At 64.1% G+C, this 56,761-nt stretch carries 51 protein-coding genes and 2 tRNA genes (1 of these 53 cut by a window edge); 36 read left to right on the top strand and 17 right to left on the bottom strand.

The annotated features are described in order from the left end of the window. The 4 genes from BM374_RS30575 to BM374_RS30560 all read left to right on the top strand — a co-directional run. Nucleotides 1–599: the 3' portion of a phosphatase PAP2 family protein gene (locus BM374_RS30575; protein WP_092301329.1), read on the top strand. Its footprint begins 247 nt before the window's first position; the window shows 599 of its 846 coding nt (coding positions 248–846); the start codon falls outside the window, past its left edge; the stop codon is at nt 597–599. 63 nt (nt 600–662) lie between these two features. Further along, the gene (locus BM374_RS30570; RefSeq protein WP_092301326.1) at nt 663–1,397 is read left to right on the top strand and encodes a glycosyltransferase family 2 protein; all 735 of its coding nucleotides are present in this window, start codon (nt 663–665) and stop codon (nt 1,395–1,397) included. Further along, a complete protein-coding gene (locus tag BM374_RS30565) occupies nt 1,394–1,732 on the top strand; it encodes a lipid-A-disaccharide synthase N-terminal domain-containing protein (RefSeq protein ID WP_092301322.1) in 339 nt (112 codons plus the stop codon). The genes BM374_RS30570 and BM374_RS30565 overlap by 4 nt, the downstream gene beginning before the upstream one ends. A 36-nt stretch (nt 1,733–1,768) precedes the next feature. Then, nucleotides 1,769–2,206, top strand: coding sequence for a DUF3592 domain-containing protein (locus BM374_RS30560; protein WP_092301319.1), 438 nt, complete (start codon nt 1,769–1,771; stop codon nt 2,204–2,206). Here the strand turns inward: BM374_RS30560 and BM374_RS30555 are convergent. Both BM374_RS30555 and metC read right to left on the bottom strand, forming a co-directional pair. Beyond that, complete coding sequence (locus BM374_RS30555; RefSeq protein WP_092301317.1) at nt 2,180–3,868, bottom strand: Na/Pi cotransporter family protein; 1,689 nt, start codon at nt 3,866–3,868, stop codon at nt 2,180–2,182. The two genes, BM374_RS30560 and BM374_RS30555, sit on opposite strands and share 27 nt — an antisense overlap. Before the next feature lie 173 nt (nt 3,869–4,041). Further along, nucleotides 4,042–5,226, bottom strand: coding sequence for a cystathionine beta-lyase (metC, locus tag BM374_RS30550; RefSeq protein ID WP_092301314.1), 1,185 nt, complete (start codon nt 5,224–5,226; stop codon nt 4,042–4,044). Nucleotides 5,227–5,625: 399 nt separating this feature from the next. On the opposite strand from metC, the gene BM374_RS30545 reads away from it, so the two are divergent. From BM374_RS30545 to BM374_RS30530, 4 genes are read left to right on the top strand one after another with little or no spacing between them, the layout of a single operon-like run. Beyond that, nucleotides 5,626–6,642, top strand: a complete 1,017-nt coding sequence (locus BM374_RS30545; protein WP_092301311.1) for an amino acid ABC transporter substrate-binding protein — start codon at nt 5,626–5,628, stop codon at nt 6,640–6,642. 24 nt (nt 6,643–6,666) lie between these two features. Beyond that, complete coding sequence (locus BM374_RS30540) at nt 6,667–7,872, top strand: amino acid ABC transporter permease (RefSeq protein ID WP_092301308.1); 1,206 nt, start codon at nt 6,667–6,669, stop codon at nt 7,870–7,872. Next, entirely contained in the window at nt 7,869–9,386 is a 1,518-nt protein-coding gene (locus BM374_RS30535) for an amino acid ABC transporter permease (RefSeq protein WP_092301305.1), read from the top strand. Before BM374_RS30540 ends, BM374_RS30535 begins: the two co-directional genes overlap by 4 nt. 11 nt (nt 9,387–9,397) lie before the next feature. Then, nucleotides 9,398–10,135 carry an amino acid ABC transporter ATP-binding protein gene (locus BM374_RS30530; RefSeq protein ID WP_092301648.1) on the top strand — a complete coding sequence of 246 codons (738 nt, stop codon included), beginning with the start codon at nt 9,398–9,400 and terminating at the stop codon, nt 10,133–10,135. 55 nt (nt 10,136–10,190) lie between these two features. Here the strand turns inward: BM374_RS30530 and BM374_RS30525 are convergent, their stop codons facing one another. Together BM374_RS30525 and BM374_RS30520 are read right to left on the bottom strand one after the other, a co-directional pair. Continuing rightward, nucleotides 10,191–11,225: a cysteine synthase A gene (locus BM374_RS30525; RefSeq protein ID WP_092301302.1), complete on the bottom strand. Its 1,035-nt coding sequence runs from the start codon at nt 11,223–11,225 to the stop codon at nt 10,191–10,193. Nucleotides 11,226–11,308: 83 nt separating this feature from the next. Continuing rightward, nucleotides 11,309–12,538 carry an SAM-dependent methyltransferase gene (locus BM374_RS30520; protein WP_092301645.1) on the bottom strand — a complete coding sequence of 410 codons (1,230 nt, stop codon included), beginning with the start codon at nt 12,536–12,538 and terminating at the stop codon, nt 11,309–11,311. A gap of 631 nt (nt 12,539–13,169) precedes the next feature. Between BM374_RS30520 and BM374_RS30515 the strand changes: the two genes are divergently transcribed. From BM374_RS30515 to BM374_RS30495, 5 genes are read left to right on the top strand one after another with little or no spacing between them, the layout of a single operon-like run. Then, a complete protein-coding gene (locus tag BM374_RS30515; RefSeq protein WP_092301642.1) occupies nt 13,170–14,612 on the top strand; it encodes an efflux transporter outer membrane subunit in 1,443 nt (480 codons plus the stop codon). After that, on the top strand, nt 14,602–16,023 hold the full coding sequence (locus tag BM374_RS30510) for an efflux RND transporter periplasmic adaptor subunit (RefSeq protein WP_092301299.1): 1,422 nt from the start codon (nt 14,602–14,604) through the stop codon (nt 16,021–16,023). Before BM374_RS30515 ends, BM374_RS30510 begins: the two co-directional genes overlap by 11 nt. A gap of 37 nt (nt 16,024–16,060) precedes the next feature. Continuing rightward, the gene (locus tag BM374_RS30505; protein WP_092301296.1) at nt 16,061–19,207 is read left to right on the top strand and encodes an efflux RND transporter permease subunit; all 3,147 of its coding nucleotides are present in this window, start codon (nt 16,061–16,063) and stop codon (nt 19,205–19,207) included. Then, entirely contained in the window at nt 19,207–22,311 is a 3,105-nt protein-coding gene (locus BM374_RS30500) for an efflux RND transporter permease subunit (protein ID WP_092301293.1), read from the top strand. The genes BM374_RS30505 and BM374_RS30500 overlap by 1 nt, the downstream gene beginning before the upstream one ends. A 37-nt stretch (nt 22,312–22,348) precedes the next feature. After that, nucleotides 22,349–23,089 carry a tRNA-uridine aminocarboxypropyltransferase gene (locus BM374_RS30495; protein WP_092301289.1) on the top strand — a complete coding sequence of 247 codons (741 nt, stop codon included), beginning with the start codon at nt 22,349–22,351 and terminating at the stop codon, nt 23,087–23,089. A 9-nt stretch (nt 23,090–23,098) separates the two neighbouring features. Here the strand turns inward: BM374_RS30495 and BM374_RS38840 are convergent, their stop codons facing one another. The 3 genes from BM374_RS38840 to BM374_RS30480 all read right to left on the bottom strand — a co-directional run bounded on the left by BM374_RS38840 (nt 23,099) and on the right by BM374_RS30480 (nt 23,769). Then, nucleotides 23,099–23,245 (bottom strand): hypothetical protein, encoded by a 147-nt coding sequence (locus BM374_RS38840; protein WP_177248641.1) that lies wholly within the window; start codon nt 23,243–23,245, stop codon nt 23,099–23,101. Nucleotides 23,246–23,425: 180 nt separating this feature from the next. Beyond that, nucleotides 23,426–23,499: transfer RNA gene (locus tag BM374_RS30485), tRNA-Cys, on the bottom strand. A gap of 75 nt (nt 23,500–23,574) precedes the next feature. Then, complete coding sequence (locus BM374_RS30480) at nt 23,575–23,769, bottom strand: hypothetical protein (RefSeq protein WP_092301283.1); 195 nt, start codon at nt 23,767–23,769, stop codon at nt 23,575–23,577. A 253-nt stretch (nt 23,770–24,022) separates the two neighbouring features. On the opposite strand from BM374_RS30480, the gene BM374_RS30475 reads away from it, so the two are divergent. The 7 genes from BM374_RS30475 (at nt 24,023) to BM374_RS30445 (ending at nt 31,466) form a co-directional block, all read left to right on the top strand. After that, entirely contained in the window at nt 24,023–24,286 is a 264-nt protein-coding gene (locus BM374_RS30475; RefSeq protein WP_092301280.1) for a hypothetical protein, read from the top strand. 268 nt (nt 24,287–24,554) lie between these two features. Beyond that, nucleotides 24,555–24,629: transfer RNA gene (locus tag BM374_RS30470), tRNA-Asn, on the top strand. Nucleotides 24,630–24,824: 195 nt separating this feature from the next. Continuing rightward, nucleotides 24,825–25,004, top strand: a complete 180-nt coding sequence (locus BM374_RS30465) for a hypothetical protein (protein WP_092301277.1) — start codon at nt 24,825–24,827, stop codon at nt 25,002–25,004. A 137-nt stretch (nt 25,005–25,141) separates the two neighbouring features. Continuing rightward, the gene (locus tag BM374_RS30460; protein WP_177248640.1) at nt 25,142–25,804 is read left to right on the top strand and encodes a protein-L-isoaspartate O-methyltransferase family protein; all 663 of its coding nucleotides are present in this window, start codon (nt 25,142–25,144) and stop codon (nt 25,802–25,804) included. A 205-nt stretch (nt 25,805–26,009) separates the two neighbouring features. Further along, nucleotides 26,010–27,401 (top strand): TolC family outer membrane protein, encoded by a 1,392-nt coding sequence (locus tag BM374_RS30455; RefSeq protein ID WP_092301271.1) that lies wholly within the window; start codon nt 26,010–26,012, stop codon nt 27,399–27,401. 303 nt (nt 27,402–27,704) lie between these two features. Continuing rightward, nucleotides 27,705–28,460, top strand: a complete 756-nt coding sequence (locus tag BM374_RS30450; RefSeq protein WP_177248639.1) for a PopZ family protein — start codon at nt 27,705–27,707, stop codon at nt 28,458–28,460. Nucleotides 28,461–28,589: 129 nt separating this feature from the next. After that, nucleotides 28,590–31,466: a valine--tRNA ligase gene (locus BM374_RS30445; RefSeq protein ID WP_092301266.1), complete on the top strand. Its 2,877-nt coding sequence runs from the start codon at nt 28,590–28,592 to the stop codon at nt 31,464–31,466. 89 nt (nt 31,467–31,555) lie between these two features. Here BM374_RS30445 and BM374_RS30440 read toward each other — a convergent pair whose 3' ends face one another. Beyond that, on the bottom strand, nt 31,556–32,158 hold the full coding sequence (locus BM374_RS30440) for a DNA-3-methyladenine glycosylase (protein ID WP_092301263.1): 603 nt from the start codon (nt 32,156–32,158) through the stop codon (nt 31,556–31,558). Nucleotides 32,159–32,288: 130 nt separating this feature from the next. Here BM374_RS30440 and lipA point away from each other — a divergent pair, with 130 nt between their 5' ends. The 3 genes from lipA (at nt 32,289) to BM374_RS30425 (ending at nt 34,658) form a co-directional block, all read left to right on the top strand. After that, nucleotides 32,289–33,245: a lipoyl synthase gene (gene lipA / locus BM374_RS30435; RefSeq protein ID WP_092301260.1), complete on the top strand. Its 957-nt coding sequence runs from the start codon at nt 32,289–32,291 to the stop codon at nt 33,243–33,245. A 6-nt stretch (nt 33,246–33,251) separates the two neighbouring features. Continuing rightward, a complete protein-coding gene (locus BM374_RS30430) occupies nt 33,252–33,722 on the top strand; it encodes a type II toxin-antitoxin system RatA family toxin (RefSeq protein ID WP_092301257.1) in 471 nt (156 codons plus the stop codon). A gap of 156 nt (nt 33,723–33,878) precedes the next feature. Beyond that, complete coding sequence (locus BM374_RS30425; RefSeq protein WP_092301254.1) at nt 33,879–34,658, top strand: mechanosensitive ion channel family protein; 780 nt, start codon at nt 33,879–33,881, stop codon at nt 34,656–34,658. A gap of 6 nt (nt 34,659–34,664) precedes the next feature. Here BM374_RS30425 and BM374_RS30420 read toward each other — a convergent pair whose 3' ends face one another. Both BM374_RS30420 and BM374_RS30415 read right to left on the bottom strand, forming a co-directional pair. After that, nucleotides 34,665–35,276 carry a CinA family protein gene (locus BM374_RS30420; RefSeq protein WP_092301251.1) on the bottom strand — a complete coding sequence of 204 codons (612 nt, stop codon included), beginning with the start codon at nt 35,274–35,276 and terminating at the stop codon, nt 34,665–34,667. Between the two features lie 3 nt (nt 35,277–35,279). After that, a complete protein-coding gene (locus tag BM374_RS30415; RefSeq protein WP_092301248.1) occupies nt 35,280–36,461 on the bottom strand; it encodes a bifunctional 2-C-methyl-D-erythritol 4-phosphate cytidylyltransferase/2-C-methyl-D-erythritol 2,4-cyclodiphosphate synthase in 1,182 nt (393 codons plus the stop codon). A 280-nt stretch (nt 36,462–36,741) separates the two neighbouring features. Here BM374_RS30415 and dusB point away from each other — a divergent pair, with 280 nt between their 5' ends. The 3 genes from dusB to ntrC are packed head-to-tail and all read left to right on the top strand — an operon-like array spanning nt 36,742 to nt 40,361. Then, entirely contained in the window at nt 36,742–37,743 is a 1,002-nt protein-coding gene (dusB, locus tag BM374_RS30410; RefSeq protein ID WP_092301245.1) for a tRNA dihydrouridine synthase DusB, read from the top strand. Continuing rightward, nucleotides 37,740–38,909 (top strand): two-component system sensor histidine kinase NtrB, encoded by a 1,170-nt coding sequence (locus BM374_RS30405; RefSeq protein ID WP_092301242.1) that lies wholly within the window; start codon nt 37,740–37,742, stop codon nt 38,907–38,909. The genes dusB and BM374_RS30405 overlap by 4 nt, the downstream gene beginning before the upstream one ends. Before the next feature lie 9 nt (nt 38,910–38,918). Next, nucleotides 38,919–40,361 carry a nitrogen regulation protein NR(I) gene (gene ntrC, locus BM374_RS30400; protein ID WP_092301239.1) on the top strand — a complete coding sequence of 481 codons (1,443 nt, stop codon included), beginning with the start codon at nt 38,919–38,921 and terminating at the stop codon, nt 40,359–40,361. Between the two features lie 187 nt (nt 40,362–40,548). On the opposite strand, the gene BM374_RS38835 is transcribed toward ntrC, so the two are convergent. Further along, nucleotides 40,549–40,695: a hypothetical protein gene (locus BM374_RS38835; RefSeq protein WP_164938681.1), complete on the bottom strand. Its 147-nt coding sequence runs from the start codon at nt 40,693–40,695 to the stop codon at nt 40,549–40,551. Between the two features lie 185 nt (nt 40,696–40,880). Between BM374_RS38835 and BM374_RS30390 the strand changes: the two genes are divergently transcribed. The 4 genes from BM374_RS30390 (at nt 40,881) to hflX (ending at nt 46,508) form a co-directional block, all read left to right on the top strand. After that, nucleotides 40,881–43,232, top strand: coding sequence for a sensor histidine kinase NtrY-like (locus tag BM374_RS30390; protein WP_177248638.1), 2,352 nt, complete (start codon nt 40,881–40,883; stop codon nt 43,230–43,232). 17 nt (nt 43,233–43,249) lie between these two features. After that, on the top strand, nt 43,250–44,620 hold the full coding sequence (ntrX, locus tag BM374_RS30385) for a nitrogen assimilation response regulator NtrX (RefSeq protein WP_092301233.1): 1,371 nt from the start codon (nt 43,250–43,252) through the stop codon (nt 44,618–44,620). A gap of 245 nt (nt 44,621–44,865) precedes the next feature. Beyond that, nucleotides 44,866–45,114 carry an RNA chaperone Hfq gene (hfq, locus tag BM374_RS30380; protein WP_007591126.1) on the top strand — a complete coding sequence of 83 codons (249 nt, stop codon included), beginning with the start codon at nt 44,866–44,868 and terminating at the stop codon, nt 45,112–45,114. A gap of 11 nt (nt 45,115–45,125) precedes the next feature. Continuing rightward, nucleotides 45,126–46,508, top strand: coding sequence for a GTPase HflX (gene hflX, locus BM374_RS30375; RefSeq protein ID WP_177248637.1), 1,383 nt, complete (start codon nt 45,126–45,128; stop codon nt 46,506–46,508). 122 nt (nt 46,509–46,630) lie between these two features. Here hflX and mazG read toward each other — a convergent pair whose 3' ends face one another. Beyond that, a complete protein-coding gene (mazG, locus tag BM374_RS30370) occupies nt 46,631–47,485 on the bottom strand; it encodes a nucleoside triphosphate pyrophosphohydrolase (RefSeq protein ID WP_092301227.1) in 855 nt (284 codons plus the stop codon). A 125-nt stretch (nt 47,486–47,610) separates the two neighbouring features. Between mazG and queC the strand changes: the two genes are divergently transcribed. Continuing rightward, complete coding sequence (gene queC, locus BM374_RS30365) at nt 47,611–48,324, top strand: 7-cyano-7-deazaguanine synthase QueC (RefSeq protein WP_092301224.1); 714 nt, start codon at nt 47,611–47,613, stop codon at nt 48,322–48,324. A gap of 205 nt (nt 48,325–48,529) precedes the next feature. Here the strand turns inward: queC and BM374_RS30360 are convergent, their stop codons facing one another. Genes BM374_RS30360 through nthA form a run of 3 tightly spaced genes read right to left on the bottom strand, consistent with a single transcriptional unit; the run spans nt 48,530 to nt 50,195 of the window. Beyond that, a complete protein-coding gene (locus tag BM374_RS30360) occupies nt 48,530–48,907 on the bottom strand; it encodes a nitrile hydratase accessory protein (protein ID WP_177248636.1) in 378 nt (125 codons plus the stop codon). Continuing rightward, the gene (gene nthB, locus BM374_RS30355; RefSeq protein ID WP_092301218.1) at nt 48,907–49,566 is read right to left on the bottom strand and encodes a nitrile hydratase subunit beta; all 660 of its coding nucleotides are present in this window, start codon (nt 49,564–49,566) and stop codon (nt 48,907–48,909) included. Before nthB ends, BM374_RS30360 begins: the two co-directional genes overlap by 1 nt. Next, complete coding sequence (gene nthA, locus BM374_RS30350; RefSeq protein WP_092301215.1) at nt 49,563–50,195, bottom strand: nitrile hydratase subunit alpha; 633 nt, start codon at nt 50,193–50,195, stop codon at nt 49,563–49,565. The genes nthB and nthA overlap by 4 nt, the downstream gene beginning before the upstream one ends. Nucleotides 50,196–50,429: 234 nt before the next feature. Between nthA and BM374_RS30345 the strand changes: the two genes are divergently transcribed. The 3 genes from BM374_RS30345 (at nt 50,430) to BM374_RS30335 (ending at nt 53,912) form a co-directional block, all read left to right on the top strand. Continuing rightward, nucleotides 50,430–51,902 (top strand): DASS family sodium-coupled anion symporter, encoded by a 1,473-nt coding sequence (locus BM374_RS30345; RefSeq protein ID WP_092301213.1) that lies wholly within the window; start codon nt 50,430–50,432, stop codon nt 51,900–51,902. A gap of 233 nt (nt 51,903–52,135) precedes the next feature. Further along, nucleotides 52,136–53,257, top strand: a complete 1,122-nt coding sequence (locus tag BM374_RS30340; RefSeq protein WP_177248635.1) for a methionine ABC transporter ATP-binding protein — start codon at nt 52,136–52,138, stop codon at nt 53,255–53,257. Beyond that, nucleotides 53,247–53,912, top strand: coding sequence for a methionine ABC transporter permease (locus tag BM374_RS30335; RefSeq protein ID WP_092301210.1), 666 nt, complete (start codon nt 53,247–53,249; stop codon nt 53,910–53,912). Before BM374_RS30340 ends, BM374_RS30335 begins: the two co-directional genes overlap by 11 nt. Nucleotides 53,913–54,134: 222 nt before the next feature. Here the strand turns inward: BM374_RS30335 and BM374_RS30330 are convergent, their stop codons facing one another. Then, nucleotides 54,135–54,347, bottom strand: a complete 213-nt coding sequence (locus BM374_RS30330) for a hypothetical protein (protein WP_092301207.1) — start codon at nt 54,345–54,347, stop codon at nt 54,135–54,137. A 191-nt stretch (nt 54,348–54,538) separates the two neighbouring features. Here BM374_RS30330 and BM374_RS30325 point away from each other — a divergent pair, with 191 nt between their 5' ends. Both BM374_RS30325 and BM374_RS30320 read left to right on the top strand, forming a co-directional pair. Then, nucleotides 54,539–54,952, top strand: a complete 414-nt coding sequence (locus BM374_RS30325) for a hypothetical protein (RefSeq protein WP_092301204.1) — start codon at nt 54,539–54,541, stop codon at nt 54,950–54,952. 157 nt (nt 54,953–55,109) lie between these two features. Further along, nucleotides 55,110–56,213, top strand: a complete 1,104-nt coding sequence (locus BM374_RS30320; RefSeq protein ID WP_244552754.1) for a S1C family serine protease — start codon at nt 55,110–55,112, stop codon at nt 56,211–56,213. Nucleotides 56,214–56,453: 240 nt separating this feature from the next. Here the strand turns inward: BM374_RS30320 and BM374_RS39220 are convergent. Continuing rightward, on the bottom strand, nt 56,454–56,761 hold a 308-nt coding region (locus BM374_RS39220), incomplete at its 5' end, for a hypothetical protein (RefSeq protein WP_210188608.1).

Here is a 56,761-nt window from a genome sequence, read left to right as displayed (position 1 = left end):
GGCCGATCCGCATCCTCACCGATTTCGGCAAGGACGAGAATGTGCTCTCGGTGCTGGGCGTTGCTCTGCTGATCGTGGCGCTCGTTGCCGCCGCGATGCACGGCACGCGCCGCGCGTTGCTGCTCGGCTTTGGGACAAGGTTGCAATATCTGTTTCTGTCCGTTGCCGTGTCGGTGTTCGTCGCCGAGATCCTGAAATATCTCATCGGCCGCGGACGGCCGTTCGTCGGCGGCAAGGCCGATCCCTTCAACTTCATTCCCTTCGAGGGTACGGGGGCTTACACCAGCCTACCGTCGGGCCATGCGGTGACGGCGTTCGCGTTGGCGTTTGCGGTCGCGGCACTTTGGCCACGCCTGCGCGTCCTCATGTTCACTTACGCCATCGTGATCCTGTTGACGCGCCTTGTCCTGCTGGCACATCACCCGAGCGACGTCACGGCCGGCGCGCTGGTCGGCATGGTCGGTGCCATGGCGGTTCGCTACTGGTTTGCGGCCCGCCGGCTCGCTTTTGCCATCCAGGCGGATGGCACTATCGTGGCGCTTCCGGGGCCGACTCCGGGGCGCCTCAAAAGGGTTGCCCGTAGGCCGTCCGCCCCATAAAAGCGGCTGCCTTGCGGGGCCACCGGTTCCCGGGCCAGCCAATTCCAACTACGAGCGCTCGATTTGTCGTCGTCCCAGCCTTCGGTTTCCATCGTTGTCCCCGTGCGCAACGAAGCCGACAACATTGCGCCCCTGATCGAGGAGATCACGGCCGCTCTCGATGGCCGCTGGGCCTATGAGATCATCTATGTCAATGACGGCTCGACCGATGCGACGGGCGAGCGGCTCGCAGCGATCATGGCGCGGCGGGATAATCTGCGGCAGTTGCGTCACGCGAGATCAAGCGGCCAGTCGGCGGCAGTGCGCAGCGGGGTACGCGCGGCCCGCGGTTCGATCGTGGCGACGCTCGACGGTGATGGCCAGAACAATCCCGCCTTCCTGCCGGACCTGATCGCGGCGGTCGAGAAGGGCGCTAATGTCGGCCTTGCCGCGGGACAGCGTGTCGGGCGCAAGGACACCGGCTTCAAGAAATTCCAGTCGCGCGTGGCCAACAAGGTCCGCAACGCGATCCTGAAGGATGGCACGCGCGATACCGGATGCGGGTTGAAGGCGTTCCGGCGCGAGGTCTTCCTGATGATGCCCTATTTCGACGGGCTACACCGCTTCCTGCCGGCGCTGATGCGCCGCGAAGGATTTGATATCGCTTATGTCGATGTGATCGACCGGCCGCGCCATTCCGGCGTGTCCAATTACGGCTTCTTCGACCGGCTGTGGATCGGAATCTTGGATCTCGCCGGGGTGTGGTGGCTGATCCGCCGCAAGAAACCGACGCCAGACGTGATCGAGGTAAAGGCATGATCATTCAATTCGGTCAGGCGCTGCACAACTATTTCTACGACGTCTTCGTCGCCAAGTTCGATTTCTGGCTCGCCTTTGGACTGGTCGCACAGCTGTTCTTCACCGCGCGCTTTCTGGTGCAGTGGATCGCGAGCGAGCGCGCCGGCAACAGCGTGGTGCCGATGGCATTCTGGTTCTGCTCGATGGGCGGCGGCCTGATGACGCTGGTCTACGGCGTCGTCAAGCGCGAGCCCATCATCATCCTCGGGCAGGCGCTGGCGACCATCATCTATGTCCGCAACATCATGCTGATCATCAAGAACCGCGGCCGCGCGTCGAAGACGCTGGAGCGGTGATCAGGGGCGCGCCGACATGCAAATCTCCGGAGGGGCATGGGCAAACTCCCGATAGTTCTGTTCGTGTCGGTTCTTCTGGTCGGCCTGATCCTGCTTGGGCTCGGCCTTCTTGATCTGGGCAGCACCGTCGCGTTTCTCGCCAGAGCCGAGCAGGCCGAGGCACGCTTTTCGGGCGCCATCGCGCGAAGCGGCGGCAATCATGGCGGCACGTTTCTCTACCCGACGTTCCAATTCGCAACGCGCGACGGCCGCGTGATCACGTTCACGTCGTCGGCAGGATCGACAGCGCAACCCTATGCCGACGGCGAGCAGGTCAGGATCGCCTACGATCCGCAGCGGCCCGAAGATGCGCGCCTGCTGTCGTTCCCGACGCTGTGGGTCGCCCCGACGCTGCTTTGCGCGGCGGGACTGCTGCTCGCGGCGGGAGCCGCTCTGGTTCGCGCAGCTCTAACGCGGCAGCGCCGTCGCGCCTGAGGCGGGCAGAGCTGATGTCTCCGCCTCGGTGCGGCGATAGGGCTCTCCGGCTGCATCCAGCACGGGATAGGCGACCGAGCAGATATGCGAGTGGATGCGCCTGAGATCGCGCAGCACGTCCAGATGCAGCGAAGTGGTCTCGATGGTCTCGGGGCGGCCCTCGCGCAGGCGGTCGAGATGACGTTCGACGGCGGCAAGCTCGGTGTTCTTCAGCGCGGTCTTTTCCACCAGTAGCTTGCGAGCCTCGTTGGCATCGCCCGACATGAACACGCCGAACGCGATCCGCAGCGAATCCATCGTGCGCTTGTGAAAGGCGGCGAGCTCGTCGGCACCCTCGGGCGAGAACTGGAAGCGCCGCTTGATCTTCTTGGTGGCGAGCTCGCTCAAGTTCTTGTCGATGATGTCGCCGATATGCTCGAGGTTGATGGCGAAGGAGATGATCTCCATCGCACGCCGGCCTTCGCTCTCATCGAGACTGCCGCGCGTCAGCTTCGTGACGTAGAGCTTGATGGCCTCGTCGAGGCTGTCGACGACATTGTCCGTCTTCGAGACCTGGTCGACCAGCGAGCGGTCGCCTGTCATCATCGCGGCCATCACCTTGCGCAGCATGGTTTCGACCAGATCGCCCATGCGCAGCGTCTCGCGGGCGGCATCGGCGAGCGCGAGCGAGGGGGTCTCCAGCGCGCTTTCGTCGAGATAGCGCGGTCGGGCCGGATCGGTGTCCTGCACGCGATCGGGCAGCAGGCGGGTCAGCAGGCGCGACATGGTATCGAGCAGGCCGATGAAGATGACGGCCGTGCCGACGTTGAAAGCGATGTGAAATGTCGCAATCATCTTGGCGAGGTCGGGCTGCCAGGCGTGCATATGGCTCGCGATCGTGCCCAGGAACGGCAGGACCAGTGCAATGCCGAGAACACGATTGAAGAGATTGCCCACCGGCAGGCGGTAGCTCGCCGGATCGTCGCGCCTTGCTCCCTCAAACACGGGGTTGACCGCGCTGCCGAGATTGGCACCCAACACCAGCGCGAGCGCCGCGTCAGGGGTAATGAACTGCGAATAGGCCAGCGACATGATCAGCAGCACGCTGGCGACGCTCGAATGCACGGCCCACGTGATCGCCGCAGCGACAATGATGCACAGGATGGGGTCGCCCGTGATCGCCGACATCACGACGCGCACGCCAGGCGCATTCTCCGCCGGCGCCAGCGTATCGAGCAGGATATGCAGCGACAGCAGCATCAGGCCTAGGCCAATGCAGATGCGACCGATATCCTTGATCCGCGAGCGGGGGCCGGTGCGAAAGGCGACGAGGCCGAGCACGAACAGCACCGGCGCAATTGCGGCGATGTTGAACGACAACGCCTGCACGATGAGCGTCGTGCCGACGTTGGCTCCCAGCATGATGGCAAGGGCGGCGACGAGGCTGAGCAGGCCCTCGGCGGCAAAGGAGCTGGTCAGCAGCGCGGTCGCCGTGCTGCTCTGGAGCAGGGCGGTGAGGCCGAGCCCCGCTGCAAATGCGCTAAAGCGGTTGCCGGGGGCCTTGCCCAGCAGGCGTCGCAGATCGGGGCCAAAGGCGCGCAGGATGCCGCTCTGGACCATGTGCAGGCCCCACAGCAGCAACGCTACGCCGCCCATCAGATCGAGCAGAACCAACGTTCCCATGCTCCGTGTCCGGATGAGAGTCGATTGGTGAGGCTAGCGCCAAATGCTTGAGGTTCAAACCATTTGTTGGCGCATCGGCGTTAACGTTTGCCCGCAGTGCTCGTTCCCGCGGCGCGGCTTCGCGTCCACCGCGGCGCTGGCGCGTCCGCAGGCGTGCTGCCTTGTGAGCAGGCTCACATTGCCGCTTTCAGGGCAGCGAAGCCGCGATCGAGATCGGCCTTGAGATCGTCGACGCTTTCGAGCCCGATATGGAGTCGGAGCGTCGGGCCGCCCGGCGCCCACTTGGTCGCGGTGCGATAGGCGTCGCAGTCGAAGGGAATCGCAAGGCTCTCGAAACCGCCCCAGGAAAAGCCCATGCCGAACAGTTTGAGCGCGTTGAGCATGGTGTCGACGGCTTGCTGCGGGACCGGCTTCAGCACGATGCTGAACAGGCCAGAGGCGCCGGTGAAGTCGCGCTTCCAGATCGCATGACCGGGATCGGTCTCGAGCCCCGGATGCAGCACGCGCGCGACTTCGGGTCTGGCCGCGAGCCAGTGCGCCATGTCGAGGCCCGAGCGATGATGCTGCGCGAGCCGCACGGACAGCGTGCGCAGGCCGCGTAGCGCCAGGAAGACGTCATCGGGCCCGGCGCAGACGCCGAGCAGGCGGATGCCTTCCGTGATCTGCGGCCAGGCCTTGGCGTTGGCAGAGATGGTGCCGAACATGATGTCGGAATGGCCGCCGATATATTTGGTCGCGGCCTGCATGCTGATGTCAACGCCTTGCTCGAGCGAGCGGTGATAGAGCGGCGTTGCCCATGTGTTGTCGTCGATGACGAGCGCGCCCTTCGCATGCGCGACCTCGGCGATGGTGCGAATATCGGGCATCTCGAACGACTGCGACCCCGGCGCCTCGACCAGCACGGCGCGGGTGTTGGGCTTGAACAGCTTTTCGATTCCCGCACCGATCAGCGGATCGAAATAGGTGGTCTCGACGCCGTAGCGGGCGAGCATGCCGTTGCAGAAATTGCGCGAGGGCCGGTAGATGTTGTCGACCACCAGAAGATGGTCGCCGCTCTTCAGCACCGAGAGCAGGGTGGTGGAGATCGCCGAGAGCCCCGACGGCACGATGCCGACACCGGCGCATTGCGGCCCCTCCAGCGCCATCAGCGTGTCCTGGAACGCCCGCGTGGTCGGGGTACCGTGGCGGCCATAGGTGAACTCGCCGCGATGGGCGTGCAGGTCCTCGGCGGTCGGATAGAGCACGGTCGAGCCGTGGAACACCGGCGGATTGACGAACCCCTTCTGTGCCTTGGTGTCGCGGCCGGAGGTGACCAGCCGGGTTTCGGCCTGCTGCTGGAGGGGGTGCGAGGAATCCATGCGTCTGCTTTCAAAAAGCGCGTTGCCGCCGGCGTGGATCGCACGGTCGGGACGGCCCTGAGGGCCGGCGGATGTTAATAACAGAACACAGAAGAGTCCCGTCAACCCCTTGACCCGGCTCGCCAGTCGTTCTGTGATGCGCAGGTGCTATTCAGTCGCCGCATGTTGAGGGGCAGCCGCGACCTTCGATCCATCGTCTGACCGGACCTTGCGTCATAGCCACAAAGGCGGGCGCCTGCGGCGGGGATTAGGGTATGGCCTCTCAGCGTCGGCGAGTGTTCGGCAAGGTTTTCCAGCATGACTCTTGCAAGGCAGGTCTTTAGTAGGATTTGCCCCGGCAAAGACGATCCTGAGACAACATTCCTGACGTTCAGACGATCTTTGAAAGGCCTTCAGCCCATGAAACGCGTAACCTTGGCTCTCTCTCTTGCTCTCGCCGCCGGCCTCTCTGCCCAGGCCGCCGATGCGCAAACGCTCAAGACCATCAAGGACCGCGGCATGCTGTCCTGCGGCGTCAGCCAGGGCCTGCCCGGCTTCTCCTCGCCCGACGACAAGGGCAACTGGACCGGTATCGATGTCGATGTCTGCCGCGCGATCGCGGCGGCGGTCTTGAACGATCCGACCAAGATCAAGTTTGTGCCGCTCTCGGCCAAGGACCGCTTTACGGCGCTGCAATCCGGCGAGATCGACGTGCTGTCGCGCAACACCACCTGGACCGTGTCGCGCGACACCTCGCTCGGCGCCAACTTCACCGGCGTCACCTATTATGACGGGCAGGGCTTCATGGTGAAGAAGTCGCTCAAGGTCAATTCCGCGCTGGAGCTCAACAGCGCCTCTGTTTGTGTCCAGACCGGCACCACCACCGAGCTGAACCTTGCCGACTACTTCAAGGCCAACAACATGAAGTACGAGGTGATCGCGTTCGGCACGATCGACGAAGCGATCAAGGCCTACGAGTCGGGGCGCTGCGACGTCTTCACCGACGATTCATCTGGGCTCTATGCCAGCCGCCTGAAGCTGACCAACCCCGCCGATCATGTCGTGCTGCCCGAGATCATTTCGAAAGAGCCGCTGGGTCCGATGGTGCGCCACGGCGACGATCAGTGGTTCGACATCGTGAAATGGACGCTGTTCGCGATGGTCACGGCCGAGGAGCTCGGCATCACCCAGAAGAATGTCGACGAGATGGTGAAATCCGACAAGCCGGAGCTGAAGCGGGTGCTCGGCACCGACGGAAATCTCGGCGAACAGCTGGGCCTCACCAAGGACTGGGTGATCCGGATCGTGAAGGCGGTCGGTAATTACGGCGAGTCGTTCGATCGCAATGTCGGCGCCGGCTCGCCGCTCAAGATCAGCCGCGGTCTCAACAATCTCTGGACCAAGGGCGGCCTGCAATACGCGCCGCCGATCCGCTGATCGGCAGACGCGCAGGCTGCGCCCATGGGCGTCCAGGCCCGGAAACCGCCACCGCAATTCGCGCTGAAGCTGAGGCGCGCACTCGGTGGCAAGGCAGGCTGGAACGGCGTCGCCGTCCAGCTCGTCTTTGGCGCGATCCTGGCCTGGATCGTCTATGAGGTCATATCGAACGCCCGCACCAACCTGGAAACCCAGCACATCGCTGCAGGTTTCGGCTTCCTCAACAACAGCGCCAGCTTCGATGTCAATCAGACCCTGATCTCCTATTCCGGGTCCGATACCTACTTCCGCGTCTTCCTGGTCGGCATCCTGAATACGTTGCTGGTCTCGGTGGTCGGCATCTTCTTTGCGACCGTGATCGGTTTCGTCGTCGCACTCTGCCGTTTGTCCCCGAACTGGCTAGTGTCGCGCGTCGGCGGCCTCTATGTCGAGGCCATCCGTAACCTGCCGCTGCTGTTCCAGATCCTGTTCTGGTATCTCGCCGTGCTCGCGGCACTCCCGGCGCCGCGGCAGAGCCTCTCGATCTTCGGTGCTATCTTCCTCAACAATCGCGGCGTGATCGTGCCGTCACCGGAGGGCCAGCCCGGCTTCGTTCCGTTCCTCGCTGCTCTGGCGCTCGGCATCGTCGCCTCGCTGGGTTTGCGCAGCTACGCGCTGCGGGCGCTGTTTGCTCAGGGCCGCGCGATCCGGATCTGGCCTTACGTGCTGACACTGCTGGTCGGGTTGCCGCTCCTCACGATGCTTGCGTTCGGTCCACCCGTCACGTTCGAATTTCCGCAGCTGAAGGGATTCAACTTCGCCGGCGGCGCGCGGATCATTCCGGAGTTCGTCGCTCTGACGGTCGGACTGTCGACCTATACGGCGGCCTTCATCGCCGAGATCGTCCGTGCCGGCATCCTGTCGGTCCATAAGGGGCAGATGGAGGCAGGCTCGTCGCTGGGCCTCAGTCGGGGCGCGACGTTGCGGCTGATCGTGGTGCCGCAGGCGATGCGCGTGATCGTGCCGCCGCTCACCAACCAGTATCTCAACCTGACCAAGAACTCGTCGCTTGCGGTCGCGATCGGTTATCCCGACTTGGTCTCGGTGTTTGCCGGCACGGCGCTGAGCCAGACCGGGCAGGCGATCGAGATCCTCGTCATGACGATGGGCGTCTATCTCCTGATCTCGCTCGCCACCAGCGCCATCATGAGCGTCTATGGCTGGCGCCTCAGCCGGAGCCTTGGCGCATGAGCGATCTGGTCGCGTCCTCCTTTGTCCGGCAGGATTTGGTCGCCGAGCGCCCGGCGCCGGTGACGACCACCGGTTTCCTCGGCTTTGTGCGCACGCGCCTGCTGAACTCGCCGACCAACATCCTGCTGACGATCCTTGGTCTCTTGCTGGTCTGGTACACCGTCGTTCCCACCATCAAGTTCCTGCTGGTCGATGCGGTCTGGAGCGGCAAGGACCGCACGGCCTGCCTCGCCGAGAATGCCGGCCATCCGGTCGGCGCCTGCTGGCCCTTTATCCAGGCCAAGTACACGCAGCTCTTCTACGGCTTTTATCCCGCGGCCGAACTCTGGCGGGTCAACCTGACCTTCGCGCTCGGCGCAGTGCTGCTCCTGCCGCTGCTCATTCCGAAGCTTCCGGCCAAGGGCTTGAATGCCGGGCTGTTCTTCTTCGCCTTTCCGGTGATGGCATTCTTCCTGCTGCATGGCGGCGGCATCACCGGCTTCGGCGTGAGCTGGGTGGCCGGCCTGCTGCAATTGTTCGCCGACAGCATCAGCGGCGTAGGTGAGGTCCTGGTCGGTCTGAGCAAGAGTTCGGCCGCCGGCCCGCTGCTCTGGGCGATCGGCAGCATCATCGCGCTGATCGGCACGTTGCTGCACTGGGTGATCTTTCCCTTGACCTGGCTGCGCGACCAGATGCAGGCGGCAGGACAGGGGCCCTGGCTCGACTTCCTGATCACGGCGGTGATCGTATCGGTGATCCTGTTCGTGCTCGGCGGCGCGCGCGCCGGCTCGCGGCCACTGCTAGCAAGCCTCGCCACGTTCGTCGCGATGGCTGCGGTGATCAAGCTGATGGGGCTCGATCGCGGCGGCCTGCCGGTCGTCGACACCCGGCTGTGGGGCGGGCTTCTGGTGACGCTGGTGATCGCGATTACCGGCATCGTGGCGTCATTGCCGATCGGCATTGCGCTGGCGCTCGGCCGGCGATCGACCATTCCCCTGATCCGGATCTCCTCGATTATCTATATTGAATTCTGGCGCGGCGTGCCGTTGATCACCGTGCTGTTTTTCGCGACCTACATGCTGCCTCTGTTCCTGCCGGGCAATTTCACCGTCGACGGCCTGGTGCGCGCACTGATCGGCGTGTCCCTGTTCACCGGCGCCTATCAGGCCGAGAACCTGCGTGGCGGTCTGGCGGCGGTGCCGCGCGGGCAGGGCGAGGCGGCCTCCGCGCTCGGCCTGTCCTGGTGGAAAACCACCTCGCTGATCGTGCTGCCGCAGGCGCTGCGCCACGTCATTCCCGCCATCGTCAACAGCTTCATCTCGCTCTTCAAGGACACGTCGCTGGTCTCGATCGTCGCGTTGTTCGATCTGCTCGGCTCGTTGCGCGCCTCGTTCGCCGATCCGGTCTGGACCACGCCCTCGACCGCCTTTACCGGCTTTGCGTTCACCGGGATCATCTACTTCACATTCTGCTTCGGCATGTCGCGCTATTCGCTTTTCGGCGAGCGCCGCCTCAATGCCCACCGCCGCAACTGATGGAGCTCACCATGCCCGACCCCATCGTCAATATTTCCGGCCTCAACAAATGGTACGGCGACTTTCACGTGCTGCGCGACATCGACCTCGAGGTCGAAAAGGGCGAGCGCATCGTGATCTGCGGGCCCTCGGGCTCTGGCAAGTCGACGCTGATCCGCTGCATCAACGCGCTGGAGGAATTCCAGGAGGGCGAGATCGTCGTTGACGGAATCGAGCTCGGGCCGAATCTCAAGCACGTTGACGCGGTGCGCCGCGAAGTCGGCATGGTGTTCCAGAGCTTTAATCTGTTTCCGCACCTCACGGTCCTCGATAACTGCACGCTGGCGCCGATCTGGGTGCGCAACATTCCCAAGAAAGATGCCGAGGAGACCGCGATGAAGTTTCTGGAGCGGGTCAAAATCCCGCACCAGGCCAACAAGTTTCCCGGTCAGATGTCCGGCGGTCAGCAGCAGCGCGTCGCGATCGCGCGCGCGCTGACCATGAACCCGAAGGTGATGCTGTTCGACGAGCCGACCTCGGCACTGGATCCCGAAATGGTCAAGGAGGTCCTCGATACCATGGTCGATCTGGCGAAAGAGGGCATGACCATGCTGGTCGTGACCCACGAGATGGGCTTTGCCCGCGAGGTCGCCAACCGCGTCGTCTTCATGGACGCCGGGCAGATTATCGAGGCCAACACGCCGAACGAGTTTTTCGCGACGCCCCAGCACGCCCGCACAAAACTGTTCCTGAGCCAGATATTGCGCTGAACTCCGGTAGAGCGACGCGACTTGATGTGAGCGGCTTGGCGTCGACCGCCTGACTCTAGACGAACGGCAGCTTGATGTTGCTGCGCTTCTCCAGCCATTCCGGCACCGGCAGGTTCTTGGCGCGCATGAAGTCGGCGTTGAACAGCTTGGACTGATAGCGGCTGCCGGAATCGCACAGCACGGTGACGATGGTCTTTCCCGGCCCAAGCTGCTTTGCCAGCCGCATCGCGCCGACGATGTTGATGCCGGTCGAGCCGCCGAGGCACAGGCCTTCGTGCTGGAGCAACTCGTAGATGACAGTGACAGCTTCGGCATCGGGAACGAGGAAGGCATCATCGACCTTCGCACTCTCGACGATCGCGGTTTTGCGGCCGAGCCCGATGCCTTCCGTGATGGAGTCACCAGGCGTCGCCTTGGCCTCGCCGGTCCTGAAGTATTCGAACATGCCGGCGCCGTGCGGATCGGCGCAGGCGATCCGGATGTCCTTGTTCTTCTCTTTCAGAAAGCGGCTGATGCCGGCCAGCGTGCCGCCGCTGCCGACGGAGCAGACGAAGCCGTCGATCTTGCCGCCGGTCTGCGTCCAGATCTCGGGACCGGTCGAGTCGTAATGCGCCTTGGCGTTGTCGAGGTTGTTCCATTGGTCGGCGAATAGCACGCCGTTCGGCTCGGTCTTGCGCAGCTCGTCGGCAAGACGGCGACCGACATGCTGGTAGTTGTTCGGATTGGAGTAGGGCAGTGCCGGCGATTCCAGGAGCTCGGCGCCGCACAGCTTCAGGAAGTCTTTTTTCTCCTGGCTCTGCGTCTCCGGGATCACGATCAGCGTGCGATAGCCGCGCGCACTTGCCACCACCGCAAGGCCGATGCCGGTGTTGCCGGCGGTTGCTTCCACCACGAGGCCGCCGGGCTTCAGCTCGCCGCGCTTCTCGGCTTCCAGGATCATCCATTTGCCGGCGCGATCCTTGACCGACTGACCGGGATTCATGAACTCGGCCTTGCCGAGAATGGTACAGCCGGTCAGTTCGGACGCGCGCTTGAGCTTGATGAGCGGAGTGTTGCCGATGGCTTCGACAACGTCGTTTTTGATGGTCATGTCAGGCAATTACCGGCTGGTTCACGATATGGGCGCGACCCTAAAGTAGGGTCGCCGGCCACACAAGGCGAGGGTGCAAACTCTTATTGCTGCTTTGCGAAGATGACCTGCCGGACGTCGATGTTGCCGGAGAGGAATCCGGCCTCGCAATAGGCGAGATAGTACTCCCATAGCCGCCGGAACCGGTCATCGAAGCCAAGCGGCACGAGGCCCGGCCATGCCGCGCGAAAGTTATTTCGCCAGGTGGCAAGCGTCCTGGCATAATCTTGCCCGAAAATGCGCTCGCGGATGACAGGAACGCCGAACCGGTCTCCCAGCGACTTCAATACCTCCGGCGAAGGCAGCATGCCGCCGGGAAAGACATAGCGCTGGATGAAGTCGACTTCGCGCCGATAGCCCTGGAAGAGTTTGTCCTGGATCGTGATGGCCTGAATGCCGACCAATCCGCCCGGCAGCAGACGATCACGCAGCTGGGCGAAATAGCGCGGCCAGAACTTCTCGCCGACCGCCTCGATCATTTCGATCGAAGCGATCCGGTCGTAACGATCGCGCTCGTCACGATAATCCTGGAGCCGGATCTCGACCTTCTCGGCGAGGCCCGCCTCAAAGATGCGCTTCTGCGCGAAATCGCGCTGCTCAGTCGAGATCGTCAAACCAACCACGCGGGCGCCAAAAATCTTGGCAGCAAATTCGGCGAAGCCGCCCCAGCCGCAGCCGATCTCGAGCAGCTTCTGGCCTGGCTTCAGATCGATCGCTTCGGCGAGGCGGCGATATTTGTTGGTCTGTGCCGCCGTGAGATCTGTGGTCGATTCCTCGAACAAGGCGGACGAATAGGTCATGCTCGGATCGAGCCAGGCCGCGTAGAACGCGTTGCCGATGTCGTAATGGGCGTGGATGTTGCGCCGGGCCTGGCGGCGGGTGTTGCGGTTGAACCAGTGCTGCAGCATCTGAACGAACCGCATCAAGGGCTTGTCGCGCAGCATGGCCTGGATCAGATCGTGGTTGACGCAGAACAGGTAGAGAAACTGCGTCAGATCAGGCGTGTCCCAGTCGCCGGCGAGATAGGCTTCCGCAATTCCGATGTCGCCGCCGTTGATCAGACGCGAGGCGAAGCCGTAATTGTGCAGGCGCATGGACGCATTCGGACCCGGCTCAAGTCCGCCGAGCCTGATCACGCGCCCATCTGGCAGGGTGACGTCGAGCGTGCCGCGGCGCAGCCGCGAGCCGAAGGTGAGCGCGAGGCGAACGATGCGCGGCAGGTCCGCGAGCACGGTTTCGACGTCATCGGGTGTCACCGAGATGGCATTCGGCATCGGCAGATCCATGCCCCCAACGGATACTGTCCGAGCGCGCCCATCCCGCTCCTATCGCTGCACCAGAGCGCGCCCCGCAAACGGTCAGCGACCAATAATATAAGGGCGTGTTTTGCCGGGCGCCAAGGACCGTCACTGGATCGCGCCGGGAAAGTGTCCAGGCCGCCGCATTGTCGGCAATGCCCGTTCGGACGCCACGATGCGCATGTGGAAGTGGCCTGCCTCGCGTGACGCAGCTAAGGTGTGTTGCACTGGCAGGCAGTGGAGCATCGCCGCGATTTGGCGGCTTCGAGGCAACTGTGGCTGCAATATCACATGAAATCTTGGTAAGCTTGACTGCGTTTCCGGATGTTTCGGGAATGGAAGAAGCCATTGCGAGACAAGGATATCTTTCATTTCAATGGCTCCGTCATTGCTTCGTTGGGCCGTGCGCTTCGCAGGTGCGGGACTGTCCCGCAGTTCCGCACCCGGCTAAGATGGACTTTAGGTTGCGCAGAAAGCATCACGCTGTGATCAAGTTACAGAAAGGCCTCCCGCTGTCCGCCCGCGAATCGGTTATTCCCGTTACGCGGTGGCGGTGCGGTCTGCCCGGCAGGGGGTTGATGTGACGCAGCTGTTTCCGGCCGTCGCCATGCGGCAGTTCCTTGGATCTGCATCCCGAACGCTGCGTGCGTTCGCGGTGCTGTGCCTTGCTTCGAGCTCGGGCGCGTGCGTGCTGACCCAGGACCTCCCAGACCCCGCGCTGGATGTGCCCGCGGAATACAAATACGCCGGAAAGGTCGATGCGCCGCCCTCGCTGGATTGGTGGCGCGGCTTCCGATCGTCCGAGCTGACGCAGCTGATGGAGGAGGCGCAGACCGCCAACCTCGACATCGCGGCCGCCGTCTCGCGCATCGTCGAGGCCGACGCGCAGGCGCGGCAGGCAGGCGCGGCACTGTTGCCGAGCCTGTCGGGAACGGGACAAGAGGCCTATTCGCGCACCTCCGGCTCCTCGGCTTCGGGGCTCACCAACGGCGGCCGCGAGGTCGTCAACTATCAGGCTTCGCTGAGCGCCAGCTACCAGCTAGATTTTTGGGGCCAGAACCGCGACGCATTGCAAACGGCAGAGGAGACCGCCAAGGCTAACCGGTTCGACCGCGACACCGTCGCGCTGACGACGCTCGCGGCCGTCGCCAATGCCTATTTCCAGGTGCTGGCCTCGCAGGACCGGCTGCGCACGGCCCAGCGCAATATCGCCAGCGCCCAGCGCATCCTCGATGCCATCCGCGAGCGTCGCAAGGCCGGCACGGGCACCGATCTCGACGTCGCCCAGCAGGAGAGCGTGCTGGCGAACCAGAAGGCGCTGGTGCCGCCACTGCGCCAGACCCTCGACCAGAATACCAACGCGCTGGCGGTGCTGGTGTCGCGCCCGCCGGAAAGTGTGCGCCTCGCGGGCGGCTCGCTGGACCGGATCGCGATCCCGCGCGTCACGCCCGGCCTGCCGTCGGAGCTGCTGACGCAGCGGCCGGACATTCGCCGGCAGGAGGCCCAGCTCGCTTCGGCGACCGCCAATATCGGCAATGCGCGCGCGCAGTTCTTCCCGACCATCCAGCTCACCGGCAATGGCGGCTACCAGAGCTCGGCGCTGGTCTCTCTGTTCCAGCCGCACGCGGCGTTCTTCCAGCTGGTCGGCAGCGCGACGCAGCCGATTTTCGACGGCGGCAAGATCCTCGGCAATTTCGAATATGCCAAGGCGCGGCAGGACGAGTTGCTCCAGACCTACCGCAAGACCATCGTCCAGGCTTTCACCGATGTCGACAACGCGCTGTTCTCGATCAAGCAAACTACGATCAAGCTGCAATTGCAGCGCGATGTCGTGAACGCCTCGCGACGCGCCTTCGACCTCGCCGAGCAGCAGCTGCGCGCCGGCACGGCCGATATCGTCACTGTGCTCAACACCCAGCTGACCCTGTTCCAGGCGGAAGACAACCTGTCGCAGGCACAGCTCGCACGCCTTCTTGCCATCGTCAGCCTGTATCAGGCGCTAGGCGGCGGCTGGGAGCCGCGAATGGAGAAACCGGTCAATGCTCTTTAAGCCGGATACGAAGCAAGGCGCTCAGGAAGGCGCGAAAGGCGGGACGGCGAAAAAGTCGCGCGGCCGTGGCTTCGTCATGACCGTGATCACGCTCGCGATCCTCGGTGGCCTCGGTTATCTCGGTTGGACCGTCATGCATCAGCAGCCGCAGCAGGCAAACGGGCGCGACCAGCGACCCGATCTGCCGGTGCCGGTGCTGGCGGCGATGCCTCAGGTCCGGGACGTTCCCGTTTATCTCGACGGCGTCGGCGCGATCCGGGCGCTCAACACCGTCACCGTGCGCTCGCAGGTCGACGGCAAGCTGATCGCGGTGAAATTCACCGAAGGACAAGACGTCAAGAAAGGCGACGTGCTCGGCGAGATCGATCCGGCACTGTACCAGGCGACCTATGACCAGGCCGTCGCCAAAAAGGCCCAGGACGAGGCCCAGCTTGCCAACCAGCGCATCGATTTGACGCGCTATGAGCAGCTCGCGGCGTCCAATGCCGGTTCCAAGCAGCAGGCCGACACCCAGCGCGCCGCGGTCGCGCAGACCGAGGCGCTGGTCAAGGCGGACCAGGCCGCGATCGACAATGCGGCGGCGACGTTGAGCTACACCAAGATCGTCGCACCGATCTCGGGCCGCGTCGGTCTACGCCAGGTCGACCAGGGCAATATCATTCACGCCTCCGACACCACCGGCCTCGTCGTCATCACGCAATTGCAGCCGATCGCGGTGTGGTTCAGCCTGCCGCAGCAGCAGATCATGCGTGTCAATGCGGCCGCCGCGAAAGGCGCCCTGTCGGTCGATGTGTTCGGCAATGACGGTGTCACCGTGATCGACACCGGCAAGCTGACCGGCATCGACAACCAGGTCGACCAGACCACCGGCACGCTCAAGCTCAAGGCCGAATTTCCCAATGCCAATTACCAGCTGTGGCCGGGCCAGTTCGTCAATGTCCGCCTCAAGGTCGAGACCTTGACGCAGGCGCTGGTGGTGCCGACCTCGGCGGTGCAACGCGGACCGATCGGCACCTTCAGCTATGTCATCGGCGAGGGTGACATTGTCTCCGCCAAGCCCGTGACGGTGACCCAGCAGAACGAGCATGACGCGGTCATCGCCAGCGGTCTGACGGCGAACGATAGGGTCGTCACCACCGGCTTTGCCAATCTTTCCGACGGCTCCAAGGTTATCATCGGTCGCGACGAGCAGACCCCTTCGGCCGATCTGGCCCCGCGCAAGCGCACGCGTGCCCCCGACGCTCAGAAGAAGGATGGCGCCAAGGACGGTCAGAAGGACAGCCAGAGCAAGGACAGCGAGTTCCGCGCCAAGCGGAAGAGCAGCGAAGGCGATCAGAAGGGCCAGACTGGACCGGCACCCGGGCCAGGAGCAAGTCCGAGTGCATCGGGACCTGGAGCCAAGCAGCCATGATCCCGACAACAGCCGCTTGAAGCGGCAGGCGTATCCCATGGGTGTCTCCGAACCCTTCATCCGCCGTCCGATCGCGACCTCGCTGCTCGGCATTGCGCTGCTGATCGGCGGCTTGCTAGGCTATTTCGCGCTCCCGGTCTCCGCATTGCCGCAGGTCGATTTCCCGACCGTGCAGGTGACGACGCAGCTGCCGGGCGCCAGCCCCGACGTCATCGCCTCACTGATCACGGCGCCCCTGGAGCGGCAGCTCGGCCAGATCCCGTCGCTGACGGCGATAAATTCGACGAGCTCGTTCGGTGTCAGCCAGATCTCGCTCCAATTCGACCTCAACCGCGATATCGACGGTGCCACACAAGATGTGCAGGCCGCGATCAATGCCGCCGCCGGCGTTCTGCCCAAGACGCTGCCTTACCCGCCGACCTACGCCAAGGTGAACCCGGCGGACGCGCCCGTCATGACGGTGGCGCTGCGCTCGGACACGATCTCGCTGCGGGCGATGAGCGACATCGCCGATACGCTGCTGGCGCAGCGGCTCAGCCAGATCTCCGGCGTCGGCCGCGTCTCGGTGCTCGGCGGACTGAAGCCGGCCGTGCGCATCCAGGCCGATCTGGCGCGCCTTGCCGCCTACGGCATCGCGATGGAGGATCTGCGCGCCGCGATCGCCAATGCCAACGTCTCCGGGCCAAAGGGCTCGCTCGATGGCGCGCAGCAATCCTACATCATTGCCGCCAACGACCAGATCGCCGCTGCGGATGCCTACAGGCCTGTTATCATCGCCTATCGCAACGGCTCGCCCGTTACGATCGCCGACGTGGCGCAGATCGTCGATGGGCTCGAGAACGACCGCACCGGCGGCTGGTACGAGGGCACGCCGGCCGTCATCATCGACATCCAGCGCCAGCCCGGTGCGAACGTGATCGACGTGGTCAAGCAGATCCGCACCGAGATCCCGAAGGTGCAGCGTGCGATTCCGGCCGGCGTCAAGCTGACCATCGTCTCCGACCGCACCGTCACCATTCGTGCATCTGTCCATGACGTGCAGTTCACGCTGGTCCTCAGCGTGGTGCTCGTGACGCTCGTGGTGCTGCTGTTCCTGCGCTCGCTGCGCGCCACGCTGATCGCGGGCGTGGCGCTGCCGCTGTCGCTGATCACGAGCTTCGGCATCATGTATTTTGCCGGCTTCAGCCTCGACAATCTGTCGCTGATGGCCCTCACGATCGGCGCCGGTTTCGTCGTCGACGACGCCATTGTCATGATCGAGAACATCGTTCGCCACATGGAGAATGGCGACAGCGCGATGCAGGCCTCGCTGAAGGGCGCCAGCGAGATCGGCTTCACCGTGATCTCGCTGACGGTGTCGCTGATCGCGGTGTTCATTCCGCTGCTGTTCATGTCGGGCCTCGTGGGGCGCATGTTCCGCGAATTCGCGCTGACGCTGACGATTGCGGTCGTGACCTCTGCGGTGGTGTCGCTGACATTGACGCCGATGATGTGCTCGCGGCTGCTTCGGCACGCTCATCAGGAACTCGCGGTGCCGGGGCTTGCCGCCGTCAGCCGCTTCATCGACCGCACCGTCGAATTCTACCACCGCACGCTGCTCTGGGTGCTGGAGCGCCAGCGCGCCACGCTGGTCGTGACCTTTGCGACGCTGGTCGCGACCCTGGTCCTCTACGTCGTCGCGCCCAAGGGGTTCCTGCCGCTTCAGGACACCGCCTCGATCACGGCGGTGACGGAGGCGGGGCCTGATGTCTCCTTCGCGGAGATGCAGAAACGGCAGGCCGAGGCTGCCGATGCCATCAAAGCCGATCCTGACGTGACAGGCGTGGTCTCGGTCATCGGCGCGGGCTCGGTCAATCCGACCACCAATGTCGGGCGCCTCGTCATGACGCTGAAGCCGCGCGGCGAGCGGCGCGACGACGTCGGCGTGGTCGTAACCCGGTTGAAAGAGCGTGTGTCAGGCATTCCCGGCATGACCGTCTATTTCCAGCCGGTACAGGACGTGCAGATATCGACCCAGTCGAGCCGCTCGCAATACCAGTACACGCTAACCGGCACCGATGCGACGTTGGTCTCCGAATGGGCGCGAAAGCTCGTCGACGAGATGCGGCGCGAGCCCTTGTTCCGCGACGTCTCCTCAGAGGCGCAGGAAGGCGGCCTGCGCGCGCAGCTCGATGTCGATCGCACTCGTGCCGGCCAGCTCGGCGTCAGCCTGCAGGCCATCACAGACACGCTGAACGACGCGTTCGCGCAGCGGCAGATCTCGACCATCTACGGCCAGGCCAACCAGTACCGTGTGGTGCTGGAAGCGCTGCCAATGTACCAGCGCGATCCCTCGATCCTGTCGAAGCTCTATCTGCCGGGCGGGGCGAGTGCCACGGCGGGCGCGCCGAACGCGCAGGTGCCGCTATCCGCGGTGGCGACGCTGAAGCGCACGACGGCGCCGCTCGCGATTTCGCACCAGGCGCAATTCCCGGCGATCTCGCTCAGCTTCAACCTCGCGCCGGGCGCGGCGCTCGGCGATGCCGTCGAGGCGGTGAAGACGATCGAGACCCGCATCGGCATGCCCAACAGCATCGTCGGCGTCTACGCAGGCGATGCCGCCGAATTTGCCAAGGCGCTGGCCGGCCAGCCCTGGCTGCTGCTTGCCGCCGTGATCACGATCTACATCGTGCTGGGCGTGCTCTATGAGAGCTACATCCACCCGATCACGATCCTCTCGACGCTGCCCTCGGCCGGCGTCGGCGCCATCCTGGCGCTGATCCTATGCGGGCAGGACCTCTCGGTGATCGGTCTGATCGGCATCATCCTCTTGATGGGCATCGTCAAGAAGAACGCGATCATGATGATCGACTTCGCGCTCGAGGCCGAGCGCGGGCAGGGAATGCCGGCGCATGAGGCGATCGTGCAGGCCTGTCTGTTGCGCTTCCGTCCGATCATGATGACGACGCTGGCCGCGCTGTTCGGCGCGCTGCCGCTGGCGATCGAAAGCGGCACCGGCGCCGAGCTCCGCTTCCCGCTTGGCATCTCCATCATCGGCGGCCTGCTGCTGAGCCAGTTGTTGACCCTCTACACCACGCCGGTGATCTACCTAGCGCTCGATCGCATCAACCGCCGCCTCGAGCAGGCCCTGCCGCCGCCGGAGCCCGACGCGCCCACGGCCGGCGCGACCGAGGGGATGCAGTGATGGCATCGATCTCGGAGCCCTTCATCCGCCGCCCGGTCGCGACCACGCTGCTGTCGATCGGGCTGTTCCTGCTGGGCGGCGTCGCCTACGAGTTCCTGCCGGTCGCTTCCGTTCCGAATGTCGACTTTCCTGCCATCTTCGTCTCGGCAAGCCGTCCTGGCGCCGATCCGTCGGTGATGGCCGCAACCGTCGCTGCGCCATTGGAACGGCGGCTCGGCGAGATCGCCGGGATTAACCAGATCACGTCGACGAGCTCGCTCGGCACGTCGAACATCCAGCTTCAGTTCGACATCGGCCGCAACATCGACAAGGCGGCGCGTGATGTGCAGGCCGCCATCAACGCTGCGCTGGTCGACCTGCCCAGCGATCTGCCGGCCCTGCCTCGATTCCGCAAAGCGAACACGGCCGGCGCTCCCGTCTTCGTGCTGGCGCTGACCTCCAAGACGCTGTCCGCCAGCGCCATCTACGACGTCGCCGATACCGTGCTGGCGCAGCGCATCTCGCAAGTGCCTGGCGTCGGCGACGTGACGGTGTCAGGCGCCGACCAGCCCGCGGTGCGGATCCAGCTCAACCCGGTGGCGCTGTCGAATGCCGGCATTGCCACCGACGACGTCCGGACCGCGATCCTCAACGCTAATCCGCTAGGTCCCGTCGGCATCTTCAACGGCGAGCGTCAGAGCGAGACGCTCGCGCTCAACCGGCAGATGCGCACGGCCAAAGAGTTCCGCGACATCGTCATCAAGAGCGCGAGCGGCAATTTCGTCCGGCTCTCTGATGTCGCCGACATCGAGGACAGCGTCCGCAACGCACGCTCGATCGCCTGGTTCAACAAGCAGCCGGCGGTGCTGATCCAGATCACCAAGCAGGGCGATGCCAACGTCATCGACACCGTCGATCGGGTCAAGGCGCTGATTCCCGCGCTGAAGCAGTGGATCCCGGCCGGCGTCGATGTTTCCACCCTGGTCGACCGGACCTCGACGATTCGCGCCAGCGTCATGGATATGCAGTGGACGCTGTTCGCAACCGCCGTCCTGGTGATGGTCGTGGTGTTCGTGTTCCTGCGCCGCGCGACGCCGACCATTGCGGCCGGCATCTCGGTGCCGCTGGCGCTGGCCGGCACCTGCGCCGGCATGTGGGTCGCCGGCTTCTCGATCGACAATCTGTCGCTGATGGCGCTGGCGATCTCGGTCGGATTCGTGGTCGACGACGCCATCGTCATGATCGAGAACATGTTCCGCAATCTCGAGCACGGCATGCGGCCGATGCAGGCGGCGCTGGAGGGCGCAAGGCAGATCGGCTTCACCGTGGTCTCGATCAGCCTGTCGCTGATCGCGGCGTTCACGCCGTTGATCTTCATGGACGGCATCGTCGGCCGTCTCTTGCGCGAATTCTCCTTGACGCTGACCTTCGCGATTCTGGTCTCGACGCTGGTGTCGCTGACGGTCACACCGATGATCTGCGCCCATTATGTCAGGCAGACCACGTCGGGATCTGCCACGCTGTTCGACCGCCTGATCGAAGGCTCGCTGTCGCGCATCGTCTCGTTCTATGCCCGCACCTTGCGCGCGGTGCTGGAATTCCCGCTGCTGACGCTGCTGGTCTTCTTCGCCACCATCGGCCTGACGGTGCTGCTCTACGCCAAGGTGCCGAAAGGCTATTTCCCGACCGACGATTCCGGCTTCGTCATCGGCGCGACGCGCGCCTCGGCCGACATCTCGTTCCAGTCGATGCTGAACCTCCAGCAGCGCCTCGCCGACATCGTGATGAAGGATCCTGCCGTGGCCGGCATCGGCTCGACGGTCGGCAGCGGGGTCGGGCCGGGCGCTGCGACCTCCAACCGGGGCACCATGTTCATCAGCCTGAAGCCGCCGGAAGAGCGCGACCACGTCTCTACCCAGGTGGTGATCGATCGGTTGCGGAAGGCACTGTTTCCGGTACCCGGCATCCGTCTCTTCATGTTCGCCGCGCAGGACGTTCGCGCCGGCGGCCGGCAGAGCGATTCGAACTACCAGTACACGCTATCGAGCACCGACCTCGAACTGCTCCAGAAGTGGGCGCCGATCGTCGCCAAGCGTATGGAGACTGTCGAGGGCATCACCGATATTTCCAGCGACCGCGATCCCGGCGGACTTCAGCTCACGTTGAACATCGATCGCCAGAAGGCCGCGAGGCTCGGCGTCAGGGTCCAGGACATCGACAATGCGCTGAACAACGCCTTCTCGCAGCGTCAGATCTCGATCATCTACACCCAGCGGAACCAGTATATGACGGTGCTGGAGATCGATCCGAAATTCCAGGTCGATCCGTCCAACCTCGACCGCATTTATGTCGCGGGCGCGGGCGATGTGCAGGTACCGCTGTCGGCCGTGGTACATGTGACGCGCGGGCTTGCCGCGCTCGCGGTCTATCATTCGCAGTCGGTGCCCTCGACCACGGTATCGTTCAATACGTTGCCGGACGTGCAGCTCCAGGCGGCGACGCAGAACATCCAGCGCGCGGTCGACGAGTTGCATATGCCGGAGGGCATCCGCGGCAGCTTTGACGGCAACGCCGGCGATTTCGCCAGGACCAGTGGCCGCCAACCGCTACTGATCCTCGGCGCGCTGGTGGCGATGTATATCGTGCTCGGAGTACTCTATGAGAGTCTTGCCCATCCGCTCACAATCATCTCGACGCTGCCGTCAGCCGGCCTCGGCGCGCTGCTTGCGCTGCAGATCACCAACACGCCGCTGACCGTGATCGCCTTTGTCGGCATCATCCTCTTGATCGGCATCGTCAAGAAGAACGGCATCATGATGGTCGACTTCGCGCTGGATGCCGAGCGCCAACGCGGGCTGTCGTCAGCCGAGGCGATCTTCGAGGCCTGCCAGGCGCGCTTCCGACCGATCGTGATGACAACCATGGCGGCGCTGTTCGCCGGCCTTCCCCTGGTCATCGCGACCGGGCCGGGTACGGAACTGCGGCGCCCGCTCGGCATCACGATCATCGGGGGCCTGTTCGTCTCGCAGATCCTGACCCTCTACACCACGCCAGTGATCTACCTGTTGATCGACCGCCTGCGCCGGCGCGCCGAGCCGCGCGCGCTTGCGGCACCGGCGGAATAGGTTGTTGAACCGCCATACGAAGCGTATAGCGGCGGTCATGTCGAACCCAGCTCAGACCATGGCCGCAGCGCCCGAGCCGATCTCCGAATGTCCGCACTGCCAGAAGCCGATGCCGCTCTGCATCTGCGACAGCGTCACGCCGATCGAGAACAAGCTGTCGCTCCTGATCATCCAGCATCCGCAGGAGCAGGACAGGGCGCTTGGCACCGCGCGACTGCTCGCCAAGCACTTTTCCGACGCGACGGTGCGTGTCGGTCTGTCCTGGCCGAGCTTGTCCAAGGCGCTCGGACGTCCGATCGAAAATGCCTCGCATTGGGCCGTGCTCTATCTCGGCTCGGCACGCGCGGCCGATCTCGACGTTGAGGGCGAGATCGTCGCGCTCAACCGCAAGGGCGAGGTTGCGGACAACCAGCGCGCCATCCTCGGCAAGCTCGAAGGCGTGGTGCTGCTCGACGGCACCTGGAGCCAGGCCAAGGCGCTGTGGTGGCGCAATCCCTGGATGCTGAAGTGCCAGCGCGTCATCCTCAACCCGGCGCATCCGTCGCGCTATGGCAAGCTGCGCCGTGAGCCACGCAAGGACGGATTGTCGACCATCGAGGCCGCCGCGAACGTCCTGGCCGGCCTCGAGAAGCGCCCCGATATCGCCGAGACGCTGAACGCCAGCTTTGAACGGATGCTGACGCGCTATCGCGAGGTTCAGGCCGAAATGCCTGAATTGGCGCCAAAGCCCGCACCAAAAGGCCGCCGTCGCGATTTCCGCCGCGGCAAGAAGGCTTGACCCGCGCGGCTAATTCTTGACGCTTTCCTCGCTCGCTTGCGGCACCTGGTCGGAGGCGGAGGGCGGGAAGATGCTGTCATAAATCGCGCGCGCTTCGCGAATGAGGCGAGCCCGTTCCTGCTCGGCCTTCGGGATAAATCGGACGATCTCGCCCACGTGCTCTCCAGCGCTCGTTTGTTGGGACTGCATCCCAGCTGATGCGAACGTTATGCCAAGTGAGCTGAATCGGAGGTTTCCGGTCATCCCCGGGAAAACCCGGAGACCGCATCCGCGCAAGAACGTGCCGCCGGCGGGGCGCGACGGTTGACTTTATCTTGGAATATCAGGGAGTTGTGATGGAGGCCACGACCAGAATTGAACTGGTGTACACGGTTTTGCAGACCGTTGCGTAACCACTCCGCCACGTGGCCTCAACGAGGGCGGAGCAATATAGGGGATCAGCGGTTTAGGCAACCCCGCGGGCCGTCGCGCGTGGCGGCGAGGCCTCAGCAGGCGGCGTACCAGCCGTCCGGAAAGGGCAGCAGGGGCCAGGCGCCCTCATTGTCATTGGCGGCTTTGGGCGTCGTGTCGAAGCTCCACGAGCGTGGCACGAGTTCCTCCTCCGGCGCGGGCGCGAAATCTTCATAAGTCATGGCGTCGCGGACGGCATCCAGCATCAAGTTGAATTCGGCTTCGCTCATCACGCCCTCTGGACCACGGATGGCGCACTGTCGCAAAGCAGGTTTGTTTCCCGATTGACCCGATCGTTCGCATTTTAACGATCGCGCGATCGGAATTCGGTTGGTTAGCGATTCCTGAAAATCCCCCGGGAAACTCTAGGTTCCTCGGCCCCTCCGCCAATGTGAAAGAGATCACATCTCCCGCAAATTATTCCTCCTACCTCTTTGCGCACCGGCCGATGCAGGCCGGCAGCGGGCAGACAGGAGACCGGTCATGAAGGCGAGGTTCTTGCGGTTTGCGGCTGTGAGAAGCCGGGCGCGTCGCGCCTGGACGGTCGGGCTGTTTCTGACCCTGTTTGCCGGCGCCGCCGAGGCGCAGAAGGGCACGCCGGAGCAGAGGCGAGGCTGTACCCCTGACGTCGATCGTCTTTGTGCCGGCGAAATCCCCAATGTCCGGGCCATAACGGCCTGCCTGAGCCGTAACCGCTCAAGTACGAGCGAGGCTTGTCGCATCGTGTTCGACCGGGCCAGCGGCTGAGCTACCGCCGTGTGCATTTGTGCGCAGCAAGCACTTTGCGGCACTGACGCAAATTGCAGTGCATCGGTTGTGGATATGCTGCGGATAAGCTGTTGATCGGCGCTGATCCAGCGGGTCTTCATCACCGAGTGACGCGGCCTGACCTCGGCCTGAGGAGGGGCGGGATAAGCCCCTTCCTTTTTCCTTTGCGAATGATGGCGAATTCGTCCTTTGCAAGCGCAACCGGCTTTGTTATACGCAGCCGCGCGCGGACGACTGGTTCGCCTTTTCCTCGGTAGCTCAGCGGTAGAGCATCCGACTGTTAATCGGATGGTCGCTGGTTCGAATCCAGCCCGGGGAGCCAAATTTCGCCTTGTATTCAAAGATTTGCGAGCGTCCGTTGATCCGGCGCGAGAGGTCGCTTGGTCGATCTCTCAAAGGTCGCTGCGGCCTACATCGAGCCCAGAATCGCGTTCAAGTGGACGTGTGCGGCAGGGCACCAAATCGACTTATTTCAAATTGAGCTTGGCGGGGCCGGACTCTTACGGAGCTGATTCCCATGGCCGACATCCAGATCGACCGCGCCCTGCAGGCCCCTTCGATTCTGCCGGCGGATATTCCTGAATTGAGCGATGATGAGTGCCTCGCCTGTCTTGCTCGTGCGGTCGAGGCCCCCGATTCGGCGCGGCTGGATGAGGTGGCGGCCCTGATCGGGCGCCTTGCCGTTACGATCGAATAAGCTATCTCAGCTCCGATTTTCGCATTGGCATCGCCATTGGATGTCGGGCGAACGGACGTGTTGCGTTTTAGCGGAGCCTGTTCCAAAGATGCCGCCAACTCATCTCCGCGGCATCGCCCGCCATGCAGGATCCGCAAATGTCCGGTTTCTCGACCGCGCGCCAAAAGATGGTCGATGGCCAGGTGCGCACCAATGACGTCACCGATCGCCGCATTCTCGATGCCATGCTCACGGTTCCGCGCGAGGCCTTCGTGCCGGCCAGCCGGCAGGCGCTAGCCTATCTCGACCTCGATCTCGACGTGAGCGAAGGCGGCGCCAAACGCTTCCTGATCAAGCCGCAGCTGAGCGGCAAGCTGCTCCAGGCCGCCGAGATCGGCGAGGACGACAACGTGCTGGTCGTCGGCTGCGCCACTGGCTATCTCGCCGCGCTGACCGCCAAGCTTGCACGGCAGGTCACGGCAATTGAGAGCGATTCGGCTCTGGTCGCGAAAGCGAAGGACGCCTTCGCCGCGCTCGGGCTCACCAATGTCATCTGCAAGGCCGCGGCCTGTGCCGAAGGTGACCCGTCCGGCGCACCCTATGACGTGATCGTCCTCAACGGAGCCACCGAGGTGGCGCCGGAAGGTCTGTTTGGCCAGCTCAGGGAAGGCGGACGCCTGGTGGGCGTCTCGGCCGAATCCCGCCCGCCGCGGGCCATGATTGTGACCCGTTCCCACGGCGAATTCGGCTATCGGCCCTTGTTCGATGCGGCAGCCCCGGTTCTTCCCGGCTTGGAAAGGGCCGCTGCGTTCGTCTTCTGACCGCCGAAACCCCGTTAAAATCCCGTTCTGAATCAGAAGTGTGGCCGGGATGCTGCACGTGAAGAGTTTCCGCTGAGAACTACCCTGAGGTGGTTCCGTCGCGCTCGGCCGCGTCCTATGTTGCTGCGGGGCAACGACTCCACTCGGATACGGTAACCAGGTTCGCGGGCACGAGCTTGGCGTGAGAATGAACGGAATTTTAGGGATGCATGGGGTGAAGCTCTTCACCGGAGCAGCGGTTTCGGTCCTGTTGCTGGCGCTTGCCGGGCCGACGCCCGCCTTGGCGGATACGATCGAGGCTGCGCTGGTGCGCGCCTATCAGAACAATCCGCAGCTCAACGCGCAGCGTGCCCAAGTGCGGTCCACCGACGAGAACGTGCCGCAGGCCCTGTCGGGCTATCGCCCCAAGGTCAATTTGAGCCTCAGCACCGGATATCAGTATCAGGATATCCAACAGACTCAGAAGGGCTTGGCGATCCATAGTGACCCGCCCCTTCAGCCCAACAGCGCCAGTCTGACCGTCAATCAGACGCTCTATAACGGCAATCAGACCGCCAACAGGACCCGTGCCGCGGAGAGCCAGGTCTCCGGAGCGCGCGAGGCGCTGCGCGTACTTGAGCAGACCGTTCTGCTGCAAGCCGCGACGGCCTACATGGACTATCTGCGTGATGCGGCAACGCTCGAAGTTCAGCGCAGCAACGTGCGCGTGCTCGAGCAAACGCTGAAGCAGACGCGCGATCGTTTCAACGTCGGCGAGGTCACGCGCACGGACGTGGCGCAATCCGAAGCACAGTTGGCCGCGGGCAGAACCCAGGCCCTGACCGCCGAATCGAATCTGACGACGACGCGCGCGAACTTCCGCCGGATCATCGGGAATGAACCGTCGAACCTTGCCCCGGGCTCGCCGGTCGATCGCTTCCTACCCGGTTCGATCGCCTCCGCGGTCAATCTCAGCCTCGTGGAGAACCCGAACGTTACGGCCGCGATGTACGGCATCGACGTCAACTATCTCCAGGTCAAGATCAACGAGGGCGCACTGTTGCCGACGGTCACGGTCCAGGCTGGTGTGACTACGGCCTATCAGCAGCAGCTGACGGTTTTCCGAAGCAATAGCGCTTCCGCGATCGCGACGGCTTCCGTGCCGATCTTTCAGGGCGGCGCTGAATATGCGCTGATCCGCCAGTCCAAGGAGAACTTGGCGCAGCAGCGCCTCAATCTCGAAACCACCCGCGATCAGACTCGTGCCAACGTCGTGCAGGCATGGGGCCAGCTGGAAGCCGGCAAGGCTCAGGTGCAGTCCGCGCAGGCCCAGGTGACGGCTTCCGAGATCGCGCTGAACGGCGTGCGCGAAGAGGCCAAGGCCGGTCAGCGCACCACGCTCGACGTGCTCAACGCTCAGCAGGCGCTGGTCAACGCGCGCGTCGCGCTCGTCACTGCACAGCACGACCGAGTCGTGGCATCCTATTCCGTGCTGAACGCGGTCGGTCGTCTCGCACCGCAGGTGCTGGGCCTCAACACCACCGTCTACGATCCCAGCGTGCACTACCAGCAGGTCCGCGACAGCTGGGCCGGCGTGCGTACGCCTGACGGACGCTGATTGCCGTAATTCTCCGGTCGGCCTCGCAAACTGCAGAAGCCGACCGGGGCTTTGCTTGCAATCGTCAAAATCCCTGACATAGCCTTGCCAAGAAGCTGCGGGTCGATTCGCTCCGCTTTCGATGTTGCATGCGTAATGCTCGAGTGACGGGGCAGGGGCGCACCGCCTCACGTAGAGCTGTGATCTGGGGACAAGTCTGGCTGTCGCGACGAAAATCTCGAAGCGCACATCCGGAACCGGCCAATCCTGTCGTGCTTGGTGTAAAACAACGCATGCGAGGGCGTTGATGATGTGGAGTCGGAGATGACGCAGCCTGCAAAGGTCACAGAACCCTCCATGGAGGAGATTCTGGCCTCGATCCGGCGCATCATTGCCGACGACGAGGCCAAGCCGCCGCCGACAGAGGCCGCCAAGCCCGCGCCGGCGCCCGCCGCACCAAAGCCGCAGGCGGTGGCCGACGTTTCACCATCCAAGGTCACGCCTGCAAAATCTGCCGCTGAAAAGCCCGCGCAGCCGCCGGCCGCAAAGCCAGCGCCGCCACCACCGGCGCCCGCGGCGGATGCGGGCCCCAACAGCCAGGATGACATCGACGCGCTGCTGGCGGGCCTCGACGAGGCCACCCCTGCGCCTGAAGTGCGGGCCCCGGAACCTGAGCCTGAGCCCGACGTCCTCGAACTGACCGACGAGATGGCGATGGATCCGGAGCCGCCGCCGCCGCCGCCAAGCTTCCGCAAGGTCGAACCGCGGGACGATCTCGAATTCGCCGAAACGCCGCCGCCGCGTCAGACGCCGGCGCCGTCCTATGCGCCGGTGGACTTCGATGCGCCGCCAGTGCCCCCGCAGCAACCGATCCTGGCGCAATCGACGGTCTCTGCCGTCGAATCCGCCTTCAACTCCCTGGCCCACACCGTGCTCAGCAGCAATGCTCGGACGCTGGAGGATCTGGTTAAGGAAATGCTGCGTCCAATGCTGAAATCCTGGCTCGACGACAATTTGCCGGGCCTCGTTGAACGCATCGTCAAGGCCGAAATCGAGCGAGTTTCGCGCGGCGGCCGGTAATCCAGACGCTGCAGCCCCGATAAAGCCCTGCTCCCGTGTCATATTTGACCTGCCGGTCGGGCCGGAAGGCTCTTTTGCCGCTGAGCTTTCCGTTGACTTGAACCCCGCGCGCGGCTTTCTAGCAGCCCCATGATCGAGAAAAACTACCAGCCCGCCGATATCGAAGCCCGCATGTCCGTCGTGTGGGAGGACAGCCTTGCCTTCAAGGCCGGCCGTCCAGACCGCCGTGACGCAGTGCCCTTTACCATCGTGATCCCGCCGCCGAATGTGACGGGCTCGCTGCACATGGGCCACGCTCTCAACAACACGCTGCAGGACATCCTGTGCCGCTTCGAGCGCATGCGCGGTCGGGACGTGCTGTGGCAGCCCGGCACCGATCATGCCGGCATCGCTACCCAGATGGTGGTCGAGCGGCAGCTGATGGAGCGTCAGCAGCCCGGCCGCCGCGAGATGGGCCGCGAGAAGTTTCTGGAGCGGGTCTGGCAGTGGAAGGCCGAGAGCGGCGACACCATCATCAACCAGCTCAAACGTCTCGGCGCCTCCTGCGACTGGTCGCGCGAGCGCTTCACCATGGACGAGGGTCTGTCGAAGGCCGTGGTCAAGGTGTTCGTCGAGCTGCATCGCGACGGCCTGATCTACAAGGACAAGCGGCTGGTGAATTGGGACACCAAGCTGCTCACCGCGATCTCCGACCTCGAAGTGCAGCAGACCGAGGTGAAGGGCCACCTCTGGTATTTGCGCTATCCGATCGAGGGCAAGACGTTCAACCCTGAAGATCGTTCGACCTTCATCGTCGTCGCCACGACGCGTCCGGAGACCATGCTCGGCGATACCGGCGTGGCCGTGCATCCAGAGGACGAGCGCTATCAGAAGCTGGTCGGCAAGAACGTCGTCCTGCCGCTGGTCGGCCGCAAGATCAGGATCGTCGCCGACGAATATTCCGATCCGGAGAAGGGCTCGGGCGCGGTCAAGGTGACGCCGGCACACGACTTCAACGATTTCGAGGTCGGCAATCGCCACGGCCTGCGCCGGATCAGCGTGCTCGACAGGGAAGGTTGCCTCGACCTCGTCGATAACGAGGACTATCTGCACGGCCTGCCGGAAGGCGCCTCGCAATTCGCCGAGGAGTTTCACAAAGTCGATCGCTTTGCCGCGCGCAAGCGCATCGTCGAGCGGCTGGAATCGTTCGGCTTCGTCGAGCGCATCGAGCCGCACACCCATATGGTGCCGCACGGCGATCGCTCGAACAGCGTGATCGAGCCGTACCTGACCGACCAGTGGTACGTCGACGCCAAGACCCTCGCAAAGCCCGCAATTGCGGCGGTGCGCTCGGGCGAAACCACCTTCGTGCCGAAGAACTGGGAAAAGACCTATTTCGAGTGGATGGAAAACATCCAGCCCTGGTGCATCTCACGCCAGCTCTGGTGGGGCCATCAAATCCCGGCTTGGTACGGCCCGGACGGCAAGGTGTTCGTCGCAGAAACCGAGGAGGAGGCGATCAGCCACGCCCTCGGCTATTACGTCGAGCAGGAAGTCATCACGGCCGAGCAGGGTCGCGAAATGGCGCTCGACCGCAACAAGCGCGAAGGCTTCATCACGCGCGATGAAGATGTGCTCGACACCTGGTTCTCTTCGGCGCTGTGGCCGTTCTCGACGCTCGGCTGGCCCGAAGACACGCCCGAGGTGCAGCGCTATTACCCGACCAACGCGCTGGTCACCGGCTTCGACATCATCTTCTTCTGGGTCGCCCGCATGATGATGATGGGCCTGCACTTCATGAAGGAGGTGCCGTTCTCGACCGTCTACATCCACGCCCTCGTCCGAGACGAGAAGGGCGCCAAGATGTCGAAGTCGAAGGGCAACGTCATCGACCCCTTGCACCTGATCGATGAATATGGTGCGGACGCGCTGCGCTTCACGCTGGCCGCGATGGCGGCGCAGGGGCGTGACATCAAGCTCGCCACGAGCCGCGTCGAGGGCTACCGCAATTTCGCGACCAAGCTCTGGAACGCCTGCCGCTTCGCGGAGATGAACCAGTGCATCGTGCCTGATGGTTTTGAACCGGCGAAGGCCAAGGAGACCCTGAGCCGCTGGATCGCGCATGAGACCGCGCACACCACGCGTGAGGTGACGGAGGCGATCGAAGCCTATCGCTTCAACGACGCGGCCGGCGCGATCTACCGCTTCGTCTGGAACGTCTACTGCGACTGGTATGTCGAGCTCGCCAAGCCCGTGCTGGTTGGGCCGGACGGTCCGGCCAAGGACGAGACCCGCGCCATGGTGGCCTGGGCGCGCGACGAGATCCTGAAGCTGCTGCACCCCTTCATGCCCTTCATCACGGAGGAACTGTGGGAGGTGACCGCCAAGCGCGAGGGCCTGCTCGCACTGGCGCCATGGCCGCTGAAGCCGGCTGGGCCAACCGCGGAGCAGCTCGCGATGCTGGCCGCCGCGGCAGGACCAACCGATCCGCTGGTCTCGCCGGTGTTCGTGATGCCGATTTTCGACCATGCCGATTTCACCGATCCCAAGGCGGAAGCCGAGATCGGCTGGGTGATCGACCTCGTCACGCAAATCCGCTCGGTGCGCGCCGAGATGAACATCCCGCCGGCAACGCTGACGGCACTGGTGCTCGCGGGCGTCTCGGCCGAGACCAAGGAACGTGCGCCGCGCTGGGCCGACGTCATCAAGCGCATGGCGCGTCTGTCCGAGATCTCGTTCGCCGATCGTGCGCCTGATGGCGCAGTCCAGCTCCTCGTCCGCGGCGAGGTGGCTGCGCTGCCGCTCAAGGGCGTGATCGACGTTGCCACCGAGCGCGCGCGTCTCGAAAAGGAGATCGCGAAGGCAGAGGCCGACATCAAGCGTGCCGAGTCGAAGTTGGCGAACGAGAAATTCGTCGCCAACGCGGCCGAAGAGGTCGTCGAGGAGGAGCGCGAAAAGCGTGAGGCGGCGCAGGCCCGCAAGGCCAAGCTGCTCGAGGCGATGGAGCGGCTCAAGCAGGCTTCTTAAGACTTCCGTCATTCCGGGATGGTCCGAAGGACCAGACCCGGAATCTCGAGGTTCCGGGTTCGGCTCTTCGAGCCGCCCCGGAATGACCTTCACTTCGGAAACGGCTTGCTGAGGAATTTCGAGCCTCTGACGCCATAACGCCAGGGCAGCTCGACGGCCTTGGTGATGCCGATCCGGATGCCGGTCGCAACCTCGACATCTTCCTTCCGCGCATGCAGCGCAATCGGCGGCCGGTCCAGGGGCAGGGCATTGTGCGCGATGGTGATTCCAAGCGCCTCGGTCAGCTTGCCGGGGCCCGAGCACAGCGCGTGCACATCCTGAAGATGGCGGCGGCGCCGCATGGTGGCGATTCCATGGGTCGGCTCCAGCGCGCGGATCAGCACGGCGCTGGCCGAGCCTTCCTCCTCGCAGACGAAGTTCACGCACCAGTGGATGCCGTAGGAGCGGTAGACATAGGCAAAGCCGGGCGGACCGAACATGATCTGGTTCCGCGGCGTCGGGCCGTTGTAGGAGTGCGCGGCCGGCTCAGTATGATGATAGGCCTCAACCTCGACGATGATCCCGCCAACGCCATCGACCAGCATGGTGGCACCGATCAGGTCGTGCGCCACTTCGCGGACGTCGCGGTCGAAAAAGGCCCGCCTCAGAGCCTTGCCCAGCCGTGGTGTGGAAGGTTTCGACACTGGAGACATTCGAGGTGAGAATCGCCTGAGAACTGAGCAAGATATTGCCCATATCTGCCATGTTCCCTGAAGCGGCGCGAGCCGGGTTGCGGCAGGGAGCCAGACCGACTAGGTAGGACCTGAACAGACCGGACAGATCATGGTCGTTATTGTCGATACCGTCACGAACCCGCTGCGCCCGCGGCACCCCGAAAAGGTGAACCGCCCCGATTCCGCTTCGCCGCCGAAGCCGGACTGGATCCGTGTCCGCGCCCCGAATACCCGCGGCTATGCCGACACCCGCAACATCGTGAAGTCCAACGGGCTGCACACGGTGTGCGAGGAGGCGGGCTGCCCGAACATCGGCGAGTGCTGGGACAAGAAGCACGCGACCTTCATGATCATGGGTGACACCTGCACCCGGGCCTGCGCCTTCTGCAACGTCAAGACCGGCCTGCCGAATGCGCTGGATAGCGCCGAGCCGCAACATGTCGCCGAGGCGACCGCCAAGCTGGGCCTCGCCCACGTCGTCATCACTTCCGTGGACCGGGACGATCTCGCCGACGGCGGAGCCGAGCATTTTGCCCAGACCATCCGCGCGATCAGGGCCGCGTGCCCCTCGACCACGATCGAGATCCTGACGCCCGACTTCCTGCGCAAGGAAGGGGCGCTAGAGGTCGTCGTTGCGGCAAAGCCTGATGTCTTCAACCACAATCTCGAGACCGTGCCGTCGCGCTATCTCACGGTGCGGCCGGGCGCTCGCTATTTCCACTCGATCCGGCTGCTGCAGCGGGTCAAGGAGCTCGACCCCACCATCTTCACCAAGTCCGGCATCATGGTCGGCCTCGGCGAGGAGCGCCACGAGGTGCAGCAGGTGATGGACGATCTGCGCTCCGCCGAGGTCGATTTCCTGACCATCGGCCAATATCTCCAGCCGACGCGCAAGCATCACGCCGTGATGCGTTACGTGCCGCCGGACGAGTTCAGCTCCTATGAAAAGGTCGCCTACACCAAGGGCTTCCTGATCGTGTCGGCCAGCCCGCTCACCCGTTCGTCGCATCACGCCGGCGAGGACTTTGCGAGACTGAAGGCTGCGCGGGCCGCGACGGCCCGCTGAACGGATATGCCCCGATTTTCGAGCAAGCGCCGTGTGAATCACAGCGCATCCGAGATGTTCGATCTGGTCGCCGATGTCGAGCGCTACCCGGAATTCGTGCCGCTGTGCAGCGCGCTGAAGATCCGCCAGCGCATGGCCAAGCCCGATGGGACCGAGGTGCTGGTCGCCGACATGACGGTGTCGTTCAAGCTGGTGAGGGAATCCTTCACCAGCCGTGTCACGCTCGATCGCGCCAATCTGAAAATCCTGGTTGAATATCTGCAAGGTCCATTCAGCAATCTGGAAAATCGCTGGACGTTCGAGCCCAAAGGCGAGGATGTCTGCGATGTCGGTTTCTTCCTCGCCTACGAATTCAAGAGCCGCATGTTGGCGATGCTGATGGGCTCGATGTTCGACGCCGCGTTTGCGCGGTTTTCCACCGCGTTCGAAAAGCGCGCCGATGCGATCTACGGTCGGCCGAAGCTGGCGTCGTCCTGATCAATCGACTGCGTGCCTTTGGGAACAAGGGACGGATGGGCGCCTCGCTGCGTCAGGAAGGTTACGCCTCGCTCATTAGCCTCCGAGATCGCGTTCCCTTCAGGATCATTTCGCGCCGCCTTGCGTTCTCTTCCATCTCGCCGGGCTGGAGCCACAATGACCATCAATTTCGACACACTCAGAGCCTCGCTCGTCCTGTACGGACTGAACGCGATCTACGCGATCGTGCTGCTGGCGATCGGCTGGTATCTATCCAGCGCCATGCAGCGCTTCGTCACGCGGCTCCTGAGCGTCACGCATCGGGTCGACCCGCTGGTGACGTTGTTCGTCGGCAGCCTTGCGCGTTATGGCGTGCTGGCGGTCGTCGGCATTGCCGTGCTTCAGCTTTTCGGCATTCAGACCGCGAGCCTCGTCGCCGTGCTCGGCGCCACGTCCCTGGCGATTGGTCTTGCGCTCCAGGGCACGCTGTCCAATCTTGCGGCCGGCGTGATGCTGCTGCTGTTTCGCCCGTTTCACATCGGCCATGAGGTCGAAGTGGCCGGGAAGTCCGGCAAAGTCAGGTCGCTGTCACTGTTCATGACCGAGCTGGTCGCGCCCGACAACACGCAAATCCTCCTGCCGAACGGACAGGTCTGGGGCGCGGCCATCGTCAACCACAGCGCTTATCCCGGCACCGGCGAGGTCAAGGTGGCTTTTCCGGTACCGGCAGGCGCCGCCAATACGCTGGCCGATAAAATCCTGGGCGAGCTGCGCCACGACTCGCGCATCGACGATCAGGCGAAACCTGCCGTCTTCGTCACCAAGGTCCTTGATGTCGCCAATCCCGCGTCGCCGATCCTGGAACTGACGGTCAGCGCGAGGGCGAAGCCGTCCGAGGCCGATGCGGTCAGGCAATGCGTGCTCGACCATGCGAGCGCGCTGCTCGCGACGGCATGATTGGAGTCAACCTCGCGGCGACCGCGGCGGACGGCGCTTCACGGCGTGCCGTCGCGGCGAGCGTGTCACGCGGGGGCGCAGCCGCGATGCGGCGGTCGCCTGGCGCGGCTTGGGTTGGGCCTTCGGGCCGCGGGCGAGCTCCATCAGCATGCGCAGCGCTTCGACCACAGAGCGCGCGCGCACGGCGCTGCGGCCGATCGCGCCAAATCGCTGCTCGCGGTGGATGATGCGGCCATCGCGCGCGGCAGCCGCAAAATGGACCAGGCCAACTGGCTTCCCCGGAGTCGCGCCGCCGGGACCGGCAATGCCCGTGATGGCAACGGCAAGATCGACATCCGCCCGCTCGAGCGCGCCGATCGCCATGGCGGTTGCGGTTTCCTTGCTGACGGCGCCGAAAGTGGCAAGCGTGCCCGCCTCGACACCGAGCATGGCGCGCTTGGCGTCGTTGGAATAGGTGACGAAGCCGCGGTCGATGACGTCAGAGGAGCCGGGGATGTCGGTCAGCGCGCCGGCAACGAGGCCGCCGGTGCAGGACTCGGCGGTCGCGATCGTCAGCTTGCGCATCCGGCACAGGTCGAGCAGCGAGCGGGAGAGGGCGCGTGCGTCGCTGCCGCCCATGGCCTAGACGCTCCAGGGCAGGCGGATGGTGGCGCTCGCGGTGGCCGCGATGCCTTCCTCGCGGCCGGTGAAGCCAAGCCGCTCGCTGGTGGTCGCTTTCACGGCGACGCGGGAGATGTCGACGCCGGAGATCTCGGCGATGCGCGCGCGCATGGCGTCACGGAGCGGGCCGATCTTCGGCCGTTCGCAGATCATGGTGACCTCGAGATTGGCGATACGGCCGCCGCGCGCCGTGACGCGCTCGATGGCATATTTCAGGAACTGGTCGGAGGAGGCGCCCTTCCACTTCGCATCGCTCGGCGGAAAGTGCGAACCGATATCACCGTCGGCCAGCGCACCGAGGATGGCATCGACCAGCGCATGCAAACCGACATCGCCGTCTGAATGCGCCAGGAAGCCCTTGGTGTGCGGCACGCGCACGCCGCAGAGCATGAGGTGATCGCCTTCGCCGAAGGCGTGCACATCGTAACCCGTGCCGGTCCTGATGTCGCCGAGCAGGCTGGCCAGGCGCGCTTCCTCGCGCACGAAATCTTCGGGAGTGGTGAGCTTCATATTGGCAACATCGCCCTCAAAGGTCGCAACCGTCAATCCCGCCCATTCGGCGATCGCGGCATCATCGGTGAAATCGCTTCGTCCGTCCTTTGCGGCACGACGATGCGCTTCGAGGATGACGTCGAAACGAAAGGATTGCGGCGTCTGCGCGATTCGCAGGCGCGCGCGGTCCGGCGTGTCCTCGACATCGCCGCTCGCGCTGGTGACCTTGATGGTATCGGTGACGGGGACGACGGGGATCGCAGCACCAGTGCGGCTCGCCGCCTCGATCGCGCGCGAGATCACGCCTGACGAAACGAAGGGCCGGGCGGCGTCGTGGATCAGGACAATGTCGGGCTCGTGCCTGGCGAGCGCTTCGAGGCCTGCGAGCACCGAGGCCTGGCGGGTTGCGCCGCCGTTGGTCGGCGCCTCGTGCCTAAGGCCTGCGACCGCCGCTGTGAACATGGCGCTATCGTCGGGGTTCACCACCGGTTGCATGGCGAAGACATCGGGATGGGTGCTGAAGGCCTCCATGGCGCGGTAGATCACGGGCACGCCGCCGATCTCTCGATATTGCTTGGGACCACCGGCGCCTGCGCGCAGGCCACGTCCGGCCGCGACAAGAACGACTGCAGTGCGCTGTGATTTCGCCATAGGACTCAAATATTCAACTGTTAAGGGAAGTGTCGGCCGTGGGTGATTGCCGGCATGCCTCTAGCACGGCAGGCCCGCAAAAAAAGGGGGTTTCCCGGGATTGTGGGATTCAGCATTTTGCTGCACTGCACTTGAAAGCTTTGCAGAACTGTCTAAACTGTAGGCATGACGCTTGACTGCACAAGAATTGTGCGCAAGATAGACCATGGCAGGCGCGATGAGGCGCTGCCCACGCAACGAGACCCCAGTGACCGGCTCGGCAGTATCAGGCTCTAAGCCGTTGAAGATAGGCGATATTGAGGTCGCCACCCCGGTCTTCCTGGCACCGATGTCGGGCGTGACCGACTCGCCTGTCCGCAAGCTCGCCGCCGAGCTGGGGGCGGGTCTGGTTGTCTCCGAAATGACCGCCAGCGATGAACTTGCCAACGGCCACCGCATGTCGCGGTTGCGCTGCGAAGCGACCGGGGTTGGGCCGCATGTGGTGCAGCTCGCCGGCTGCGAGGCGCATTGGATGGCCGAAGGTGCCCGGATCGCCGAGGCCGAGGGGGCCGACATCATCGACATCAACATGGGCTGTCCCGCCCGCCACGTCACCGGCGGCCAGTCGGGCTCGGCCCTGATGCGCGACCTCGATCATGCCGTCAGCCTGATCGAGGCGACGATTGCTGCCGTGAAGGTTCCTGTGACGCTGAAGATGCGGCTCGGCTGGGACGACCGCAGCCGCAATGCGCCGGAGCTGGCGCGGCGCGCCGAGGCCGCCGGCATCAAGCTCGTCACGGTGCATGGCCGCACCCGTTGCCAGTTCTACAAGGGCGAGGCGGATTGGGATGCGATCCGCGCGGTGCGCGAAGCCATCGCTATTCCGCTCGTCGTCAATGGCGACATCACATCATACGAGAAGGCGCTCGCGGCGCTCCAGGCCTCCGGAGCCGATGCCGTGATGATCGGCCGCGGCGCGCAGGGCCAGCCCTGGCTTCCCGGCGAGATCGGCCGTCGTCTCAACGGCGGGGCGGCTGAAGCCACGCCGTCGCTCGCAACGCAGCTGCATTACGTCCGTACGCTCTACGAAGGCGTCTGCGCGCTCTACGGCCTGCGGGTCGGCCTGAAGCATGCGCGAAAGCATCTCGGCTGGGCGCTCGATGTCGCTGCGGAAGCGAGCGGTGCGCCGATCGAGACGCTGAAGGCCTGGCGCCGGAAGATCCTGACCTCCGAGGATCCGAATCTCGTCCACCAGTCGCTGCAGGATGCGTTCGACGACTTCGCCTGGAGCGCCGCTGCATGACCTCGGCCGCTGAACATCGCAAGCCGTCCGACAGCGACGCGATCCTGGATGCCTTGCCGAATCCCGTTCTCATGATCGGGCCGGACGGCAAGATCGTCGCCGCCAATATCGCGACTGAAGCCTTCTTCGATATCTCGACACAGTTTCTGAAGCGGCAGTCGCTGAAGGAACTGGTGCCGTTCGGCAGTCCCTTGCTGGCGCTGATCGACCAGGTGCGCTCGTCGAACTCGCCCGTGAACGAATACAAGGTCGATCTCGGCACGCCGCGCATGGGCGGCGATCGCCAGGTCGATCTGCATGTCGCGCCGCTCACCGAGCGACCCGGCCACATCGTGGTGATGCTCCAGGAGCGCTCCATCGCCGACAAGATGGACCGCCAGCTCACCCATCGCAGCGCTGCGCGCTCGGTGATAGCGCTAGCAGCAATGCTCGCGCACGAGATCAAGAATCCGCTCTCCGGCATTCGCGGCGCGGCGCAGCTGCTGGAGCAGCAGGCGTCATCCGAAGACCGCATGCTGACCCGACTGATCTGCGACGAGGCCGACCGCATCGTCACGCTGGTCGACCGCATGGAGGTGTTCGGCGACGAACGCCCGGTGGTACGCGGCCCCGTCAACATCCACTCGGTGCTCGACCACGTGAAACGGCTGGCGCAGTCGGGCTTTGCCCGCAACATCCGCTTCATCGAGGACTACGATCCCTCGCTGCCGCCGGTGCTGGCGAACCAGGATCAGCTGATCCAGGTCTTCCTCAATCTGGTGAAGAACGCCGCCGAAGCGCTGATCGACGTCCCCGACGCCGAGATCCAGCTCACCACCGCATTCCGCCCCGGCGTGCGCCTGTCAGTCCCCGGTCAAAAATCCCGGGTATCCCTACCGCTCGAATTCTGCGTGAGGGACAATGGACCAGGCGTGCCAGACGATCTCCTGCCCAACCTGTTCGATCCCTTCGTGACCACAAAGCAGACCGGCTCTGGCCTCGGTCTTGCTTTGGTCGCCAAGATCGTCGGCGACCACGGGGGCATCATCGAATGCGAGTCTCAGCCGCGCAAGACCACCTTTCGCGTGCTGATGCCGATGTACTCGACATCGGCCCAACACGCTGATCACAGCAGTCGCGACGGCTCTGCCGGGAAGTCGTCGTCTGCATCACAGGGGGCAAAATGAGGATTAACGATGCCCGCAGGTAGCATTCTCGTAGCTGATGACGACACCGCCATCCGCACGGTTCTCAACCAGGCACTTTCCCGGGCCGGGTACGAAGTCAGGCTGACCGGCAACGCCGCGACGCTGTGGCGCTGGGTCAGCCAGGGGGAGGGCGATCTGGTCATCACCGACGTGGTGATGCCGGACGAAAACGCCTTCGACCTGTTGCCGCGGATCAAGAAGATGCGGCCGAATTTGCCCGTCATCGTCATGAGCGCGCAAAACACCTTCATGACAGCGATCCGTGCCTCCGAGCGCGGCGCCTATGAATATCTGCCAAAGCCCTTCGACCTGAAGGAGCTGATCGCCATCGTCGGCCGCGCTCTCGCTGAGCCGAAGGAACGGGTCGCAACGCCGGACGACGACGCCGAGATGGAGGCGATCCCGCTGGTCGGCCGCTCGCCGGCGATGCAGGAAATCTATCGCGTGCTCGCGCGACTGATGCAGACCGACCTCACCGTGATGATCACGGGCGAGTCCGGCACCGGCAAGGAGCTGGTGGCGCGCGCGCTGCACGATTACGGCAAGCGCCGCAACGGCCCGTTCGTCGCTGTCAACATGGCGGCGATCCCGCGCGACCTCATCGAGTCCGAATTGTTCGGCCACGAGCGCGGCGCCTTCACCGGCGCCAACACGCGAGCCTCCGGCCGGTTCGAGCAGGCCGAGGGCGGCACGCTGTTCCTCGATGAGATCGGCGACATGCCGATGGAGGCTCAGACCCGTCTGCTGCGCGTGCTGCAGCAAGGGGAATACACCACCGTCGGCGGCCGCACCCCGATCAAGACCGATGTGCGTATCGTCGCAGCCTCGAACAAGGATCTGCGCGTCCTGATCCAGCAGGGGCTGTTCCGTGAAGATCTGTTCTTCCGCCTTAACGTGGTGCCGCTGCGGCTGCCGCCCTTGCGTGAGCGCATCGAGGACCTGCCCGATCTCATCCGTCACTTCTTCGCGCTCGCCGAGAAGGACGGATTGCCGCCGAAGAAGCTCGATGCGCTGGCGCTGGAGCGGCTGAAGCAGCATCGCTGGCCGGGCAATGTGCGCGAGCTGGAAAACCTCGCGCGTCGTCTCGCCGCGCTCTATCCACAGGACGTGATCACGGCCTCCGTCATCGACGGCGAGCTGGCCCCGCCCTCGGTCAGCCCGGGCGCCGCGGTCCCGCAGGGCGTCGACAATCTTGGCGGCGCGGTGGAGGCCTATCTCTCATCGCACTTCCAGGGCTTCCCGAACGGCGTGCCGCCGCCGGGCCTCTATCATCGGATCCTCAAGGAGATCGAGGTGCCGCTGCTCACGGCCGCGCTCGCCGCCACCCGCGGCAACCAGATCCGCGCCGCCGATCTGCTCGGCCTCAACCGCAACACGCTGCGGAAGAAGATCCGCGATCTCGATATCCAGGTGTACAGGAGCGGGGGCTAGTCCTCGCGACAAACGCTGACCGCGTTTGCGGAAAGTGGCTCAGCTCCCCTACCAAAGCGGAGCTGAGCCTGTCCGGATCGCGCTGGCCGTTATGGCTGACGCGGTGAGCAGAAGTCCTGATCGAGCTGAAACGTTCCGCTGAAACATACAAATTGTATTGGCGGTCGCAGGTCGCCGGCCGCCGCGCCTATCTGATCAGGCGCGCCGCGACCGGCTGAATATTGGCCATCTGTGCCGTCTCCTCCTGCCTGCTCGGGCCGTTGACCAGAAGGTCAGAGGCGACGATCAGCAGGAGCACGGCCGACACCATCACCGCAAGAAAGATTCTGTCCATGCCAGGTCAAGCCGGAGTGGCCGGATTCCGTTCCCGCGCACCGGTAATTGACCCTTTATCCCCTGTGGATGCGCTGGTCGGCCGCGGGCTAGACGCCGCGGAATTGTCGCAATTCGGCAACAATGTGGTACGAATACATCAGTATCCGCCCGTCGCGGACCCGTTTTCAGCACCCCATTGCCGGAATGACCAGCGCAGACACCTCGGCCGCATCCTTTGACACGGCCCCAGCAGAAGAGCCCCGGCGCTGGTCGGTGCGTCGCTGGCTGGGCCCGTTTGCCGTTGCTCTGGCGCTGCTCTCGGCACTTCTGACCTTCCTGGTTCTGACCGGCCTGACCAGAATCGAGCCGACCCCTGAAGTCGTCAGCTCGTTCTTGGCGATCAACGCCGGCACCATCCTGCTTCTGATCGGGATCATCGTCCGCGAGGTCTGGCAGATGATTCAGGCCCGCCGGCGGGGGCGGGCGGCGGCGCGGCTGCACGTCCAGATCGTCGGTCTGTTCTCGATCGTTGCAGTGCTGCCGGCGGTGCTGGTGGCCATTGTCGCCAACGTCACGATCGAGCGCGGCCTCGACCGCCTGTTCTCGGGACCGACCAAGGCGGTCATCCAGAATTCGCTGATCATCGCGCGCGCTTATGTGCAGGAGCATGCGCAGGTCATTCGCGGCGACATTCTCGGCATGGCCAACGACGTCTCACGCGTTCCGCTGCTGTTTGACCAGGATCGGCAGTCGTTCCTACAGCTCTTGACCTCGAGTGCCGCGGCACGCAACCTCCCGGGCGCGATGCTGATGGGCAAGGACGCCAATCCGATCCTGTCGGCGGAGACCGGGGGCGTTCCGCTCGCCTTCGCGCCGCCTGCGCCGGAATTTCTCCAGAACGTCAATGAGAATGAACCCGAGATCGCGGTCTTGCCCGATCAAAATCTTGTCGCGGCCGTAATCAGGCTCAGGGGCTTCAGCAATACGTTCCTCTACGTCGCTCGCCCTCTTGATCCAAGGGTCGTCGCCCAGCTCAGGCAGACCGAGCTGAGCGTCGCCGAATACGCGCAGATCGAATCGCGCAAGCTCGGCATCCAGGTCGCGTTCGCGCTGATGTTCGCGGTGATCGCACTGACCATCTTGATGGCCTCGGTGCTGATCGGGCTCAACTTCGCCAACTCGCTGGTGGCGCCGATCAGGCGGTTGATGAACGCGGCCAACACCGTCTCCACAGGCGACCTGCACGTCCAGGTGCCGGTGCACAAATCGGAAGGCGATCTCGCCCAGCTGGGCGAGACCTTCAACAAGATGACGCAGGAGCTGCGCAGCCAGCGCGACGAGCTCGTCAACGCCAGCGACCTCATCGACAGCCGCCGCCGCTTCATCGAGGCCGTGTTGTCGTCTGCGAGCGCCGGCATCATCGGCGTCGACACCTCGGGCAGCGTCGGCATCCTCAACCGTTCCGCCGAGAAGCTGATCGGACATTCCGAGGCCGAGACCCTCGGCCATCCGCTTTCCGACGTGCTGCCAGAACTCGACGAGATGATGAAGGCCTCGCGGGAAGGGACCCAGCGCCTGGTGCAGGGCCAGATCACGATCACCCGCGACGGCACGGAGCGCAATCTGTCGGTGCGGGTCAGCGCCGAGAAGAACCAGCCGCACGACAGCTACATCATCACGCTCGACGACATCACCGAGCTGGTCTCGGCACAGCGCACCTCGGCCTGGGGCGATGTCGCACGCCGCATCGCGCACGAAATCAAGAACCCGCTGACACCGATCCAGCTTTCGGCCGAGCGCATTCGCCGCAAGTTCGGCAAGGACATCACAGAGGCCAAGGACAAGCAGATCTTCGACCAGTGCACCGACACCATCGTGCGCCAGGTTGACGATATCAGGCGCATGGTCGATGAGTTCTCGCGCTTTGCGCGGATGCCCAAGCCCGTGATGGAAGGCGAGGACGTCGCCGACACCGTGCGGCAGGCGGTGTTCCTGATGAAGGTCGCCCATCCCGAGCTCGATATCGAGGCCGAGTTCAGGGAGGATCCGCTGCGCGCCCAGTTCGACCGGCGGCTGATCTCGCAGGCGGTCACCAACATCATCAAGAACGCCACCGAAGCGATTGAGCAGGTCCCGCCGGAAGAGCTCGGCAAAGGCCGCATCGACGTCGTGGTGTCGCGCGAGGGCGAGGACGTGCTGATCGACGTCATCGACAACGGCATTGGCCTGCCCAAGGTGGCGCGCTCGCGCCTGCTCGAGCCCTATGTGACGACGCGCGCCAAGGGCACCGGCCTTGGCCTTGCGATCGTCGGCCGGGTGCTGGAAGACCATGGCGGCCGGATCGAGCTGAAGGACGCTTCCGACTTCCGCGAAGGCCAGCGCGGCGCCTGGATGCGGATGCGCTTTGCGATCTCCGGCCAGGCCAAGAAGGCCGACGGGGCCGAGCAGGCGCCTGTCGTCACGGCGCAGGAAACAAAAGAGCCGGCGGCTAAAACCAGAGAGCCGGCTGAACAGACCAATGATTCACCAAAAATCGAAGCCTCAACAGGCAGCTGACAAGACAGGCGCGACCCATGGCAAGTGAAATTCTGATTGTCGATGATGAGGCCGATATTCGGGATCTCGTTGCAGGCATCCTCGAAGACGAGGGTTTTGTCACGAGGACCGCGCGCGACAGCGATTCCGCACTGGCTGAAATCGCCAACCGCCGGCCGCATCTGGTGTTCCTCGACATCTGGCTGCAGGGCTCCAAGCTCGACGGTTTGCAGCTCCTGGAGCAGGTCAAGAAGGACAATGCCGATCTTCCTGTCGTGATGATCTCCGGCCACGGCAACATCGAGACCGCGGTCGCCGCGATCAAGCGCGGCGCCTACGACTTCATCGAGAAGCCGTTCAAGGCCGACCGGTTGATCCTGGTCGCGACCAGAGCGCTGGAGAACTCGCGGCTCAAGCGCGAGGTCAAGGAGCTGAAGCAGCTCGCGCCGAGCGCCAGCCAGCTGGTCGGCCGCTCGCCGAGCATGAACCAGCTGCGCCAGACCATCGAGCGCGCGGCGAAAGCGAACAGCCGCATCCTGATCGTCGGCCCAGCCGGCGCGGGCAAGGAACTGACCGCGCGCACGCTGCATACGGCCTCCGGTCGCGCCGACGGCCCATTCGTCGTCATCAACGCCGCCGCGATCACGCCGGAGCGGATGGAGCATGAGCTGTTCGGCGTCGAGCAATCCAACGGCGAGCAGCCGCGCAAGCCCGGCGCGCTGGAGGAAGCGCATGGCGGCACGCTGTTCATCGACGAGATCGCGGATATGCCGCGCGAAACCCAGAACAAGATCTTGCGCGTGCTGGTCGAGCAGTCGTTTCAGCGCGTCGGCGGCACGGCCAAGGTGCAGGTCGACGTCCGCATCATCTCCTCGACCGCGCGCAATCTCGAAGAAGAGATCGCGGCAGGCCATTTCCGCGAGGACCTCTACCATCGTCTCTCGGTGGTGCCGATCCGCGTGCCCGCGCTCTCGGAGCGGCGCGAGGACATCCCGGAGTTGATCGACTATTTCATGGAGCAGATCTCGGCCGGCAGCGGCCTGCCCAAGCGGCAGATCGGGCAGGACGCGATGGCGGTGCTGCAATCGCATGTCTGGCCGGGCAACGTGCGCCAGCTCCGTAACAACGTTGAACGGGTCATGATTCTGGCCGCCGGCGGTCCGGAGGTGATCATCACCGCCGACATGCTGCCCCAGGACGTCGGCTCGATGGTGCCGGCCATGCCGACCAGCAACAACGGCGAGCACATCATGGGCCTGCCGCTGCGAGAGGCGCGTGAAGTGTTCGAGCGCGACTATTTGATTGCTCAGATCAGCCGTTTTTCAGGAAATATTTCTCGTACGGCCGAGTTTGTTGGCATGGAACGTTCGGCGCTACACCGGAAGTTGAAGGCATTGGGCGTTGGTTGAGGTCCGCGCCGCCGCGCCCACGGGCGATATCCGGGAAAAATCTTCGATTTCCGTAGTTTTTCGGGGCTATAGAACGCGTCCTGTCGCGTGAAGCGGCTTGCCTAATAAGTCCGCCTGCCTTCTAATCAAGCTGCTGTTCCCTAGAGGGGGATCTCATGAGGGACGGCAACCGGACGAAGGCCCAAACTCTCAAAACAGGGCCGCAACCGGCGCAATAAAAAGAAACTCAAAGCGAGAAAAAAACAATGGCGGCAGACCGCGCACAAAACCTACAGGACACCTTCCTCAATCACGTTCGCAAAACCAAGACGCCACTGACGATCTTTCTGGTCAACGGAGTGAAGCTCCAGGGCATCGTGACCTGGTTCGACAATTTCTGTTTGCTGCTTCGGCGCGACGGTCATTCGCAGCTCGTCTACAAGCATGCGATCTCGACCATCATGCCGGGCGCTCCGATCCAGCTGTTCGAAGGCGGCGAGGATCAGCCGGCTTGAGAGTGCTCTGATTGGAACCCCGGAATTTCGAGGGGGATGCCGATCGTCCGCGGTCGGCAGGGGCTAAGCAGACGGGGCGGGTGCTTGTCATCGGCCCCTATTTGCGAGTGCGCGGGGCAGGTGCCGACGCGCAATCGGAGAGCCACATCCAACGCAACGCCGAGGCCCGGCTCGATGAAGCCGCAGGCCTCGCGCGTGCGATCGACCTCGTCATTGCCGATGCCATCATTGCGCCAATCAGCCAGATCCGGCCCGCGACCTATATCGGCAAGGGCAAGGTCGAGGAGATTGCTGCACTCGCGAAGAGTCTCGACGTAGAGCTCGTGGTGATGGATTGCGCCCTTGCGCCGATTCAGCAACGCAATCTCGAGAAGGAATTGCATGCCAAGGTGCTCGACCGCACCGGCCTCATTCTGGAAATCTTCGGCCGCCGCGCCAAGACCAAGGAAGGCGCGCTCCAGGTCGAGCTTGCACATCTCAACTACCAGCGCTCGCGCCTGGTGCGGTCATGGACCCATCTGGAACGCCAGCGCGGCGGTTTCGGCTTCATGGGCGGTCCCGGCGAGACGCAGATCGAGGCCGACCGCCGCCTGATCCAGGAGCGCATCACCAAGCTCGAGGGCGAGTTGAAGAAGGTGCAGGCAACGCGGCGTCTGCATCGCGCCGGTCGTCAGCGCGTGCCGTACCGCGTGGTCGCGCTGGTCGGCTACACCAATGCCGGCAAATCGACGCTGTTCAACCGCCTGACGCGCGCCGACGTCCAGGCTGCCGACATGCTGTTCGCCACGCTCGATCCGACCCTGCGCGCGCTCAACCTGCCGCATGGCGGCAAGGCGATGCTGTCCGACACGGTCGGCTTCATCTCCAATTTGCCGACCCAGCTCGTCGCGGCCTTCCGCGCGACGCTGGAGGAGGTGCTGGAAGCCGATGTGATCCTCCACGTGCGCGACATCTCGCACGAGGATGCCGAGGCGCAGCAGAGCGACGTCGACGCCGTGCTGCGCCAGCTCGGCATCAACCCAGACGATTCCGGCCGCATCATCGAGGTCTGGAACAAGATCGACCGCTACGAGCCTGAAAAGCGCGAAGAGCTTTTGAACATCGCGGCGCGCCGGCCGGAGGATCATCCGGCGATGCTGGTCTCCGCCGTGTCCGGCGAGGGCATCGACGCGCTGCTTGCCGCGATCGAAGAGCGGCTCGCGGCCAAGCGCACTACGCTCGATCTCTCCATCGACGCCGCCGATGGCGCCGGCATCAGCTGGCTGCATCGTAATGCCGAGGTGTTAGCGAAGGAGCTGCACGACGGTCGTTTCGATATGACCGTGCGGGTCGACGAGACCAAGCGGGATATCGTCGTGAACAGGTTTGATGCGGTGCCGCGTCTGTCGGCGTGAGCCGCCTGTCGTCGCTCGGATGGAGCGCATTGTGATCCGGGAGTCGCGCGTCCGGACGGACTGGCCCCGGCTTGCGCTGCGTTCCATCGGGGCTACGTGCTCTTCATGCAGGCGACGCTGAATTACCGGCGCGATTCCTGGCGCCCTTCAGACGCCGGCTTGGTCGCGCCCTTCGCCGCATTCCACAGCGCGTCCATCTCTGCCAGCGACGCCTGCTCGAGCGTCCGCCCCTGCGCCTCCAGCGCCCGTTCGATGAACGCAAACCGCCGCTCGAATTTGGCGTTCGTCGCGCGCAGCGCGGCTTCAGGATCGGCATCGACATGGCGAGCAAGGTTGACGAGCGCAAACATGAGGTCGCCGGTCTCTTCCGCGATCTCGTGCCGGTCGTTACGATCCAGTGCGGCCTCGATCTCGTCGGCTTCCTCGCGGATCTTTTGCAGGACCGCGCGCGGATCGTTCCAGTCGAACCCGACGGTGGAGGCCTTGCGCTGCAGCTCCATCGCGCGCGTCAGCGCGGGCTGCCCGGTCTTCACGCCTGACAGTAGTGATCTGTGCGGCGGCGTTGCTTCCGGCGGCCGGCGTGCGGCGCGTTCGGCCTTTTCCTCGGCCTTGATGCGGTCCCAGACTTCCTTGACGTGGGAGGAGGCTAGATTGCCGTCCTTGTCGGCAAAGACATGGGGATGGCGCCGGATCATTTTTCGCGTGATGGCCTCGACGACGTCTCCAAACGCGAAAGCGTTTTGCTCCGAAGCCATCTGGGCGTGGAACACCACCTGCAACAGGAGATCGCCGAGCTCCTCGCGGAGATCGTCGAGATCGCCGCGGTCGATGGCGTCGACCACCTCATAGGCTTCCTCGATCGTGTAGGGCGCGATCGTCGAAAAATCCTGCTCGAGGTCCCAGGGACAGCCGGTCACCGGCGTGCGCAGCGCCGCCATGATCTCGATCAGGCGGGAAATGTCGCGGGAAGGGGTCATTGCAGGGCAGTCTCCTGGGTCCCGAACCTTATGCCAAAAGCGCGCTGCCATTCCCAGCGGGGTGCGCGGGAACAGCCCGATTTCCACCGATTGGCTGATACGTTTCGCAGTGCTAAAGCGCGGCCATGAGTGACGCATTTTCATCAGAAACCGCCCTGGTGCTGTTCTCCGGCGGCCAGGATTCCACCACCTGCCTCGCCTGGGCGCTGAGCCGCTTCGCGCGCGTCGAGACCTTGGGACTCGAGTACGGCCAGCGCCACGCCGTCGAGCTTGATTGCCGCGACCGCCTGTTCGAGGGCATCAGGGGCCTGCGCGCCGATTGGGCCGCAAAGCTGGGCGACAGTCACACGTTATCGATCCCGACGTTAGCGGCCGTGTCGGAGACCGCGCTGACGCGTGATGTCGCGATCGCGATGGGCGCCGACGGGTTGCCAAACACCTTCGTGCCCGGTCGCAACCTGGTGTTCCTGACCTTCGCGGCGACACTCGCATATCGCCGTGGCATCACCCACATCGTCGGCGGCATGTGCGAGACGGACTATTCCGGCTATCCCGATTGTCGCGACGAGACCATTCGTGCGATGCAGGCCGCGCTCTCGCTCGGTATGGCTCGCCAGTTCGAGTTGCATACGCCGCTGATGTGGATCGACAAGGCCGCGACGTGGAAGCTCGCGCAGGATCTCGGCGGCGAGGGGTTGGTCGACCTCATCCGCGAGCAGTCGCACACCTGCTATCTCGGCGAACGTGGCGCGTGGCATGATTGGGGCTACGGCTGCGGAGAATGCCCGGCGTGCAGTTTGCGCGCGAAGGGGTGGCGGGAGTTTGTGACGGGGCGGTAGCGCCCAGTCGTACTCTCTCGTGTCCCGGACGCCCTCAGCGCGTTTACGCGCGTCTTCGACGCGCTATGGCAGCGCTTCTTTGGCGCTGCGCTGCTGAGCCGGAGCCCATGCTTCCGCAACGTACCGTGTCGCCCTGGGTCCCGGCTCTGCGCTGCAACGCTTAACGCGTTGCAGCTTGTCCGGGACACGAGCGTGAGGCGCGAGCTTACCGAAAATCCTCCGGCTTCAGTTCGATCGGCTTGCCGTGCGGCGTGCGATCCGCGGCATGATCCCAGGCATCGCGATAACGATGCAACGTGTCCATCGATGCGACGCCCTTGCTTGCGACCAATCCTTCCAGCGTGGCGAGCCAGTGCAGATAATACGTCTCGCCCGTATCAGGGTCGCCGGCGGCCTGGGCGCGCTTGATCTGGTCGGCGAGCGCTGCCGCCCATTCCGACCAGGTGAAGACGCCGCGGTCGTGCAGGCTCAAGGCCATCGCGAACGCTTGCGCCTCCCAAAGCGCGCGGAACACCGGGCCGTCATCATCGCGCGGGATGCTCGGAATGGCCGCCGTCGCGGCGGCCGCAGCCTTGCTGCTCATCACGCCGGATCCAGATAAGGCTCGAACGCATCGATCGACACCTTCAGGGTCGGATCACCATCCTCGCCCCAGAGATCACGACCTTCGAACACGACCGTATAGAGCCATTGCGGATGTTCGCCGCGCTCCATCGCCGCGGTGTCAGGAAACACCTGGCAGCCGTGGTTCAGCTCGACCACGCCGACATGACCGCGCACGTAGCGTGGCAGCCGGGTATGCGTGGTCGGGTGGATGTTCTTGGCGCGCACGCGATCGCCGATCTTGAACTTGGCGGGCGCCGGTGCCGGGCGGGCGAACTTGCCGCGCACCATCACACGATCGACATTGGCGAGATCGAACTTGCCGTGCTTGAGTGCCTTGCCGGGCGTCATCGCATGACCGGCGGCGACCTCCTCGCGGGTGAGGTAGCCCTTTTCGATCAACATCTCCTCGAGGCCGAGGAACCATTTTTTATAGTAGGAGCTCGACAGGTAGACATCCGGCGGCAACGTCTCGCGATAGAAGCGCGAGGTGTCGATGTTGAAGGCGCCTGCTGCGCCCATCGCGCGCACCATCGCCAGCACGCGGGACTCCCACCCTTCGTGGAACATTGGTTCGTTGGCTTCAGGCTCGACCTTTCCGAACCCGTCCATGCCCCCCATGTCGTGCACGCCGTTCACGACGGCGCTCCGGGCGTCTTGGGAAAGCCGGTCCCGATCATGGAGTCGCGCGTAACGAGTTCGGCGAGCTGCTCCTCGCTCCAGCCTTCCGTGCCCGCGGGCCGCATCGGCAGCACCAGGAAGCGCGTCTCGGCGGTGGAGTCCCAGACCCGGATTTCGATGTCGTTCGGCACGCTCACGCCAAAATCCGCAAGCACGCCGCGCGGGTCCTTCACCGCGCGCGAGCGATAGGGCGAGGCCTTGTACCAGACCGGCGGCAATCCCAGCATTTCCCAGGGATAGCAGGAGCACAGCGTGCACACGACCATGTTGTGACGTTTTGGCGTGTTCTCGACCACGACGAGATGGTCGCCGACGCGGCTGACATGGCCGAGCGTGCCGATCGCCTTGCTGCCGTCCTCCAGCAGCGCCTTCTTGAACGACGCATCGGTCCAGGCCTTGGCGACGACGCGCGCGCCGTTGTGGGGGCCGATCTTGGTTTCATAGGCCTGGATGATGGCGTCGAGCGCGGCCGGTTCGACATAGCCTTTTTCGGTCAGGACAGTCTCGAGCGCGCGCACGCGCAGCTCGGTCTCCGACAATTCCGAATGGTCGTGATCGTGATGATGGTGGTCGTGATCGTGGCTCATGGGTGAAAGATAGGCGTTTTGGTCCGTCGCTGTCGAGGCCTGGTGGTTGGCCGGCGTGCCAGGAAAACTCTCTTCGAGACCTGGATATATCCGGAAAACCGTGCCGACGGCGAGAGGAGGGCGGAGCTCGATTCAGGCCATTGATCGGGCCGCGGACAGTCCGTATACGCCGGCTGGGACAAAAGCGGCGCGGCCTACCGGCCGGCAGACGCGATGATAATCGAGGGAGGGCGCATGACTGCCGGTTCGCAGGCATCTGAGGCGAAAGGCTTTCGCTGGAAACTTGTTGCGCCGCTGGTGGTGTGGCTGGCGATCTATCTGGTGCCGGTGCCGGCGGGCCTCAATGTCAACCAGTGGCACTATTTCGCGGTGTTCGCGGCCGTCATCACCGGGCTGATCCTGGAATCGATGCCGGTCGGCGCAGTCGGCCTGATCGGGCTCACGGTCGCAGGCGTTGGCGGCTATATCGATGCCGATCCCAACAAATCCCTGCGCTGGATGCTGGCGGGCTTCGCCGAGAGCACGGTCTGGCTCATCGTCGGCGCTTTCGTGTTTTCGATCGGCTATCGCAAGAGCCAGCTCGGCCGGCGCATCGCATTGGTGCTGGTGCAGCGGCTGGGGCGCAACACGCTCGGGCTCGGCTATGCGGTCGCGATGTCCGACTTCCTGCTCGCGCCGGCGACACCTTCCAACACCGCGCGCAGTGGCGGCATCGTCTATCCCATCATCAGCAACATCCCGCGCATTTACGGTTCCGAACCCGGGCCCACCGCCGGCAAGATCGGCACCTATGTGATGTGGACTGCCTTCGCGGCGACCGCGATCACAAGCTCGCTGTTCTTCACCGCGCTGGCGCCGAACGCGGCCGCGCTTGCGATCGCCAAGAAGACGGTCGGCGTCGAAGTGAGCTGGAGCCAGTGGTTCATCGGCTTCGCGCCGCTCGGCATTTTGCTCATGATTCTCGTTCCGCTGCTCAGCTACGCGGTCTGCCGTCCCACGGTGAAGCGCAGCCCGGAAATCTCGGAATGGGCCGCCAAGGAACTCGCCGGGATGGGCCCGATGTCGCGCAACGAATGGATCATGCTGGCGCTGATCGTGCTCGCGATGTTCCTGTGGATCGCGGGCTCTAGCCCCGATATCCACGTGCCACTGCTTGGCTCGAACTTCGTCAATGCTACGACCGTCGTGTTCATCGTGATCTCGCTGATGCTGATCACAGGCGTGATCGAATTTGCCGACATCGTCAGCGAGAAGAGTGCCTGGGAGGTGTTCTTCTATTTCACCTCGCTGCTGACGTTGGCTTCGGGACTCAACGAGATCGGCTTCATCAAATGGTTCGCCAATGAATTCGCAAAACCGCTGACGGGGCTGGCGCCGTCGACCGCGATGATCCTGCTGGTCGCGCTGTTCTTCTGGATCCACTATTTCTTTTCAAGCATCACCTCGCATGCCGCCGCCGTGTTGCCGGTCGTGCTCGCGGTCGGCTCCGGCATCCCCGATCTGCCCGTGACGACGCTGGCCATGCTCTGCATGTATTCGCTCGGCCTGATGGGCGTGATCTCGCCGTACGCAACCGGCCCCGCGCCGATGTATTACGGCAGCGGCTATATCGGGAAGCGCCAGTTCTGGGCCTTTGGCCTGATCTTCGGCGTGCTCTATTTCGCCGGGATGCTACTGATCGTGCTGCCCTGGTTGCAAATGCGATGAGCCAGACGGAACCTGGATAGCCCCCGCAGACGAATTTTCTTCCCCGAGGAGCGATTGGGAAAACTTGGCCCAATCCCCGGCAAATATCTGACATTGCAAGGAAGACTGGAAAAAGCGAAGGTGCGCTGCAGTGCAGCGCGGCCGTCGCGCGCCTGCCTTTATTCCATCCTCCGTCGCTTGGACAGCGACCTGGTTCGCGTGCGCCTGTTGGGCGGGCGCGGTAAATGTCGTGCATGAAAGCCCTTTCCATGAATGCGCACCCATCGCTCGTGATCGGAGAGCCGATTGAGACCCAGCACGCCGCGGCTCAGCCCGAGGCGATGGTCCGCTTCGAGAACATTTCGAAAACCTACCCGGCCTATCGCGGCAAGCCCGGCGTTAGCGCGCTGCGAGCCATCGACTTTACGATTGCGCGCGGTTCGATCACCGGCGTGATCGGCCGCTCCGGCGCCGGCAAGTCGAGCCTGGTCCGCCTCATCAACGGGCTCGAGAAGCCAAGCGCTGGCCGCGTCGTCGTCGACAACAGCGATATCTCGGCGCTCACGGGACGCGAGTTGCGGCTGGCGCAACGATCGATCGGCATGATCTTCCAGCACTTCAACCTACTGTCGTCGCGGACCGCGGCGGACAACATCGCGCTGCCGCTGGAGATCGCGGGCTGGTCGAAGGCCAACATCCGCGCGCGCGTGACCGAGCTGCTTGCCCTCGTCGGCATCGCCGACAAGCACGACCGCTATCCGTCAGAGCTCTCCGGCGGCCAGAAGCAGCGTGTCGGCATTGCCCGCGCGCTGGCGACGCGGCCGAGCGTGCTGCTGTCGGACGAGGCGACCTCCGCGCTGGACCCGCAGACCACCCGCGCGATCCTGGACCTGCTTGCGAATATCAACCGCGCGCTCGGGGTGACCATCGTGCTGATCACCCACGAAATGTCCGTGGTGCGCCAGCTCGCCAAGGAAGTCGTCGTGCTCGATGCCGGCCACCTCGTCGAGAGCGGCCACGTCGCCGACATCTTCACCCATCCCAAGCACCCGGTCACGCAGTCGTTCCTGGCTGAGGTGACCGGCGACAGCCTGCCGGTCTCGCTGGCGAGCCGGATCGTGCAGGAGCCGGGCAACCATGCCGTGATCCGGGTCCAGGTACGCGGGGCAGGGGCCGGTGACACGCTGATCGCACGGCTCGCCCGCGAGCTGGGCCTTGACGTCTCGCTGCTGTCGGCGCGCATCGACGAGATCGGCGGCCAGCATGTCGGCTCACTGGTGCTCGGCATTCCCGGCGGGGACAGCGCCGCGGCGCGCACACTGGTTTGGCTGTCTCAACATCAAGTCTCGACGGAGCGTCTCGGCTATGTCGCCTGAACTCATCAACCTGATCATCCAGGCGACCTTCGAGAGCCTGTACATGGTCGGCATCGCCGCGCTGATCGGCACCGCCATCGGCCTGCCGCTCGGCGTCTTCCTCGCCACCAGCCGCAAGGGCGAGCTGTTCGCGGCGCCCCTGGTCAACCGCGTGCTCGGCGCCGTCGTGAATGCCACGCGATCGACGCCCTTCATCATCCTGGTCGTCGCCATCATTCCGTTCACGCGACTGATTGCCGGCACCTCGATCGGCTCGACGGCGGCGATCGTGCCCCTGACGATCGCCTCGGCGCCGTTCATCGCGCGCCTGGTGGAGGCGGCAATCCGCGAGGTCGATGCCGGCCTGATCGAGACCGCGTCCTCCTTCGGAGCATCGCCGATCCAGATCGTGTTCAAGGTGTTGATCCCTGAGGCGCTGCCCGGACTGCTGCTGGCGCTCACCCTCGCGATTGTCAGCCTGCTCGGCTACTCCGCCATGGTCGGTGCGGTCGGCGGGGGCGGGCTCGGCGATCTCGGCATCCGCTATGGCTACCAGCGCTTCATGCCGGAAATGATGCTGGCCGTGGTCGTCGTGCTGATCGCGCTGGTGCAGCTCGTGCAGAGCACAGGCGACTATCTGGCGCGACGGGTCAATCGCCGGCTGCGGCACCGCTGATCCAAGCCTTGGCTACCGCTGAAAAGCCCAGAGAGCGTGCGTGTGCGGCTCGGCCTGCGGCACATATAGCAGCGCACCACGCCTTCGCTCAGTCGCGCCTGGCGGCCGATCGTCCACGCCGCCGTCTTCGAAACGTTCGATGCAACGGTGGAGAAAATCGTCCGGTGCCGGGTCCTCCGATGCCGTGTAGTTCTGCGACCGACGATCCGTGCGGCTGGTCCTCTATTTCTTCGGCGCTGCTGGACCAGTCGCGTTTGATCCTGTCGTCGTTGCTGGCGAAGTGCTTTGGTTCGATGCGGTCGTGTTGTGCCGGCCTGAATAGTAGAACGCGCCCACGATGATCAGGATCACGCAGACGGCCAAAGCCGCCCAACCTCCCCAGTTGTTTCGCCGATTCAGGTTGCCGACAGGTCGATTGTCGTTCGGATAGGTCATGTTAGTTTCTCCTTGAAATCAGAAGCCGCGGAGAAGAGAGGCGTTCCTATTGGCTTCGCGCGATCTCGGGGGGCGAACACCGCAGCCATGACTCGTGATGTGTTTGGAACGATCGGACAGGCCGCTCCATTCTCTGATTTGCGGCTCAAGATGCAACATCAGCGCCTACACGTGAATTCAGGAGAAGCTCCATGAAAACCCTCGCTATGACAGCTGCGTTGTTCACCTGCTTCGCGGTCCCTGCCTTTGCCCAAACCACGGCGCCCGCTAACAGCTCGCAGATGGACGCAGCGTCTGCCAGCCACGACCAGAAGAGCCCCGCCGATAGTCCTCGGTCCAATGGCGGCGCTCAGAACAAGGCGGCGATCGAGGGCATCAGGAGGGATCTGCAAGCCGCGGGCTTTACCGATGTGAAGGTCGTGGCGGAGTCCTTCGTGGTGCAGGCGAAATCGAAGGACGGTAATCCGGTGGTCATGACCATTGGTCCGCATGGTATGTCGGTTTTTGAGGCTATGACGTCCGGCGGCTCGACCTCAGGCACCGTGGGATCGAGTGCGGCTGGCGCCGCGCCTGGCAATGTCAACAGTTCCGGAACGCAAAAGTAAGCCCGCGTGAGCCCGTGGCGTACAAGCGGCCTCAACCGGATCCCTGTTCCGCGAAGAGCGCCCCGCCGTTTGCAACAGGCGCCGGCACCTGCGCTGAACCGTCGCAAGGAACGAGTAGGGTGTCCTTAAATTGAGATGCCGGCAAGGAGGCGTCACTGTGCCCGTTCGTTTCCTGCGCTTTGTGATCGTCTGGTTGCTGGCATTGGCAACGGTTTGGGTGATGCAGCCTTACCTGTCGGCTCTATGGTTTTCTGCCTCTGCGCCCCGGACCGTGACACCTCGCGCCGACCTTGCCGCGAGTGAGCAGGCGACCGTCCGTCTCTTCAAGGAGGTCTCTCCGTCCGTCGTTCACGTTTTCGCCCGGGGCACACCCAGTACATCGATGTTTTCCGACGAGGAGAGCAGCGTGGTTCAATCTGGCTCTGGTATAGTATGGGACGTTGCCGGGCACGTGATCACCAACAATCACGTCATCAGCGGCACGGCCCAAATCGGGGTTCGGCTCACATCTGGTGAATTTGTCGCGGCGCGCGTGGTGGGCGCCGCTCCGAATTACGACCTCGCCGTTCTTCAGTTAGAGCGCCCGAGATCGGCCCTGCATCCCATCGGTGTCGGCCGTTCGGCCGATCTGCAGGTGGGGCAGAGTACGTTCGCAATTGGCAACCCTTACGGCCTGGACCAGACGCTGACGTCCGGAATCGTGAGCGCGCTCGGTCGGAGGCTGCCGTCGGTGACCGCGCGCGAGGTCAAAGGGATGATTCAGACGGACGCCCCCATCAATCCGGGAAATTCCGGCGGTCCGCTGCTCGATAGTGCTGGTCGGCTGATCGGCGTGAACAGTGCCATCGTCTCTGGCTCAGGTGCGTCGGCTGGGATCGGATTCGCCATTCCTGTCGATATTGTCAATCGCGTCGCGGCCGAACTGATCCGCGATGGTCACGTCCCTTTGCCAGGAATTGGCATCGTGGCGGCCAAGCAGGGCCAGGCAACAAGCCTCGGAATTGACGGCATCATCGTCCTGCGAACATTGCCGGGCTCGCCGGCTGCGCAAGCCGGAATCGAAGGCGTGAGCGACGATGGACTGGTCGGAGACATTATCACCGAGGTGAATGGCAAGCCGGTCCACAGCATGGAAGAACTGACGTCGATCCTTGAAGATAAGGGCGTAGGCAAGCAGGTCGAGTTGACCGTCGAACGTGCTGGACGGACCCGGACCCTCAAGCTGTCCGTTGGAGATATTTCCCAGTTGGCCCAGCGATGAACCTGATCTCCATTCGGGCGCCGTCAGTGAAGCGCTATTCGGCTGCTTCGCGCAATGGAGGCACTTCGCTGAAGTGAGCAAGGCGAGGGCGGCTAATCGAATTGCGCGGCGATCAATACAGGAATCCCGTGAACTCAGGGTGGGATTCTAGTGGGGCGCTAACCCGCGTCCACAATCCGCCAACCCATACCCGCTGTCGGCGCCCGATAGACAAGTCGCAGGTTCCGCTCATTAGAAATGTCAGTGGGAGAGGACAGCCAGCTCGCCTGATCGCCCGTTGTTCGACCCGCCGGAGGCGCGGTCGATGGTCGGGACGCCCTTCGTCCCGACGCCTCCCGGCGCGCCGCCGCGCGCAGGAGCGGTCAAGGATCGAAGACCGCCGGAGGCGGCGGCCCAAAGGGCCGTCCTTGACGGCTCCGAGCACGGTGGCACGAGCACCAGCGCTGGCCACGAGAGGCCGTCAGCCGACCCGGAATAGATTCTTGCCCTGACCGCGGCGGCGCGGTGCTTTCTTGCTGCGTCCTTCATCGCGCAGCTGTTGTTGCTCG

This window comes from Bradyrhizobium sp. Ghvi, assembly GCF_900115265.1.
Lineage (GTDB): Bacteria > Pseudomonadota > Alphaproteobacteria > Rhizobiales > Xanthobacteraceae > Bradyrhizobium.
Note: the sequence above shows the minus strand (reverse complement) of the source record. Positions and strands in the feature narration are given on the sequence as shown.

Coding starts and splice junctions, on each gene's coding strand:
- BM374_RS30505 (WP_092301296.1), top strand. CDS start 16,061: ATGGGTGTCTCCGAACCCTTCATCCGCCGTCCGATCGCGACCTCGCTG.
- BM374_RS30555 (WP_092301317.1), bottom strand. CDS start 3,868: ATGGGAACGTTGGTTCTGCTCGATCTGATGGGCGGCGTAGCGTTGCTG.
- BM374_RS30515 (WP_092301642.1), top strand. CDS start 13,170: ATGCGGCAGTTCCTTGGATCTGCATCCCGAACGCTGCGTGCGTTCGCG.
- BM374_RS30565 (WP_092301322.1), top strand. CDS start 1,394: ATGATCATTCAATTCGGTCAGGCGCTGCACAACTATTTCTACGACGTC.
- BM374_RS30495 (WP_092301289.1), top strand. CDS start 22,349: ATGTCGAACCCAGCTCAGACCATGGCCGCAGCGCCCGAGCCGATCTCC.
- BM374_RS30405 (WP_092301242.1), top strand. CDS start 37,740: ATGACCTCGGCCGCTGAACATCGCAAGCCGTCCGACAGCGACGCGATC.
- mazG (WP_092301227.1), bottom strand. CDS start 47,485: ATGACCCCTTCCCGCGACATTTCCCGCCTGATCGAGATCATGGCGGCG.
- BM374_RS30415 (WP_092301248.1), bottom strand. CDS start 36,461: ATGGCGAAATCACAGCGCACTGCAGTCGTTCTTGTCGCGGCCGGACGT.
- BM374_RS30425 (WP_092301254.1), top strand. CDS start 33,879: ATGACCATCAATTTCGACACACTCAGAGCCTCGCTCGTCCTGTACGGA.
- BM374_RS30500 (WP_092301293.1), top strand. CDS start 19,207: ATGGCATCGATCTCGGAGCCCTTCATCCGCCGCCCGGTCGCGACCACG.
- ntrC (WP_092301239.1), top strand. CDS start 38,919: ATGCCCGCAGGTAGCATTCTCGTAGCTGATGACGACACCGCCATCCGC.
- BM374_RS30390 (WP_177248638.1), top strand. CDS start 40,881: ATGACCAGCGCAGACACCTCGGCCGCATCCTTTGACACGGCCCCAGCA.
- nthA (WP_092301215.1), bottom strand. CDS start 50,195: ATGAGCCACGATCACGACCACCATCATCACGATCACGACCATTCGGAA.
- BM374_RS30340 (WP_177248635.1), top strand. CDS start 52,136: ATGAAAGCCCTTTCCATGAATGCGCACCCATCGCTCGTGATCGGAGAG.
- BM374_RS30345 (WP_092301213.1), top strand. CDS start 50,430: ATGACTGCCGGTTCGCAGGCATCTGAGGCGAAAGGCTTTCGCTGGAAA.
- BM374_RS30540 (WP_092301308.1), top strand. CDS start 6,667: ATGGGCGTCCAGGCCCGGAAACCGCCACCGCAATTCGCGCTGAAGCTG.
- BM374_RS30325 (WP_092301204.1), top strand. CDS start 54,539: ATGAAAACCCTCGCTATGACAGCTGCGTTGTTCACCTGCTTCGCGGTC.
- BM374_RS30525 (WP_092301302.1), bottom strand. CDS start 11,225: ATGACCATCAAAAACGACGTTGTCGAAGCCATCGGCAACACTCCGCTC.
- BM374_RS30420 (WP_092301251.1), bottom strand. CDS start 35,276: ATGGGCGGCAGCGACGCACGCGCCCTCTCCCGCTCGCTGCTCGACCTG.
- BM374_RS30440 (WP_092301263.1), bottom strand. CDS start 32,158: ATGTCTCCAGTGTCGAAACCTTCCACACCACGGCTGGGCAAGGCTCTG.
- BM374_RS30430 (WP_092301257.1), top strand. CDS start 33,252: ATGCCCCGATTTTCGAGCAAGCGCCGTGTGAATCACAGCGCATCCGAG.
- BM374_RS30445 (WP_092301266.1), top strand. CDS start 28,590: ATGATCGAGAAAAACTACCAGCCCGCCGATATCGAAGCCCGCATGTCC.
- queC (WP_092301224.1), top strand. CDS start 47,611: ATGAGTGACGCATTTTCATCAGAAACCGCCCTGGTGCTGTTCTCCGGC.
- BM374_RS30475 (WP_092301280.1), top strand. CDS start 24,023: ATGAAGGCGAGGTTCTTGCGGTTTGCGGCTGTGAGAAGCCGGGCGCGT.
- BM374_RS30535 (WP_092301305.1), top strand. CDS start 7,869: ATGAGCGATCTGGTCGCGTCCTCCTTTGTCCGGCAGGATTTGGTCGCC.
- BM374_RS30545 (WP_092301311.1), top strand. CDS start 5,626: ATGAAACGCGTAACCTTGGCTCTCTCTCTTGCTCTCGCCGCCGGCCTC.
- BM374_RS30520 (WP_092301645.1), bottom strand. CDS start 12,538: ATGCCGAATGCCATCTCGGTGACACCCGATGACGTCGAAACCGTGCTC.
- hfq (WP_007591126.1), top strand. CDS start 44,866: ATGGCGGCAGACCGCGCACAAAACCTACAGGACACCTTCCTCAATCAC.
- BM374_RS30455 (WP_092301271.1), top strand. CDS start 26,010: ATGCATGGGGTGAAGCTCTTCACCGGAGCAGCGGTTTCGGTCCTGTTG.
- BM374_RS30480 (WP_092301283.1), bottom strand. CDS start 23,769: ATGAGCGAAGCCGAATTCAACTTGATGCTGGATGCCGTCCGCGACGCC.
- BM374_RS30360 (WP_177248636.1), bottom strand. CDS start 48,907: ATGAGCAGCAAGGCTGCGGCCGCCGCGACGGCGGCCATTCCGAGCATC.
- BM374_RS30560 (WP_092301319.1), top strand. CDS start 1,769: ATGGGCAAACTCCCGATAGTTCTGTTCGTGTCGGTTCTTCTGGTCGGC.
- lipA (WP_092301260.1), top strand. CDS start 32,289: ATGGTCGTTATTGTCGATACCGTCACGAACCCGCTGCGCCCGCGGCAC.
- BM374_RS30465 (WP_092301277.1), top strand. CDS start 24,825: ATGGCCGACATCCAGATCGACCGCGCCCTGCAGGCCCCTTCGATTCTG.
- BM374_RS30330 (WP_092301207.1), bottom strand. CDS start 54,347: ATGACCTATCCGAACGACAATCGACCTGTCGGCAACCTGAATCGGCGA.
- BM374_RS30450 (WP_177248639.1), top strand. CDS start 27,705: ATGACGCAGCCTGCAAAGGTCACAGAACCCTCCATGGAGGAGATTCTG.
- ntrX (WP_092301233.1), top strand. CDS start 43,250: ATGGCAAGTGAAATTCTGATTGTCGATGATGAGGCCGATATTCGGGAT.
- BM374_RS30460 (WP_177248640.1), top strand. CDS start 25,142: ATGTCCGGTTTCTCGACCGCGCGCCAAAAGATGGTCGATGGCCAGGTG.
- metC (WP_092301314.1), bottom strand. CDS start 5,226: ATGGATTCCTCGCACCCCCTCCAGCAGCAGGCCGAAACCCGGCTGGTC.
- BM374_RS30510 (WP_092301299.1), top strand. CDS start 14,602: ATGCTCTTTAAGCCGGATACGAAGCAAGGCGCTCAGGAAGGCGCGAAA.
- BM374_RS38835 (WP_164938681.1), bottom strand. CDS start 40,695: ATGGACAGAATCTTTCTTGCGGTGATGGTGTCGGCCGTGCTCCTGCTG.
- BM374_RS30530 (WP_092301648.1), top strand. CDS start 9,398: ATGCCCGACCCCATCGTCAATATTTCCGGCCTCAACAAATGGTACGGC.
- BM374_RS30335 (WP_092301210.1), top strand. CDS start 53,247: ATGTCGCCTGAACTCATCAACCTGATCATCCAGGCGACCTTCGAGAGC.